The following is a 57510-nucleotide window of genomic DNA, read 5'->3' as shown; positions in this document are numbered from 1 at the left end:
TTCCACCACGCCGATCTCGTGCCGGAGGTTGAGCAGGGTGCCGGTCTTGGACCACCAGGTGGTCGCGTCCGAGGCGAAGTCCGGGGTGAGGCGCTGGCGGAGCATGTTGTGCAGCATCAGTCCGCGCACCGCTTCCGCGACCCCGGGGTGGAGGGCCGTGGGCGCCCAGAGCTCCTGGAGCAGGTCGACCCATGCCCTGGCGCTGCCGGTGTTGGCGCGTGTCGTGTCGAGCTGCGGCACCCGGTGACCGCGTCCGCCGGTGCCGGCGTCGATGGCCAGCGCGTGCGCGAGGTGCGCCTGGGCGGTGTCGAAGCGTTCGACGGGGGTGTCGCTGAGTTCGTCGACGGTGTGGCGCACGGAGATGCCGTGGACGTTGAACTCCCGCAGCAGCGAAGTGACCCGCGCGGGCGGGGTGAGGCCGAAGAGGGTGTCGGCGGCCCGCTCGTCGCTCAGGCAGGTGCTCAGGTAGAGCAGGTCGTCGACGGCGATCCGCGCGGGGTGGCGGAAGCGGGTCAGACCGGTGGGCCCGGGGACGGTGCTGCGTCCCGGGGCGACCTCGATCGGGGTGGCGCCGTCGAGTTCGCCGCGCCGGATGCGTTCGAGGGTCGCCACCGCCAGGGGGACCTTGACCAGGGAGGCCGAGGGGAGGACGGTGTCCGGGTCGATGCCGATCTCCTCGCCGGTGCGCAGGTCGCGCACCAGGAGGCAGCCCCGCAGTCCGCCGTCCCCCAGCCGCCGCTCCACCTCGTCGATCAGCGTGTCGGTACGCACGTGCCCGCCTTCCGTTCCCCGCCCGTGTCCGTATCCGTGTCCGTGTTCTCGTCGCCGGCTCCGTCCCCCGCCGGGGGCCCGTCCGCGCCCAGGCAGCGGGCGAGGGCGCGGCCCAGGCGGCTGGCCGTTCCGGCCGGGTCGCCGCCGTCCGCCGCGCAGAGCGCGAACCCCCGGACCGGGGACAGTTCGCCGAGCGGGCGCCAGTGCAGACCGAGCCCGGCGGCCTGCGCGGGCGAGCAGAGCAGCAGGTCCTCCCCGTACAGCACTTCGGCCACCGCGTCCGTCAGGTCGGTCGCCGCGGCGAACTGGGCGGGGCGCAGTCCGACCGCGTCCCGCAGCCGTGCCAGCGGGTCGCGGACGTGCGGCACGTCGTCCTCGGGCTGGATCCACAGCCTCCGCGCCGGGCCCCGGCCGGTCCGGCCGATCCGCAGGGTCTCCAGCCAGACGCGGCGCGTGCCGGGGTCCGCGGCCGTGGCGACGCCCAGCGGCACCGACCAGACCGCCTCGTCGGACGGCACCGCCAGCACCGCGGCCCGCACCTGCCGGGTCCGTACCAGGTCCCGGCGTTCGGCGGGCGGCTCGATCCGCAGGTCGAGGGCGATCCCGAGGGTCCGGGCGTCGGCGACGAGGCGCGCCAGCGCCGCCGTGCCGCAGACGGCGGGCACCGCGATCCGCCAGGGCCTGCGCCGTGCGGTCTCGGCCTCGTGGAGCAGGACGTCGGCGGCGCGCACCAGGGCCCGCGCCGACGGCAGCAGGTCACGGCCGAACGGGGTGAGCACCGCGCGGCGCGACGTGCGTTCGAAGAGCCGCTCGCCCACGTGCTCCTCCAGCGCGGCGACGCGGCGGCTGGCCACCGGCTGGGACATGCCGGCCGCGGCCGCTCCGACGGTGAAACCGCCGTGTTCACCGACGCTGACGAAGGCTCGACTCGCTGCCACCAGATCCACACCCCGCACCCTATGCGCCACCGTGTTCCATGCCGATTCCGCATGGAACGGCGCGTGGCGGCATTGGACCGCATGGCGGTGGCGGGCGAATGTGGTCGGGCACTCATGACACGCACCGGGCCGGTGCCGTACGGGACCGGCCCCTACGCGCCCCTGCCCGGGGCGCACCGGAGGTCCTGACCATGCAGCCCATCCGCGTCGGGCGCGCCCTCACGGGATTCGCCGCCGCGCTCGTCCTCGTCCCGCTGACCGCCTGCGCCGAACCGAAGGCGCAAGCCTCCCCGCCCACTTCCACCGTGTCCTTCGCCGGGACGACGTCCGGTCCGGACGCGGCCGGCGCGTCCCACCGACGTGAGTTCCGCGCCCTGGAGGACGCGTTCGACGCCCGCCTCGGTGTCTACGCGGTCGACACCGGCACCGGCCGCGAGATCGCCTACCGGGACGGCGAGCGGTTCCCCTACGCGTCCACCTTCAAGGCCCTGGCCGCCGGCGCCGTGCTGCGCGAGGAGGGGTTGAGCGGCATGGAGCGCGTCGTGCGCTACACGAGGGACGAGCTGGTCGACCCCTCGCCGGTCACCGAGAAGCACGTCGACACGGGGATGACTCTGGACGCCCTCGCCGACGCCGCCGTCCGCCACAGCGACAACACGGCGGGCAATCTGCTCTTCGAGGAGCTGGGCGGCCCGAAGGGCCTCCAGGCCGTGCTGCGGTCGATCGGCGACGACGTGACCCGGATGGACCGGATCGAGCCGGAGCTCGGCGACTGGCGGCCGGGCGAGGTCCGGGACACCAGTTCACCGCGGGCGCTCGCCGGCGACCTGCGCGCCCTCGTCCTCGGTGACGTCCTGCGCGCCCCTGAGCGGGAGCGGCTCACCACCTGGCTGAAGACCAACCTGACGGGTGACGAGACCATCCGCGCCGGGGTGCCCGGCACGTGGGTGGTCGGGGACAAGACGGGGACGGCGACGACGTACGGCGGACGCAACGACATGGCCGTGGTCTGGCCCCCGGACGGGGCGCCGATCGTGATGGCGATCCTGTCGACCCGCTCCGGCCGGGAGGCGGAGCCCGACAACCGGCTGGTCGCCCGGGCCGCCTCCGTGGTCGCCGGGGCACTGCGCTGAGCGGGCGCGCCGGGCGCCGGGACGCGTGCCGACGAGGGCGGGGGTGTCCGCCCGGCCCCGGAGGCGCGCGCCTCCGGGGCGGAGTGGAGGTCACTCCGTCGGGAGCCCCGGCGCGGAGGTGAGTTCGCGGAGCAGTTCCGCGTTCCATTCGACGTACTCGACGCCCGCTCCGTCCGCGTGGCGGGCGTAGAGGAACCGTCCGGTGGGGCCGTCGGTCGCGGGGGTGGTGAGGGTGGCGCCGGCGGCCTCCAGGGTTTCCCGGAGTGCGTCGAGGTCGTCGACGACGACGGTGGCGGAGGCGTGGCTGTACTTCGCGCGTTCCTCGGCCGGTCCCGCGATGACCAGGAAGTCGCCGATGGCCCCGAGGGTGACCTCGTGGAACGTCAGCCGCAGGTGGGGCCGTTCGCCCGTGAGTTGCTCCAGGAGCGGCAGCGCACGGTCCAGGTCGTCGGTCCACAGGCGCGCGTAGGTCTTCAGGATGGTCATGTCCTTGCTCCCCAGGTCGCTTCCGGTTGCCCGGCAACGGTAGACGAACGGGAACGCGGCGCCGCCCGCCGTCGACGCGTGCGGACCGGCCGTTCGCCGCACGCGGAGTCGGCCGGGAGCCCGGGCGGAGAACCCGTCGCGGGCGTGCCGGACGGGGGCGACCGGGCCGCAGGGGCGTGACCGGTGGCCCGGAGCACCCCCGTTTCCTTTCGTACGGACGACACGACGTCCGTACCGGGAGAATCCTCACGATACGGACTAGGTTCCCGTTGTCACGAGCGGACGGTGCGCGGGGCCCGGACCGGAGGTGTCGTACCGGGCGCGGCCTCCCGCCGTTCGGCACGCCCTTCCCCCGTCCCGACCCCCACGCCAGCGAGGTACGTCATGAGCCATGCGGACACCGGCGGCGACGCCGGGCCCTCCACCGGCGGGAACCCGCCGACGGCCAAGCTCACCCTGCTGACGCTCACCGCCATGGTCGTGGGCTCGATGGTCGGAGCCGGCTCTCCCCGCCACGGCGGTTCGCGCAGGAGACCGGGGTCGCCGGCGCCCTGATCGCCTGGACGGTCGCCGGCGTCGGCATGCTGATGCTCGCCTTCGTCTTCCAGACACTCGCGGTCCGGCGCCCCGACCTGGACGCCGGTGTCTACGCGTACGCCAAGGCCGGCTTCGGTGAGTACCTCGGCTTCTTCTCCGCCTTCGGCCACTGGGCCAGTGCCTGCGTCGGGAACGTGACCCACTGGGTCCTCATCATGTCGACGGTCGGTGCCGTCGCCCCGGCGCTCGGCGACGGTGACACCGTGCTCGCCGTCGTGCTGTCCTCGGCGGGCCTCTGGGGCTTCTTCCCGCTCGTCCGCCGCGGGGTGAGGGAAGCCGCCGCGATCAACCGGGTCGTCACCGTCGCCAAGATCGTCCCCATCCTCGTCTTCGTAGTCCTGGCCCTCTTCTTCTTCGAACCGGCCATCTTCGCCGACAACTTCGACGGCGCCGGCTACGCCGGCCCGCTGTTCGAACAGGTCCGCGGCACCATGCTCGCCACCGTCTTCGTCTTCCTCGGCGTCGAGGGCGCGAGCGTCTGCTCCCGGCACGCCAAGCGTCGCGAGGACGTCGGCCGGGCCACGGTCCTCGGCTTCCTCAGCGTCTTCGCGATCTTCGCCTCGGTGACCATCCTGTCGTACGGAATCATGCCCATGGGCGAGATCGCGGAGCTCCGGCAGCCCTCCATGCGGGGGTCCTGGAGGCCGCCGTCGGCACCTGGGGGAAGGTCTTCGCCAGCGTCGGCCTCGTCGTCTCCGTCCTCGGCGCCTACCTCGCCTGGACCCTGATGGCCGCCGAGGTGCTCTTCGTCGCCGCGAAGGACGAGGACATGCCCCGCTTCCTCGGGCGTGCGAGCGGTGACGACGTGCCCGTCCCGGCCCTGCTGATGACGACCTCGCTCAGTCAGGTCGTGCTGATCGTCACCGCCTTCTCGGACGACGCGTTCAACTTCGCCCTGGACCTGACGAGCGCCCTCAGCCTCATCCCGTTCCCGCTGGCCGCCGCCTTCGCCGTGAAGATCGCGCTGCGGCCCGGAGCGGAGGGAACGGCGGGACGCACCACCCGGCGCGAGACGGTCGTCGTCGCCCTCGCCCTCGGCTGGATCGAGCTCTGAGATCCCGACGGGAAGAGCCGCGGACCCGTACCCGACCAGCCCCGCCCATGGGCATGAGCGAGCGCACCTCGCGCCAGGCCATCACGCAGGTCGCCCGCGCCCTCTTCGAGAACGGCGCCGCCCGGTACGTGGTCGTCGCCGGCGTGCCGAGGCTGCGCTCCGCCATGCACCTCGACACCGTGTTCACCTTCGCCGACCGCGACGTCGTCACGCTCTACCCGAGGATCACGGACGCCGTCCACGCCTTCTCCCTCCGGCCGAGCGACAGGGCACCCGGCGTCGAGATCACCGACGAGGGCTCCACCCCCTTCGTCGACGTCGTCGCCCGCGCCCTCGGGCTGCCCGGACTCCGGGTGATCGAGACGGGCGGAGACGTGTACGCCTCCGAACGCCAGCAGTGGGACAGCGGCAACAACGCCGTCGCCCTCGAACCGGGGGTCGTCTTCACCTACGACCGCAACACCCAGACCGACGCCCTGCTGCGCGAGGCCGGGGTGGAGGTCATCACCATCGTCGGCGCCGAACTCGGCCGGGGGCGCGGCGGCGGCCACTGCATGACCTGCCCGCTGATCCGCGACGCCGTGGAGTTCTGAGAGCCTCGCGAACCGGCCGGCCGCCGGCGCTCCCCGTGCGGCGGCGAGACCGGTGGTCGCGCGGGCGCGCGTGTCGGGGTCCGGGTGGGTGGGCACACGCGGACCATGACCTCTTACTACGCCCAATCGGTACAGCTGGCGGAACGCTGGGACGGTCCGCCCTGGTTCAAGTGGGCGTTCCTGGGCGTGTGGGCGCTGCTCGGGGTGTTCGTCCTCGTCAAGCTCCGCCGGAGCGGCTGGAAGTCTCCCCGGCGGCGCTGAGGCCGCACGCGGGCGCCGGTGCGGCGAGCCGCGGCCCCCGGCGGCGCGTGGGAGACACGCGTCACCGGGGGCCGCGATCACGTCAGGACCTCGCTCCCCGTCAGGGCAGGGTCCACTTCTGGTTGGGGCCGGTGTGGCAGGTCCACAGGTGGACGGCCGTCCCGTCGTTCCAGACGCCGCCCGAGGCGTCGAGGCACTTGGCCGACTGCGGGTTGCGGACCGTGCCGTCGGCCTGGGGGGCCCACTTCTGCGCGGCCGTGCCGTTGCAGGTCCACAGCTGGACCTTCGTACCGTCCGCGCTGCCGCCGCCCGAGACGTCCAGGCACTTGCCGAGCGCCCTCACCGTGCCGTCGGCCGCGACCGTCCACTTCTGGGCGGCACTGCCGTTGCAGGTCCACAGCTGGATCTTCGTGCCGTCCGCGGTCCCGGCGTTGTCGACGTCCAGGCACTTGCCGTTGACGCCCTTGACCTCGCCGGTGCGGGGGCCGGGCTGTCCGCCGTTCTGCTTGATCCGGATGTTGCGGAAGGACACGTCGTCGCCGGTTCCGTGGTTCTGGAGGCCGATGTGCCCCTGGCGCAGGCTGCGGACCGGGTCGGTGTTGGTGAAGTCGTTGATCCTGGTGCCGTTCAGGAAGATCTCCAGGCGTTCGCCGGTGACCCGGAGTTCGTACGTGTTCCACTCGCCGGGCGGGTTCAGCGCGGCGTCGCGGGCGGCGACGTCGGCGGACTTGAAGCCGTAGACGGCTCCGGTGGTGCGGTCGGCCGCGTCGGTGGCGTCGATCTGGATCTCGTAGCCGTTGTTCACCGCGGACCAGGGGTCGTCGGAGGCCGGGAAGCCGAGGAAGACGCCGGAGTTGTCGTCGCCCGCGGCCTTCCAGTCGAGCTTGAGGGAGTAGTCGCCGGTGAACTCCTTGGCGGAGTACCACAGCATGCCGAGACCGCCCTGGGAGGTGAGGGTGCCGTCCGCGAGGGTGAACCCGCCCGGGCCGGCCTGCTTCCAGCCGGTGGTGGACGAGCCGTCGAAGAGGGACGTGTAGCCGGTCTCCGGGCGGCAGTCGGCCTCGGTCGTGCCGGCGGCCCAGCGGATCCCGCCCAACAGGTGGCGTCGGAAGGCGGGTTCGGCGTACGACTCGTCGGTGTGGCCGCCGCCGGTGTAGAAGGCCCGGCCGCCCTCGTAGCCCTTGCACCAGGCGATCGGGTGGTCGCCGGACATGTTCCCGCCCGTGTAGCTGGTCTCGTCGAGCGAGGCCAGGACGTGGGCGGTGGAGCGCGGGTTGGCGCGGTAGTTGTACCACTCGTCGGTGCGCTGCCAGGTGGCGCCCAGGTGGGCGGTGGCGTCGTGCGCCCGGTCCTCGACCCTGACGGTGGCGGACTGGACGGCCGGGTGCGAGTGGAAGAGGGCTCCGGCCAGGCCTTCGTAGAAGGGCCAGTCGTACTCGGTGTCGGCGGCGGCGTGGATGCCGACGTATCCGCCGCCACTCCGTACGTACTGCTCGAACGCGGTCTGCTGGGCGGCGTTCAGGACGTCGCCGGTGGTCGACAGGAAGACGACCGCCTCGTACTGGCCGAGGTTGCCGGTCGTGAAGGCCTGGGCGTCCTCGGTGGCGTCGACGGTGAAGCCGTTCGCCGTGCCGAGGTCGCGCAGGGCCGCGATGCCGGGGGCGATCGAGGAGTGCCGGAAGCCGGCCGTCTTGGAGAAGACGAGGACCTTGTAGGCCGGATCCGCGGCGGCGCGCGCCCCGGCGGCCCCGCCGGTCGCGGTCGTGGGGTGTGCCGGTGGCGCGGCCTGGGCCGCCGTCTGGGGGGTCAGGCAGAGCGCGGCGCCGGCCAGCAGGCCGAGGACCGCCTTCAGGGGGGTACGCATGGAACGGTCGTCTCCTTGTCTGTGGGGCCGCGCAGTCGCGGAGCCACGTGGCCGGGGAGCTACGGCAGGGTCCACTTCTGGTTGGTTCCGGTGTGGCAGGTCCACAGGTGGACGGCCGTCCCGTCGTTCCAGACGCCGCCCGAGGCGTCCAGGCACTTGCCGGACTGCGGGTTGCGGACGGTGCCGTCGGCCTGGGGCGCCCAGGTCTGGGCGGCGGTTCCGTTGCAGGTCCACAGCTGGACCTTCGTGCCGTCGGCCGTGGCGCCGCCCGAGACGTCCAGGCACTTGCCGAGGGCCCGCAGGGTGCCGTCGCCGGGGAGCGTCCAGTTCTGGGCGGTGCTGCCGTTGCAGGTCCAGAGCTGGATCCTCGTACCGTCCGCGGTGCCGGCGTTGTCGACGTCCAGGCACTTGGCGTTCACGCCCTTCACCGGGCCGGAGCGGGCGCCGCCACCGGAGGTCGTGAGGGAGAACTCGTCCACGTCGAACAGCGAACCGGTGCCGCCCTTGAAGACGAGGTACAGGGCCGTGGAGCCGGCGGGGCGATCGGTGAGCGCGGTGCTCACGTCCTGGAAGGTCTCCCAGCCGCCGGTGACCGGTGCGGCCACCGTGCCGAGGAGGGTTCCGGTCGGGGACCCGGCGCGCACCTCGATCGTGCCGCCCGTTCCCGCCGAGGAGATCCGGGCGGTGAACCGCTCGGCGTTCGCCAGGGCGTACGGCCGGAAGGCGATCCAGTCGCCGTTCTCGATGTGGCCGACGGTCCTGCCGCCGTGCGCGGGGGTGTGGGTGACGACCTGGACCCCGGAGGACTCTCCGTAGTGCTCGGCCTGGCGGTGGCCGGGCTGGGTGACGTGCTGGTCGTGCGCGGTCAGCGCGGGCTGGCCGTTGGCGCCCTTGTCGGTGTACTCGGCGTCGACGACGCCGAAGATGTTGGCGTTGGGGTCGTGCTCCCCGTCGGCGAGGGTCCGCAGGGTGCCCGTGCAGCCGGTGGCCGAGGTCTGCGGGTGTCCGTGGCTGTCGTGTCCGACGATGAAGGTGACCTTCACCCTGGAGCAGTCGATCGTGCCGTCCTCGGGGTCGGTCACCGTCACCGTGAAGGGGATCGCCGCGCCGAAGTCGTAGACGCTTCCGTCGGCGGGCAGGTCGAGGCGGACCGTGGGGGCCGTGTTCCCGACCGTGATCGGGACCGAGGCGGTCGCCGACTTTCCGGTGCCGTCGGTGACCTTGAGCGTGGCCGTGTACTGACCGTCGGCCGCGTACGTGTGGGAGGGGGCGGCGGTGGTGGCGGTGGCGCCGTCGCCGAAGGTCCAGGCGTAGGAGAGGGCGTCGCCGTCGGGGTCGGAGCTGCCGGCCGACGAGAAGGAGACGGCCAGCGGCGCCCTGCCGGAGGTGACGTTCGCGCGGGCCTGGGCGATCGGGGCGCGGCCGCCCGTGACGTGTTCGATCCGGTACAGGGCGGAGTTCTCGTCACCGTTGAAGTATCCGGTGCCGTAGTCGAGGACGTACAGGGCGCCGTCCGGGCCGAAGGCCGTGTCCATCACCTGGGTGCCGCTCCAGGGGAAGGGGTTGATCGACTGCACGGTGCCGTCTCCGGCGGCCTCGATCCGCTTGATCCACCGGCGGCCGAACTCGCCGGCGAAGAAGTCCCCGTCGTACTCCTGGGGGAACTTCACGTCGGAGGTCGAGGCGGCGTCGTAGCGGTAGACGGGGCCGGCCATGGGTGATTCGGAGCCGCCGCCGAACTCGGGGACGGAGCCGCCGTTGTAGGGGATCCAGGCGGGCTGGGCGGGCGGCAGGTCGGTGAGGCCGGTGTTGCGCGGGGAGGTGTTCTTCGGGGCGGTGCAGTTGAAGGCGGCTCCCGAGGTGCCGGTGGCGAAGTCGTAGTCGGTGTAGGGGTCGTTCCTGCCGGTGCAGTAGGGCCAGCCGTAGTTGCCCGCCTTGGTGATGCGGTTGAACTCGACCTGGCCCTCCGGCCCCCGGGCGGGGGACGCGGTGCCGGAGTCGGGGCCGTAGTCGCCCAGGTAGACGGTGCCGGTGGCCTTGTCGACGCTCATCCGGAAGGGGTTGCGGAAGCCCATCGCGTAGATCTCGGGACGGGTCCTCGCCGTGCCGGGCGCGAAGAGGTTGCCGGCGGGGATCGTGTAGGAGCCGTCGGCGTTCACCTTGATCCGCAGGACCTTGCCGCGCAGGTCGTTGGTGTTGCCGGCCGAGCGCTGGGCGTCGTAGGCGGGGTTGCGGTTCGCCCGTTCGTCGATCGGGGTGAAGCCGTCCGAGGCGAAGGGGTTGCTGTCGTCGCCGGTCGACAGGTAGAGGTTGCCGGCCGCGTCGAAGTCGATGTCGCCGCCGACGTGGCAGCACAGGCCGCGGGAGGCGGGCACGTCCAGGATCTTCTTCTCGCTGGCGAGGTCCAGGGTGCCGTCGGCCCTCAGGACGAACCGGGACAGCCGGTTGACCCCGTCGTACGGGGTGAAGTCGGCGGCCGTGCCGTCCGCGGGGGCGTCTCCGCCCGGGGTGGTGAGCCTGGGCGCGTAGTAGAGGTAGATCTGCCGGTTGGACGGGAAGCCCGGGTCCGCCGCGACGCCCTGCAGGCCCTCCTCGTCGTGGCTGTAGACGTCGAGCCTGCCCGCCACGGTGGTGGTGCCCGCGGCGTCGGTGCGCCGGAGCGTGCCGTCGCGCGAGGTGTGCAGGACCGAGCGGTCCGGGAGCACGGCCAGGGTCATGGGTTCGCCCGTCTCGGCCACGCCCTTGGCCAGCGTGACCTGCTGGAACTCCGGGGCGGCTGCGGCAGTGGCGGTCGCTTTGGCCGTGGTCGCGGCTGTGGTCGTCGTGCCGTGATCCCCGTGCGTGGGCGCGGAGTTGGCCGGGGACACCGGCAGGAGACAGCCGAGGGTGCATGCCACGGCGGTCAGCAGGAAGCGGGCGCGTCCGCGCCCGGGCGTTCTCATGCGCACAGAGGTCTCCCGACAGAGGTGGGGTGGTGGGGCAGCCTCAGCGTGCTGCCGAGGGGGCTACGGGCGTGCGCCGTCACGCCGTAGGGACCGGCCCGCAGCTCATGACCGGTTCATTTCAAGGAAGTTAGCGGGCTTTGTCGAAGTCCGTAACCCGGTGCGCGCGAGTTTCCGTCACTTTATTCACGACGGGGACAAAGCATGGACGGTGCCGGGAGAAGTCCCTACTGTGTCCGACGCGGCGACGCGGACCCGGTCCCGTCCCGCCCGCACCACCTCCGTGTCCGGGCCGACGACGCGTCCCGGCAGCGGTGGATCCCCCACTTGCCCGATCGAGTCCTTCATGCCCTGAAGGACCGTCAGGAGGTCACGTGCATCCACGGCTGTACCCCCACCGATCGGCCGGACGCCTGGCCGGAACACTCCTCGTCTCCTTCCTGACCGCCGTCCTGGCGGTCTCCCCCGCCTCTCCGGCCGCTCCCCCCTCCCCCACCGCGCCGGCCGCCCCGGTCTCCCGGGGCCCCGCGCCCGATCCCACCGACACGAACAAGCCCGCCCGCGTGAAGGGCTCCGCCGTCCCGGCCGGTGCGACCCTGAAGGGCCGCTCCGCCGCCGCACTCCCCCCGCAGACGCCCGGAGTCACGCTCCGCGTCTTCGACGTGCAGATCCCGCTGAACAACCTCTGCGTGCTGAAACCCGGGCAGACCCCCAACATCGACAAGCTGATGCCGGTGGTCGACTGGTCCACGGCCGCCGACTTCGGCCTGGAGACCCACTTCGTCACCCATGTCGTCGGCAACCTGAACGTCCCCCAGGGGGGCAGCCACACCCTCCGCCTCGCCAGCGACGACGGCTCCCGCCTCCTGATCGACGACCAGGTGGTGATCGACCACGACGGCCTGCACGGTCCCGACCCCAAGGACGCGACCGTGAACCTGACGGCGGGCGTCCACGCGCTGCGCATCGAGCACTTCGAGCGCGACGGCGGCCAGCAGATCACGCTCTCCTGGAAGCCGCCGGGCGCCACCGGCTTCAGCGTCGTGCCGAACTCGGCCCTGAGCACGGACGCCGACGTCGTCCGCGTGACCGCACCGGGCCGCAAGGAGTGCGAGGGCATCGCGGACACGCCCGGCGACGGCCTGCCGCTCACCGGCGTGCACCCGAACTACACCCTCACCGACCTCCGCCCCAAGGGCTTCGAGCCGCAGGTCTCCGCGATGGACTGGCTGCCGGACGGCCGCCTGGCCGTGACCACCTGGGGCGGCAGCAACAACACCACGGGCGAGGTCTACCTGCTCGGCAACGTCACGGGGAACACCGGCCCGGACAAGGTGACGGTGAAGAAGGTGGCCTCGGGCCTGAAGGAACCGATGGGCGTCAAACACGTCGACGGCAAGCTCTACGTCTCCCAGAAGCACGAGCTGACCGAGCTGAACGACACCAACGGCGACGAGGTCACCGACCAGTACCGGCGGGTCGCGACCTGGCCCTTCGGCGGCAACTTCCACGAGTTCGCCTTCGGCCTGCTGTACAAGGACGGGTTCTTCTACCTGAACCTGTCGGTCGCCATCAATTACGGCGGGGCGACCACGAACCCGCAGCCCGCACCGAACCGCGGCACCACCATCAAGGTGAACCGGCAGACCGGTGAGGTCTCGTACGTGGCCGGCGGGCTGCGCACCCCGAACGGCATCGGCTGGGGCCCCGAGGGCGGCCTCTTCGTCACCGACAACCAGGGCGGCTGGCTGCCCTCGTCGAAACTGGTGCACATCAAGCAGGACCGGTTCTTCCACCACTACATGAACCCGGCCGGCCCCTTCGACTCCCGGCCGGTGACCAGGCCGGTGCTCTGGCTGCCGCAGAACGAGATAGCCAACTCGCCCAGCACACCGCTCCAGTTGACCGACGGCCCGTTCGCCGGGCAGATGCTGTTCGGCGACGTGACGTACGGCGGCGTGCAGCGCGGCTTCCTGGAGAAGGTCGGCGGCGAGTACCAGGGCGCGGTCTTCCGGCTCACCCAGGGCCTGGAGGCGGGCGTGACCCGGATCAGCGTCGGCCCGGACGGCGCGCTGTACGCGGGCGGGCTCGGCGCGGGCGGCAACTGGGGCCAGGAGGGCAAACTCGCCTTCGGCCTGCAGAAACTGTCGCCGAACGGCGCCAACGCCTTCGACATCCGCGCCATGCGCGCCGTGCCGGGCGGCTTCGCCCTGGAGTACACCCAGCCGCTGTCGACGCAGACGGCCACCGACCTGGCCGAGCACTACCGGATCAAGCAGTGGCGTTACGCGCCGACCGCCGACTACGGCGGTCCGAAGATCGGCGAGGAGACGCTCACCGCGCAGTCGGCCGCCCTCTCCGCCGACCGGAAGACGGTCACCCTGACCGTCCCCGGCCTCAAGGCCGACCGGGTGGTGCACGTCCGCTCGCCGCGCCCCTTCACCTCGTCCACCGGCGAGTCCCTGTGGAGCACCGAGGCGTGGTACACGCTGAACCGGCTGGCCGGCGGGGTGCCCACGGGAGAGGTGCGGGGCCTCGGCAACAAGTGCCTGGACGTCGACGACTCCCAGACCGCGGACGGCACGAAGATCCAGGTGTGGGGGTGCAACAGCACCGGCGCCCAGCAGTGGACCGTGGCCGGGGACGGCATCCTGAAGGCGCTCGGCAAGTGCCTGGACGTCTCGGGCGGCGGCTCGGCGGACGGTACGAAGGTCCAGCTGTGGACCTGCAACGGATCGGGCGCCCAGACCTGGCAGGCGCAGGCCGACGGCAGTCTGCGCAATCCGCAGTCCGCCAAGTGCCTGGACGTCGCCGACGGCGCCACGGCGAACGGCACGAAGGTCCAGTTGTGGACGTGCAACGGGACGAGCGCACAGAAGTGGGCCCTTCCCTGACCTGAGACGAGGTGACGAAGGGGGAACGCGTGCGGCCCGCACACGTTCCCCCTTTGTCCTGCGCGTGGAAGAAGTCGCAGTGGAACTGTGCGCAACTTCTTCCCCTCCGGGTGAAGCGCTGCTACGTTCCCCTCGAAAGCGAAGAACGGACGAGGCACGGAAGAGGGGAGGAGGGGACGTGCGACGCATGACGGCCCGGCCCGCGAACGCCCATCAGGCCCGCCTGCTCCGGCTGTTGCGCGACGGAGGCCCCAACTCGCGTGCTCAGCTCGGCGATCAGGTCGACCTCTCCCGCTCCAAGCTCGCGGTCGAGGTGGACCGGCTCCTGGAGACGGGCCTCGTCGTCGCGGACGGGCTCGCCGCCTCCCGGGGCGGGCGCCGCTCGCACAACATCCGGCTCGCGCCCGGACTGCGCTTTCTCGGCGTCGACATCGGCGCGACCTCGATCGACGTCGCGGTGACCAACGCCGAACTGGAGGTCCTGGGGCACCTCAACCACTCCATGGACGTGCGCGAGGGCCCCGTCGCGGTCTTCGAGCAGGTCCTGTCGATGGTCGGGAAGCTCAAGGCGTCGGGGCTCACGGACGGGCTCGACGGCGCGGGCATCGGCGTGCCGGGCCCCGTCCGCTTCCCCGAGGGCGTCCCGGTGGCCCCGCCGATCATGCCCGGCTGGGACGGGTTCCCCGTCCGGGAGGCGCTCAGCCAGGACCTGGGGTGCCCGGTGATGGTCGACAACGACGCCAACCTGATGGCCATGGGCGAGCAGCACGCGGGCGTCGCCCGGTCCGTGGGCGACTTCCTGTACGTCAAGATCGGCACCGGCATCGGCTGCGGCATCGTCGTCGACGGAGAGGTCCACCGCGGTACGACGGGCAGCGCCGGCGACATCGGGCACATCCAGGTCGACCCGGAGGGCCGGGCCTGCGGCTGCGGGAACCGGGGCTGCCTGGAGGCCCACTTCGGTGGCGCGGCGCTCGCCCGTGACGCCGAGGACGCGGCGCGCGAGGGACGCTCGGTCGCCCTCGCCACCCGCCTGGAGGCCGCCGGCGCGCTGACCGCGGCGGACGTGTCCGCGGCCGCCGCGGCGGGGGACGCCACCGCCCTGGACCTGATCCGGGCGGGCGGTGACCGCGTCGGCCAGGTCGTCGCCGGCCTCGTGAGCTTCTTCAACCCGGGGATGGTCGTGATCGGAGGCGGGGTGACGGGACTCGGGCACACGCTCCTCGCGAGCGTGCGGACCCAGGTGTACCGGCGCTCCCTCCCCCTCGCGACCAGGAACCTGCCCATCGTCCTGGGCGAGCTCGGATCGATCGCCGGCGTGACCGGCGCGGCCCGGCTCATCAGCGACCACCTGTTCTCGCCGGCCTGATCCGGGCCGGCGGGCACCGCGAGGTGCCCAGTACACCGGCACCGTGAGGTGCCCAGTACACCGGTACCGCGAGGTACCCAGCACGTCGGCACCGTGAGGCGCCCAGTACACCGGCACCGCAAGGCGCCGAGCACGTGAGCACCGCGTGGTGCCCCGTACGTGAACACCGCGCAGCCTCCCACGTGTGAGCACCGCGAGGTGCCGCACGCCACGGGCACCCGTACGACCTGCCACACGCACGTCCCGTACCGCTCGCACCGCCCGTACCCCGTACGCCCGCACATCTGTACCGCTCGCACCGCCCGTACGTCCCGTACCGCTCGCACCGCCTGCACCCCGTACGTCCCCCACCCCCGCGGCCGTGCCGCCCGCGCGAAGCCACGGCACCGCACCTCCTTCGGAACACCCGGTCACGCCCCCGTTCTCGCGTCCGCCCTGTCCGCTCACGGCCCGCACCAGCCGAGGAATCGTCATGGCACCAGAACCGCCCCTGCTCACCATGTCCGGCATCACGAAGTCGTTTCCCGGAGTCCGCGCCCTCGACGGCGTCGACCTGGAGGTCCGGGCCGGAGAGGTCCACTGCGTCCTCGGCCAGAACGGCGCCGGCAAGTCCACCCTGATCAAGGTCCTCGCCGGCGCCCACCGGCCGGACGGGGGCACGATCACCTGGCGCGGGCAGGACGTGACGCCCGGCTCCCCGATCGCGGCCATGCGCCTCGGCATCGCCACCATCTACCAGGAACTCGACCTGGTCGAGGGGCTGTCCGTCGCCGAGAACGTCTTCCTCGGCCACGAACCCGCCTCCGCGGGCTTCGTCGTCCGCGCACGGACCGCCCGCGCCGCCACCGCGCGGCTGCTGGGGCGTCTCGGCCACGGTGAGATCGATCCCGCGCGCCGGGCCGGTGAACTCTCCGCCGCCCAGCGGCAGATCGTCTCCATGGCCCGCGCCCTCTCCCACGACGTACGCCTCATCGTGATGGACGAGCCGTCCGCCGCCCTCGACCCGGAAGAGGTCGACAACCTGTTCCGGACCGTCGCCGACCTGACCGCCGAGGGGGTCGCCGTCGTCTACATCTCCCACCGTCTGGAGGAGATCCGCCGGATCGGCGACCGGGTCACCGTCCTCAAGGACGGCCGGACCGTCGCGGGCGGACTGCCCGCGAAGTCCACCTCGACCGACGAGGTCGTCACGCTGATGACCGGCCGCAGCGTCGAGTACGTCTTCCCGGAGCGCCCCCGGCGGGCCGCCCCCGCCACGGCCGCGTCCGTCCTGCGCGTCGAAGGGCTCACCAGGGAGGGCGAGTTCGCCCCGCTCGACCTGGAGCTGCGTCCCGGTGAGATCGTCGGTCTCGCCGGGCTCGTCGGATCGGGGCGCTCCGAGATCCTGGAGACGGTCTACGGCGCGCGCCGGCCGACCGGCGGGCGCGTCCTCGTCGACGGGGTGCCCCTGCGGCCGGGCAGCGTCCGCGCGGCCGTCCGGGCCGGCGTCGGCCTCGCCCCCGAGGAGCGCAAGGCGCAGGCGCTGCTGCCGATGGAGTCCGTCACCCGGAACGTGACCCTCTCCACCCTCTCCCGCTTCTCGCGCGGCGGCCGGCTCGACCGGCGGCGGGAACGGGAGGACGCCCGGCGGGTCACCCGCGAACTGTCCCTGCGGCCCGACGATCCCGACGTCCGGATCCGGACCCTGTCCGGCGGCAACCAGCAGAAGGCGGTGCTCGCCCGCTGGCTCCTGCGCGGCTGCAAGGTCCTGCTGCTCGACGAGCCGACCCGGGGGGTCGACGTCGGCGCCCGCGCCGAGCTGTACGCCGTCGTCCGGCGGCTCGCCGACGAGGGCCTCGCCGTCCTCCTCGTGTCCAGCGAGGTGCCCGAGGTCCTGGGCCTCGCCGACCGCGTCCTCGTGCTGCGCGAGGGGACCGTCGTGCACACCGCCGACGCCCGGGAGCTCGACGAACACCGCGTACTCGACCTCGTGATGGAAGGAAGCCCGACGGCATGACGCAGTCGACCACTCCGGCGGGACACGACGCGCCGGTCACCCCCCTCACTCCCCCGCCGGGCGGGAAGACCGCCCCACGGAGGCCCCTGGGCCTCCGCCCGGACGTGCGGAACCTGTCCCTGCTCGGCGTCCTGGCCGCCCTGGTGGTCGTCGGGGGCCTCACCCGGCCCGACGAGTTCCTGGCCGCGAGCAACCTTCAGCTCGTCCTCACCCAGGCCTCGGTGATCGGCGTCGTCACCGTCGGCATGACCTTCGTCATCACCAGCGGCGGCATCGACCTGTCGGTCGGGGCCATCGTGGCGCTGGCGTCCGTCTGGGCCACCACGGTGGCGACCCAGGAGTTCGGCTTCGCCGGCATCCTCTTCACGGCGGTGGTCGTGGGCCTCGGCTGCGGCCTGGTGAACGGCCTCCTCGTCGCGTACGGCGGGATGGTCCCCTTCATCGCCACCCTCGCGATGTTCGCCTCCGCCCGCGGCCTCGCCCTCCAGATCACCGAGGGCAGGACCCAGATCGTCACCGTCGAGTCCGTCCTCGACCTGGGCCTCCCCGACTCCTACGTCCTCGGGATCCCGCCGCTCGTCCTCGTCTTCGCCGCCGTCACCGTCGCGGGCTGGTTCCTCTTCGACCGCACCACCTTCGGCCGCCGGACGGTGGCCGTGGGCGGCAACGCGGAGGCCGCCCGGCTCGCCGGCATCGACGTGCGCCGCCAGCGCCTCCACCTCTACCTGCTCTCCGGGCTGTGCTGCGGCATCGCCGCCTTCCTGCTGATCGTCCTCGCCGGCTCCGGCCAGAACACCAACGGCAACCTGTACGAGCTCGACGCCATCGCCGCCGCCATCATCGGCGGCACCCTCCTCAGCGGCGGCCGGGGCACCATCGTCGGCTCCGTCCTCGGCGTCCTCGTCTTCACCACGATCACCAACATCTTCGCCCTGAACAACCTGGAGAGCGCCGTCCAGCAGATCGCCAAGGGCGCGATCATCGTCGCCGCCGTCCTCGTCCAGCGCCGCGCCGCCCGCGACGCCTGACACTCCGTCAACTCGCCGCCCCCGAAACCCGCTCGAAGGGATCCACCGCCATGCCGGAAACCAGCCGCAGACACCTCCTCCTCGGCGGCGCCGCCGTCTCCGCCGGGGCCCTGCTCACCGCCTGCACCAGCAACGAACCCGGTAACACCGGCACGGTCCCCGCCGGGAGCGCCGCCCCCGCAGACGGCGACAAGCACGGCACCCCCGTCACCATCGGCTTCGCCGGCCCGCAGGCCGACCACGGCTGGCTCAACGCCATCAACGAGAACGCCAAGCGGCGCGCCGCGACGTACTCCGACGTCACCCTGGAGATCACCGAGGGCTCCAACGACACCGCCGCCCAGATCGGACAGGTCCAGACCCTCATCAACAAGAAGGTCGACGTCCTCGTCGTCCTCCCTGCCGACGGCAAGGCCCTCACCCAGGTCGGCCTCCAGGCCATGCGGGCCGGCATCCCCGTCGTCAACCTCGACCGGATCTTCGCCTCCCCGCAGGCCTACCGCTGCTGGATCGGCGGCGACAACTACGGCATGGGCCTCAACGCGGGCCGCTTCATCGGCGAGCGGCTCAAGGACAAGCCGAACGCCACCGTCGTCGAACTCGCCGGCATGGACAGCCTGGAGCTCACCAAGCAGCGCACCCAGGGCTTCGACGACGCCCTGAAGAACTACCCCAACATCCGCAAGGTCGCCCGCCAGGCCGCCGACTTCACCGTCGAGTCCGGTCAGGCCAAGATGGCCCAACTGCTCCAGGCGCAGCAGAAGTTCGACGCCCTCTGGAACCACGACGACGACCAGGGCGTCGGTGCGCTGCGCGCCGTCGCCCAGGCCGGCCGCAAGGACTTCCTCATGGTCGGCGGCGCCGGGGCCAAGTCCGCCATGGACGCCATCAAGGCCGACTCCGGCGTCCTCAAGGCCACCGTCCTCTACCCGCCGACCATGGCCGCCTCCGCGATCGACCTCGCCCGCGCCCTCGGTCGGAAGAAGGGCGTCGGCGGCCTGTCCGAGCTGGAGATCCCCGCCTCGATCACCCTCTACTCGGCCGTCGTCACCAAGGAGAACGTCGACCAGTACCTGCCCACCGGCTTCAACTGACCGGCACGAGCGCCGCCCGGACGGGCCCCCGCGGTCCGTCGGCCCTCCGCTCCCGTCCGGGCGGGGCCCGCTTCCGGCGCGCCACGGAACCGACGTCTCCACCGGCCGTGGCCGGTGCCTGCGAGAGGACACCAATGGAACAGAGCGACAGCGAGAGGGTCCCGCCGGCGCTCGGCATCGGCCTGATCGGTTACGCCTTCATGGGCGCCGCCCACTCCCAGGGCTGGCGCACGGCCGGCCGCGCCTTCGACCTGCCGCTGCGGCCGGTGCTCGCCGCGGTGGCCGGCCGTGACCCCGTCGCCGTGCGCGCGGCGGCCGCCCGACACGGCTGGGCGGCCGCCGAGACCGACTGGCGGGCCCTGATCGCCCGCGACGACGTCCACCTCGTCGACGTCTGCACACCGGGCGACAGCCACGCGGAGATCGCCGTCGCCGCCCTGGAGGCCGGCAAGCACGTGCTGTGCGAGAAGCCGCTCGCCAACTCGGTGGCCGAGGCCGAGGCGATGGCGGCCGCCGCCGAGGCCGCCGCCGCCCGGGGCCAGATCGCCATGGTCGGCTTCAACTACCGCCGGGTGCCGGCCCTCGCGCACGCCCGCCGGCTCGTCGCGGAGGGCCGGCTCGGCGCCCTGCGGCACGTCCGCGTCACGTACCTCCAGGACTGGCTCGTCGACCCCGGCTTCCCGCTGACCTGGCGCCTGGAGCGGGAGCGCGCCGGGTCGGGGGCGCTCGGGGACCTGGGGGCGCACATCGTGGACCTCGCCCAGTACCTGGCGGGCGAGCCGCTCGTCGGGGTGTCGGCGCTCACCGAGACCTTCGTACGGGAACGCCCCCTCCCGGCCGGGCCGCGCGCGTCCGGCGGCCGGGGGCGCGGGCCCGTCACGGTCGACGACGCGGCCGTCTTCACCGGGCGGCTCGCCTCCGGGGCACTCGCGACGTTCGAGGCGAGCCGGATGGCGCCCGGCCGCAAGAACGCGCTGCGCCTGGAGATCGACGGGGAGCACGGCTCCCTCGCCTTCGACCTGGAGCGGCTCAACGAACTGTCCTTCCACGACCACACCGAGCCCGCCGTCACGGCCGGCTTCCGCCGCATCCTCGTCACCGAGCCCGGCCACCCCTACCTGGAGGGCTGGTGGCCGCCCGGCCACACGCTCGGCTACGAGCACACCTTCGTCCACCAGGCCCGCGACCTGGTCCACGCCGTCGCGACCGGCACCGCCCCCGCGCCCTCCTTCGCCGACGGCCTCCAGGTCCAGCGGGTCCTGGCGGCGGTGGAGGAGAGCGCGGCGAAGAACGCCGTCTACACGCCCGTACCCGTGCTCGCCCCGGCGCCGGAGGCCGAGCGCGCGCGGGCACAGGTCTGAGGAGGAGACCCCATGCCACGACCCTTCACCCTCTTCACCGGCCAGTGGGCCGACCTGCCCCTGGAGGAGGTCTGCCGGCTCGCCCGCGACTTCGGCTACGACGGCCTCGAACTCGCCTGCTGGGGCGACCACTTCGAGGTGGACAAGGCCCTCGCCGACCCGGCGTACGTCAAGGGCAGGCGGGAACTGCTCGACGCGTACGGCCTGAAGTGCTGGGCGGTCTCCAACCACCTGGTGGGGCAGGCCGTCTGCGACGACCCGATCGACGAGCGCCACCGGGCGATCGTGCCCGCCCGGATCTGGGGCGACGGCGACGCCGAGGGGGTGCGGCGGCGGGCGGCCCGCGAGCTCGCGGACACCGCGCGGGCGGCGGCGGCGCTCGGCGTCGACACCGTCGTCGGCTTCACCGGCTCCTCCGTCTGGCACCTGGTGGCGATGTTCCCGCCGGTCCCCGAGCGCATGGTCGAGCGCGGCTTCGAGGACTTCGCGGAGCGCTGGAACCCGATCCTCGACGTCTTCGACGCCGAGGGCGTGCGCTTCGCCCACGAGGTGCACCCCAGCGAGATCGCCTACGACTACTGGACCACCCAGCGGGCCCTGGAGGCGATCGGCCGGCGTCCCGCCTTCGGCCTGAACTTCGACCCGAGCCACTTCGTGTGGCAGGACCTCGACCCGGTCGGCTTCCTGTGGGACTTCCGCGACCGGATCTACCACGTGGACTGCAAGGAGGCCCGCAAGCGGCTCGACGGACGCAACGGACGGCTCGGCTCCCACCTGCCCTGGGGCGATCCCCGGCGCGGCTGGGACTTCGTCTCCGCGGGCCACGGCGACGTGCCCTGGGAGGACGTCTTCCGGATGCTCCGCTCCATCGGCTACGCCGGACCGGTCTCCGTGGAGTGGGAGGACGCGGGCATGGACCGGCTCACCGGCGCCCCCGAGGCGCTCTCCTTCCTCAAGCGGTACGACTTCGACCCCCCGGCCGCCTCCTTCGACGCCGCCTTCTCCGGTCCGTGAACCGCGCGCGGCGTCCGGAGCCGGGGGGCACGCCCGCACGGAGCGGCCGCCCATGAACCGGCGGCGGGCGGGGAGGCGTCGTACCCCCCGCCCGCCGTCCCGCCCCTACACAGCGACACCGACAGCGACACCGACACGGCAGGGAGGCAGTCAGTGCACCACGGGAACGCGACCGGGAGAGAGGCCCGCGACCGGCGGGCGCGCACCGGGGTCTGGTTCGTGGGGGCGCGCGGATCGGTGGCGACCACCGCCGTCGCCGGATGCGCGGCCGTCACCGCGGGGCTGTACCCGCCGACCGGCATGGTCACCGAGACGCCGCCGTTCGCGGGGGCGGGGCTGCCCCCGCTGGCCTCGCTCGTCTTCGGCGGCCACGACACCTCCGACTGTCCCCTGCCGAAACGCGCCGAGGACCTCACCGGGGCCGGTGTGCTGCCCGCCGGCCTCGCCCGCGCCGTCCACGCCGAACTGGCCGCGGCCGACCGGGAGATACGGCCGGGCGGGCCGCTCGCCGGGGACACCCGCGGCGACGAGGAGCTGATCGCCGCCTTCGCCGACGACCTGGCCGCCTTCCGCACGCGTCACGCGCTGGCGCGGGTCGTCGTCGTCAACGTCTCCTCCACCGAGCCGCTGCCGGGCCCGGACGCCACGCGTCTGCCGCCCAGCTCCCTGTACGCCGCCGCCGCGCTGCGCGCCGGCTGCTCCCACGTCAACTTCACGCCGTCGACCGGGCTGCGCGCCCCCGCGCTCGCGGCCGCCGCCGGGGCGAGCGGCCTGCCCCACGCGGGCCGCGACGGCAAGACCGGCCAGACGCTCCTGCGGTCCGTCCTGGCCCCGATGTTCGTCCAGCGGGCCCTGACCGTGCGGGCGTGGTCCGGCACCAACCTGCTGGGGGGCGGGGACGGGGCGGCCCTGGCCGATCCGGCGGCGGCCGCGGCCAAGAACGCCGGAAAGGAACGCGTCCTCGCCGAGACGCTCGGCCCCGGCGTCGAGGGCGCCGTCCACATCGACGAGGTCCCCGCGCTCGGCGAGTGGAAGACCGCCTGGGACCACATCGCCTTCGACGGCTTCCTCGGTTCCCGGACGGTCCTCCAGACGATCTGGCAGGGCTGCGACTCGGCGCTCGCCGCCCCCCTGGTCCTGGACCTGGCGCGGCTCGTCGCCCGGGCCCACGAGGCGGGTCTCGCCGGGCCCCGCCCCGAACTCGGCTTCTACTTCAAGGACCCCGACGGGGGTCCGGCGGGCCTGTCCGAGCAGTTCGGCGCGCTCCTCTCCTTCGCCGACCGTCTCCGGGAGGCCGGATGATCCGCTCGTCGTTCCTCCGGCTCGCCCGCGCGGGCGCCCCGCCGACGGTGGAGGCCACGGGGTACTGGACGGGGGCCCGGCCCGTACCCGCGTACGGGGGCGCGTCCGCCCGGGAGAGGCTGAGGGCGTGGAGCGAGCTCCTGCGCGTCTCGGCCCTGCTCAGCGTCCCCGGCGACGCCCTCGCCGGGGCCGCGGCCGCGGGCGTGCGGCCCGGCAGGGGCACCGCCTGGGCCGTCGGCTCCTCGCTGTGCCTGTACGAGGCGGGCATGGCGCTCAACGACTGGGCGGACCGGCACGAGGACGCCGCCGAGCGCCCCCACCGCCCCGTCCCCTCCGGCCGGGTGAGCCCCGGGGCGGCCCTGGGCGCGGCCGGCGTGCTCACCGCCGCCGGGCTCGCCCTCGCGGCCCGTGCGGGGCGTCCCCCGCTGGCGGTCGCCACGGTCCTGGCCGCGACGGTCTGGGCGTACGACCTCCGGCTCAAGCACACGGCCGCCGGTCCGGCCGCCATGGCGGCGGCCCGCGGCCTCGACCTCCTCCTCGGCGCCACGGCGACGGTGGCCACCGCTCGGAGGGAGGCCTCGGGCGCGCCCGCCGCCGGCGGGACGGGGCGCGGCTCCCGGCGTACGGCTTCGCCCTCGTCCGCCGTTCCCCCGCCCACCGTTCCGTCGTCCGCCGTTCCCCCACCCACCGTTCCCTCGTCCGCCGTTCCCTCGTCCGCCGTTCCCGCGCGCGCCGCCTTCCCGTTCGCCGCCCTTCCCCCGGCGGCGGTGCTCGCGGCGCACACCTACGCCGTCACGGCGGTGTCCCGGCACGAGGTGCGCGGCGGTTCCACGGCCGCGCCCCTGGGCGCGTTCGCCGCCGCCGCGGTCCTCGGCGCCCTCACGGCCTCGTCACGCCGGGACCCGTACCGGTCCACCGCCCCTCCCCGCCCGAGCCCGTACCGGTCCACCGCCTCGTCCCGCCCGGGCCCGCACCGTCCCGGCGCACGGGGGAAGCCACCCGCCGCGCCGGGCCGTTCCACGGCGGAGCGCGTCACCCCGGTCCTGGCCGCCGTCTACTTCCGCACCGCCGCCCGTCCCCTCCTGGACGCCGCCCTGAACCCGTCCCCGCTCCTCACCCGGCAGGCCGTGGGGGGCGGCATCCGGGCGATGGTCCCCCTGCAGGCCGTCCTCATGTCCCGCTCCGGGGCGACCGCCGGCGGTCTCGCCCTCCTGGGCCTCGGCCCCCTGGCCCGCCGTCTCGCGCGAAAGGTCAGTCCCACGTGAACGCACTCCGCACGGCCCCCGGTCCGGCTTCCCTCCGCTACGGCTACGGCACCAACGGGCTGACCGACCTCCGGCTCGACGACGCCCTCGCGCTCCTCGCCGATCTCGGCTACGACGGCGTCGGCCTCACCCTCGACCACATGCACCTCGACCCCCTCGCCCCCGGCCTGGCCGCCCGCACCGCGCGCGTGGCGCGCCGGCTCGGTGAACTCGGCCTCGCCGTCACCGTCGAGACCGGCGCCCGGTACGTCCTCGACCCCCGGCGCAAGCACGGCCCCTCCCTCCTCGACCCCGACCCGGACGACCGCGCCGTCCGCGTCCGGCTGCTCGTCACGGCGGTGCGCGTCGCCGCCGACCTCGGCGCCCACGCCGTGCACTGCTTCAGCGGCACCGCCCCGCCCGGCACCGCACCGGACACCGCCTGGAACCGCCTCGCGGAAGCGCTCGGGCCGGTCGTCGAGGCCGCCGGGTCCGCGGGCGTGCCCCTCGCGATCGAACCCGAGCCGGGCCACCTCCTCGCCACGCTCGACGACTTCCACCGCCTGCGCGCCGCCACGGGGGACCCCGCGCCCCTCGGCCTCACCCTCGACATCGGCCACTGCCAGTGCCTGGAACCGCTGTCGCCCGCCGCCTGCGTCCGCGCCGCCGCGCCCTGGCTGCGGCACGTCCAGATCGAGGACATGCGGCGCGGCGTCCACGAGCACCTGCCGTTCGGCGACGGCGAGATCGACTTCCCCCCGGTCCTGGCCGCCCTCGCCTCCACCGGCTACCGGGGGCTCACCGTGGTCGAACTCCCGCGCCACTCCCACGCGGGCCCCGCACTCGCCCGCGACTCCCTCGCCTTCCTCCGCTCCCGGACCCCGGAAGGAGACCCGGTCACGTGACCGCCGTCCCCTCCCCCGCCACCCCGCCCGTCTCGCGTACCGCCCTCGACGCGCGCCTCACCCCCACCGCCCGCGCGTGGCTGGACGACGCGCTGTCCGAGGCCGCAGGTACGGCCCCGGACGCGGGCCGCACTCCCGCCAGGCCGGACGCGGACCGCGCCCACGGCGGGCCGGACGCCGCCCCCGCCCACACCGGTCCGGACACCACCCCCACCCGTACGGACCCGGCCACCACCCCCGCCGACCCCGTTCCTCCCCCCTGGGAGCCGCGCTTCGCCGCCGCGGGCCGCCACTGCGGTCACGAGCACGCCGACGCGGTCCGCGTCCTCCTCCTGACCGAGGCCCGAGCCGACCCGGAGACCCTCGCCCTCCTCTACCACCGGGGCAGCGCCGCCGAGCGCCGCGCCGTGCTCCACGCCCTGCCCCACCTGGTCGGCGGTCCCGAGGCGCTTCCCCTCGTCGCCGACGCGCTGCGCACCCACGACACCACGCTCGTCGCCGCGGCCGTCGGTCCCTACGCGGCCGTCCACCTCGACCAGCGGGCCTGGCGGCACGCCGTCCTCAAGTGCCTCTTCACCGGAGTCCCCGTCGCCGTGGTCGCGGGGCTGCGGCGCCGCGCCCGCGGCGACGCCACGCTCGCCCGCATGCTCGCCGACCACGCCGCCGAGCGCACCGCCGCCGGCCGCGACGTCCCCCACGACCTGGAGCGCGTGCTCGCCCTGACGGCCCGGGCGCGTCCGTAGACCTCCGCAGCCCTCCGCAGCCCGAGGAGTCCCGATGCGCATCTTCGACCCCCACGTCCACATGACCTCCCGCACCACCGACGACTACGAGGCCATGCGCGCCGCCGGTGTCCGCGCCCTCGTCGAGCCGTCCTTCTGGCTCGGCCAGCCGCGGACCTCCCCGGCCAGTTTCCTCGACTACTTCGACGCCCTCCTGGGCTGGGAGCCCCACCGGGCCGCCCAGTACGGCATCGCCCACCACTGCGCCCTGGCGCTCAACCCCAAGGAGGCCAACGACCCCCGCTGCGTCCCCGTCCTCGACGTCCTGCCCCGCTACCTCGCCAAGGACGGCGTCGTCGCCGTCGGCGAGATCGGCTACGACTCCATGACGCCCGCCGAGGACACCGCCCTGGCCGCGCAGCTCCAGCTCGCCGCCGACCACGGCCTGCCGGCGCTGGTCCACACGCCCCACCGGGACAAGCTCGCCGGACTGCGCCGCACGATCGACGTGGTGCGCGAGTCCTCGCTCCCTCCCGAGCGCGTCCTCCTCGACCACCTCAACGAGACGACGGTCCGGGAGGCCCGGGAGAGCGGCTGCTGGCTGGGCTTCTCCGTCTATCCGGACACCAAGATGGACGAGGACCGGACGGTCGCGGTCCTGCGGGCCCACGGCACCGAGAAGGTCCTGGTCAATTCGGCGGCGGACTGGGGGAAGAGCGATCCGCTGAAGACCCGCCGGGTCGGCGAGGCGATGCTCGCCGCCGGGTTCGACGAGGACGACGTCGACCGGGTGCTGTGGCGCAACCCGGTCGCCTTCTACGGGTTCGGCGACCGGCTCCGGCTCGACGTCCCGCCGCCGGGGGAATCGCACGAGGGGAACTCCGTCCTCCGCGGCGGGGAGTGAGGGGCCCCGATGCGCTTCCGCCATCCCGACGGGTCCGTCGTCCACCTGTCCTACTGCACCAACGTCCACCCCGCCGAGACCCTCGACGGGGTCCTCGCCCAGCTCCGCGACCACTGCGAGCCCGTCCGCCGGCGGCTGGGGCGCGACCGGCTCGGCATCGGCCTGTGGCTGGCGAGGGCCGCGTCCCGCGCCCTGAGGGACGACCCGGCGGCGCTGCGCGGCCTGCGGACCGAGCTGGACCGCCGCGGCCTGGAGGTCGTCACCCTCAACGGCTTCCCCTACGAGGGCTTCGGCCGGGACGAGGTCAAGCACCGGGTGTACCGGCCGGACTGGACCGAGCCCGAGCGCCTGGCGTACACGACCGATCTCGCCCGGCTCCTCGCCGCGCTCCTGCCCGCCGACGTCGACGAGGGGACGATCTCCACGCTGCCGCTCGCCTGGCGCCGGGGGTTCGGTCCGGCCGGGAGCTCCACCGCGCGGGACGCCCTCGCCGTCCTCGCCGAACGCCTCGACGTCCTGGAGGAGCTGATGGGGAAGTCGATCCGGGTGGCCCTCGAACCCGAACCCGGGTGCGCCGTCGAGACCACCGCCGACGCCATCGGTCCCCTCTCCGCCGTCGGCGCGCCGCACCGCGTCGGCGTCTGCGTCGACACCTGCCACCTCGCCACCTCCTTCGAGGACCCGGCCGGCGCGCTGGCCGCGCTCGACGCGGCGGGCCTCACCGTCCCCAAGGCGCAGCTGTCCGCAGCTCTCCACGCCGAGCAGCCGCACCTCCCGGCCGTGCGCGAGGCGCTGGCCGCCTTCGCCGAGCCCCGCTTCCTCCACCAGACCCGCACCGTCACCGCCGGCGGACTGCGCGGCACCGACGACCTCGACGAGGCCCTCGCGGGCGGGTCCCTGCCCCGCACGGGTCCCTGGCGCTCCCACTTCCACGTTCCCCTGCACGCGCGGCCCGCGCCGCCACTGACCTCCACGCTCCCCGTGGTCGAGGAGACCCTGGCCCTGCTCGTGGGCGGCCCCGTCCCCCGTACGCGCCACCTGGAGGTGGAGACCTACACCTGGCAGGCGCTCCCGCCCGAGCTGCGGCCCCTCACCCGCGCCCGGCTCGCCGACGGCATCGCCGCCGAACTCGCCCTGGCACGCGACCTCCTGACCGACCTCGGCCTCAAGGAACTGCCATGACCGACCCGACCGGTGCCTCCGCCGCCCCCGTCCCGCCGCACCCCACTCCGCTCCTCGTCCTGGACGTCGTCGGCCTCACCCCCCGGCTGCTCGACCACATGCCGAACCTGGGGGCACTCGCCGCCGCCGGCTCCCGGGCGCCGCTGACCACCGTCCTGCCGGCCGTCACCTGCACCGCCCAGACGACCTTCCTGACCGGTGTCCTCCCGTCGGAGCACGGCGTCGTCGGCAACGGCTGGTACTTCCGGGACCTCGGCGAGGTCCTGCTGTGGCGCCAGCACAACGGCCTGGTCTCCGGCGACCGGGTCTGGGACGCCGCGCGCCGGGTCCACCCCGGCTACACCGTCGCCAACATCTGCTGGTGGTACGCCATGGGCGCCGACACCGACGTCACCGTCACCCCCCGCCCCGTGTACTACGCCGACGGCCGCAAGGAACCCGACTGCTACACCCGCCCGCCGGCCCTCCACGACGAGCTCACCGAGAGGTTCGGCACCTTCCCCCTCTTCCACTTCTGGGGCCCGGGGGCCGACATCGTCTCCAGCCGGTGGATCGCCGGGGCCACCCGGCACGTCATGCGCACCCGCCGCCCCGACCTGGTCCTCTGCTACCTCCCGCACCTCGACTACGACCTCCAGCGCTACGGCCCCGACGACCCGCGGGCCCACCGGGCCGCCGCCGAGCTCGACGCCGTCCTCGGCCCGCTCCTCGCGGACGCCCGGTCCGAGGGCCGCACGGTCGTGGCCCTCTCCGAATACGGCATCACCCGGGTCGACCGGCCGGTCGACATCAACCGCGCCCTGCGCCGGGCCGGTCTCCTGGAGGTCCACACCCAGGACGGCATGGAGTACCTGGACCCCACGACGTCCCGGGCCTTCGCCGTGGCCGACCACCAGGTCGCGCACGTCTACGTCCGGCGCCCCGCCGACCTCCCGGCCGTCCGGGAGGCGCTCGCGGGCCTCCCCGGACTGGCGCGGCTCCTGGACGACGAGGGCAAGAAGGAGCACGGTCTCGACCACCCGCGCTCGGGGGAGCTGGTCGCCCTCGCCGAACCCGACGCCTGGTTCACGTACTACTACTGGCTCGACGACGCCCGCGCCCCCGACTTCGCGCGGCTGGTCGAGATCCACCGCAAACCCGGCTACGACCCCGCCGAACTCCTCATGGACCCGGCCGACCCGTACGTGCGGATCAGGGCGGCCAGGGAGGTCGCCCGCAAGAAGCTCGGCATGCGCTACCGGCTCGCGGTCGTCCCCCTCGACCCCTCCCCCCTCCGCGGCAGCCACGGCCTCCTGCCCGCGGACGAGGAGGAGGGTCCGCTCCTCGTGTGCTCCGTCCCCGGCGCCGTGGACGGCCGGGTCGAGGCCACCGACGTGAAGGCCCTGCTCCTGCGCCTGGCCGGCGTGGAGGAGGATGCGGACGTTCCGCCGCCGCGCTGAGGCGGGGCGCGCGGGACCGGCCGTACGAGGAGATCCCGCGCCGCCCGTGCGGCGGGGGACCGCCCGGTACCGCCGTCGGGGCGGGCCCGGCATGATGGTGCGGGCGGGACCGTCCCCGCCCGCCCCGGCCCGGGACGGGCCCACGTGCTGCTGAGGAGACAATGAGCGACCACGACAACACCGCCCGCTCCGGCCGGCTGTCCGCCACGCACCACACCGTCGACGGCGTGCGGATCGTCAACCTGCGGGGCGAGATCGACCACACCTCCAGGGACGCCCTCGGCAAAGCCCTGCTGCCCGAGGACGAAGCGGTGACGCGGGTCGTGGCGGACCTCGGGGGCGTGAGCTTCATGGACTCCAGCGGCATCAACGTCTTCATCACCGCCCACCGGCAGATCGGCGCCGCCGGCGGCCGGCTGCACATCGCCGCCGCCAACGAGGCCGTCCTGCGGGTCCTGACCCTCGTCGGCGTCGACACCTTCATCCCCTGTCACCCCACCGTCCGACAGGCGCTGAACGCCTGACACCCGGCCCGCCGCGGAGGAAGGGGCGAAACGGCCCCCGTCCTCCCGGGACGGAGGAGCCCGGCCGGACGGCCGGCCGGGCTCCTCCGTCGAACACCCCCTTCGCACACCGGTACGACGCGCATGCGAGCGGACCGGAGTCCGGCGGCGGGGGACGCCGGCGCTTCGCCGAACACGTGCATCCGGACCCCCACCCTGTCGGAGAATGCGGGGAATGGACACGTGGATGCCGCCGGAGAGCGGGTCGTTCGTCGGAAGGACCGGGGAAGTCGAGGAGCTGGCCCGCCGGTTGGGCGAGCGACGGCTCGTCACGCTGGTGGGCACGGGCGGGATCGGGAAGTCCCGGCTCGCCTCGCGCGTCGCCGGCGGTCTCGGGCCCGACGCCTTCACGGGCGTCCACTGGGCCTCGCTCTGGTCGCTGGCCAACGCCTCCCTGCTCGTTCCCCTGGTCGCCGACGCCTGCGGACTGTCGGACCACTCTCCCGGCGAGCCCGTCGACGCGCTGGCCGACTGGATCGGCGCGCGCCGCGTCCTGCTGGTCCTGGACTCCTGCGAGCACCTCGTGACGGCGTGCGCGGCGCTGGTGTCGGCCCTCCTCGCCCGCTGCCCGGAGCTCGTCGTGCTGGCGACCAGCCGCGAACCCCTGGGCACGGGGACCGAGTTCCTGTTCCCCGTCGGTCCCCTGCCGGTCGACTCCGACGCGATGGACCTGTTCGCCGACCGCGCCGACGCCGTCGGCGTCCGCTGGACGCGGCCCGAGGACTTCGTCGCCGCCGCCGAGGTGTGCCGCTGGCTGGAAGGCGTCCCCCTGGCGCTCGAACTGGCCGCCGCGCGGCTGCGGGAGAGGCCGCTGTCCTCGATGGCGCGGCTCCTGCGCGGCAGGCTCTCCCTCGCCGGGAGCCCCGGGAGCACGGTCCGTCCGACGCGTCACCGCGCGCTGCGCACCACCATCGGATGGAGCCACGAACTCTGCGAGCCGCTGGAACGGCTGCTGTGGGCCCGTCTGTCGGTGTTCCGCTCGGCCGCCGCGGTGGACGACGCGGTACGGGTCTGCCGCGGCGGGCCGCTCACCGAAGCCGCCCTGGAGCGGGCCCTGGAGGGGCTCGTCCGCAAGAGCGTCGTGACCCTGTCCGGCGGCCGCCTGCACCTCTTCGACTCGGTGCGGGAGTACGGGGCGCTGTGGCTCGCGGAACTCGGCGAGACCCGTACGACGGCCGACCGGCACGCCCGGCGCTTCCACGAACTGGCGGTCGCCGTCGAGGACTCGTGGTGGGGGCCCGGTCAGGCGGACGCCTGCGCGCGGCTGGCCGACTGCCACGGCGACCTGTGCGCGGCCCTGGAGCACCTGCTGGCCACGGATCCCCCGGCGGCGGCGGAGCTGGCGGGGGCGCTCGGCTTCTTCTGGGCGTGCTCCGGCCACCTGCACGAGGCGGCGCACTATCTGGAGGAGTGCGCGCGGGTGGTCGCCGGCCCCGGGGCCGTCGTGGGCAAGGTGGCTTGGGCGCTCGGAGTGGTCCGCTGTCTGCGGGGCGAGTACGACACCGCGGCCCGGCTGGCGGGCCGCGCCGACGAGTGCGCGGTGCGGGCGCGGGACGCGACGCTCCTCGCCGACGCCGCCTATCTGCGCGGTCTGGTGATGCTGCTGCGCGGCGATCCGTCGGACGCGCTGGCCGTCGCGGACCGCGCGCTGGCCGAACCGGGCGTCTCGGCGCCCGCGGTGGCGCGGTGCCGGCTGGTGCGGGTCTTCGCCCTGACGGCGTCCGGTGCCCTCGGGGAGGCCCGCGCCGAGGCCGAGGGACTGCGGCTCGACTCGGTGTCGGCGGGCGAGCACTGGACGCGGTCCTACACCGAGTACCAGCTCGCGGTGATAGCGCTGCGGGAGGGGCACCCGGCCGACGCCGCGGACCACGCCCGGGCCATGCTGCGGGACAAGCGCCTGATAGGCGACGTCTTCGGCCTGGGCCTGGGCCTCGACCTCCTGGCGGTCGCCCTGTCGGCGCTGGCCAGGGGCGAGGAGGCGGCCTCGGCGTACGGGACGGGCCGGGTGTTCTGGCAGATGGTCGGGCATCCGCAGCGGGGCACCCCCGAACTGCAGCCGCTGCGGCGGCACGCGGAGCTGTCGGCCCGGCGGCAGATCGGTGACGGCGCGTACGACGACGCGTACCGGCTGGCCACCCTGACGGACCCGTTCGTCGCGCTGGAGACGATCCTGACGGAGTGACCCGCCGGGGCCACCCCACCGCGCCGCCGGTGCCGGCGCACCCGTCCGGCTCACCACGATGGCGGGGGCGGCCGGGTCCGGCGAGGGTGGAGCGGTGTCCGGCGCCCGCATCGGGCGCCGTCCCGCCCCCCAGAAGGAGCACCGTCATGTCCGAACGCCACACCCTCGTCCGCAGCCTGCACGATGTGGGGCTGGCCGCCTGGTTCGGCGGCTCCCTGATGGGCGCGGTCGGCCTCAACGGCGCGGCCGGGAGCGAAGGCGGCACGGAGGTGGCCACGGACCGGATCGCCTCCGCGGGTTGGGCGAGGTGGACGCCGGTCAACGCCGCCGCCATCGGCGCGCACCTGTTCGGCAGTGGGGCGCTGCTGGCCGTGAACGCCCACCGCGTGGCCACCCAGCAGGGCGTCGCCGCCTCCACCGTGGCCAAGACCGCCGTCACCGCCGCGGCCCTGGCCGCCACCGCCTACGCCCGCGTCCTGGGCAAGAAGGTCGAACTGGCCTCCTCCCCCGACCCCCAGGACGCCGAGAAGTCGGCCCGGCACCCCCTCGAACTCGACAAGGCCCGCCGGCAGCTGGCCTGCGCGCAGTGGGCGGTGCCGGCGCTCACCGGATGCCTGGTGGTGCTCAACGCCCTGCACGGCGAGCAGCAGCGCCCCGCCGAGCAGCTCTCGGGCATGTGGCAGCGCGCCGCGTCCCTCTCCCGGCACATGCCTCCCGGCGTCGCCGCCCACCTGTCGCACTGACGCCGTCCGGCGTCCGGGCCGCCCGCCCCGGCCGGTGACAGCCGCCACCGGGCCCCGGCGGGCGGTGGCGGTCCTCACCGGCGCCGCGTGCTCAGGCCATGTCGGAGCCGCTCAGGAGAAGCTGCGTCACGGCCGCGCCCGCCACCACGACCGCCGCCCGGAACGGCCGTCGGCTCCCGGGCGCCGACGGCACCGCCGTGCCCGCCACCGCGACGGCCCCGGCGGCCACCGCCAGTGCCCAGGCCGGGGCACCCACCGCCCCGGGCGGTCCCACGACGAGCACGCCCACGGCCGCCAGCATCACGAGCGGCGCCGACGACCGGCACGCCGTACGGCCGAGCCGCTGCGGCAGCCCGCCGACGCCGGTCGCGAGGTCGTCCTCGATGTCCGGGAGGACGTTGACCACGTGCGCCCCCACCCCCAGGAGCGCCCCCGCCGTCACGGCCCACCAGGCGGGCCAGGACGGCGACGGCGGACCGAGGGTGACGAAGGCGGGCAGCGAGCCGAACCCCACGGCGTAGGGCAGCGGCGAGAGCACCGTGCGCTTGAGCCCCAGGTCGTAGGCCCAGCCCGCCGCCACTCCCCCCAGGTGCACCGCCCCCGCGACCGCCCCGCTCAGCAGCGACAGCGGCACGCACAGTCCCAGGGCCGCCACGGCGGCGACGGCCGCGGTCCCGGGGAGGAGTTCGCCGGTGGCCGCCGGCTTGTCGCGGCGCCCGCAGAGCGTGTCGCGCCGCGCGTCGACCGCGTCGTTGCACCAGCCGACCGAGAGCTGGCCCGCCAGCACCGCCCCGGCCACCAGGGCCGCCCCCGCCGCGCCCCGGCCGCCCGCCACGGCCAGCGCGGTCACGAGGACCGTCACGGCGAGCGCCGGCTCCAGATGGCAGGAGCGCAGCAGCGCCGGAACGCGGAACGGTGGGAGGAGAGGCGTACGCGGAGGAGCCCCGAACGGGTGCAAAGACACATGCGCAAGGTAGTCGGGTGTCCGGAACGAGGTAGGCATTGCCGCCATGCGTGTCTCTGTGATCACCGACGGCGCCGCGGCCCCCTCCGCCGCCCCGCACCCACCGGCCGCACCCGTCGCGGCGGCCACCGTCGCCGCCGTCCACACCGCGCTGCCGCCGCACCGGTACGCCCAGGAGGAGCTGACCGAGCCGATCGGCGACCTGTGCCTGGTTCCGGGAGCCGACCGCGCCCTGCTGCGCCGCCTGCACGCGTCCACCGGTGTGCGTGCGCGCCATCTGGCCCTGCCGATCGAACGGTACGCCGGCCTCGGGGACTTCGGACGGTCCAACGACGCCTGGATCGCGGCCGGGCTCGACCTGGGCGAGGAGGCCGTCGCCGGCGCGCTGCGGGGAGCGGGACTCGAACCGGCCGACGTCGACCTGCTGGTGTGCAACTCCGTCACCGGCGTGGCCACCCCCTCGCTCGACGCCCGTCTGGCCGGCCGCCTGGGGCTGCGGCCCGACGTCAAGCGGCTCCCGGTGTTCGGTCTGGGGTGCGTGGCGGGCGCCGCCGGTCTCGCCCGGCTGCACGACTACCTGCGCGGTCATCCCGACGACACCGCCGTACTGCTCACCGTCGAACTGTGCTCGCTGACGCTCCAGCGGCGTGACGACTCCCGCGCCAACCTCGTCGCCGGCGCTCTGTTCGGTGACGGCGCGGCGGCGCTCGTGGCGCGCGGCCGCGCCGCCGCGGAGGGGGGCGGGAGCGGGCCGGCGGTGATCGCCACGCGCAGCCACCTCTATCCGGCGACCGGTCACCTCATGGGCTGGGACATCGGGGCCGGCGGGTTCCGCGTCGTGATCGACGCGGGCATCCCCCGTACCGTGCGGGAGCACCTCGGGCGGCCCCTGCGCGCCTTCCTGGCCGAGCACGGTCTCACCACCGACGACATCGGGACGTGGGTGTGCCATCCGGGCGGTCCCAAGGTGCTGTCCGCCGTGACCGACGTCCTCGGTCTGCCCGACGACGCCCTCGACGGCGCGCGGCGCTCGCTCGCGGCCGTGGGGAACCTGTCCTCGGCCTCCGTGCTGCACGTCCTGCAGGGCCACTGCGGGCCCCGGCGGCCCGAGCCCGGGACCTGGGGCCTGCTGATGGCCATGGGGCCGGGCTTCTGTTCCGAGTTCGTGCTGTTGCGCTGGTAGGGGCTGTCGTGAGCTGGTACGTGCTTCTCGTCCTCGGCGTGGCCGCCGAACGCGTCGTCGAGCTGGTCGTGGCCCGGCGCAACACGGCCCGGACCCTCGCCCGTGCCGGTGTCGAGCACGGTCGCGGCCACTATCCGGTCATGGTCGCCCTGCACACGGCCCTGCTGGTCTGCTGCCTCCTCGAACCCGTGCTGGCCGACAGGCCGTTCCTGCCGGCGCTGGCGTGGCCGATGCTGTCGCTGGTCCTGCTGTCCCAGGCGCTGCGCTGGTGGTGCGTCAGCACACTCGGGCCGTACTGGAACACGCGCGTCATCGTCGTTCCCGGGGCGCGTCCGATCGGCACCGGCCCCTACCGTTTCCTGCGTCACCCCAACTACGTCGCCGTCGTGGTGGAGGTCGCCGCCCTGCCCCTGGTGCACTCCGCGTGGCTGAGCGCGGTGGTGTTCGGCGCGGCCAACGCGGCGCTGCTCACGGTCCGCCTCCGCTGCGAGAACGCGGCCCTCGCCGGTGCGGTGTCCGCGTGAGCCGCGAGCACGACCTGATCGTCGTCGGGGGCGGGCCGGCCGGTCTGGCGACGGCCCTGTACGCCGCGCGCGCCGGTCTGGACACCGTCGTGGCCGAGCCCCGCCGCGCGCCGGTCGACAAGGCGTGCGGCGAAGGCCTGATGCCCGGCGCCGTGCGCGCCCTCGCCTCGCTGGGTCTGGAGGTCGCGGGCCATCCGATCGCGGGCATCCGCTACGTGCAGGGGTCCCGCCGGGTCCAGGCCGCGTTCCGGCACGGCCCCGGCCTCGGCGTGCGGCGCACCGACCTGCACACCGTCCTGCACGAGGCCGTTCTCGCGGCCGGCGTGCCCGTACTGCCCCTGCGGGTCGAAGAGGTGCGGCAGGACGCCACCGGTGTGTCCGTGCCCGGCGCCGGCCTGCGCGCCGGTTGGCTGGTCGCCGCGGACGGCCTGCACTCGCCGGTGCGCCGTTCCCTCGGTCTCTGCGTCCGGTCCCGGCGCGGACCCAGGTACGGGTTGCGGCGTCACTACGCCACGTCCCCGTGGTCCCCGTACGTCGAGGTGCACTGCGGGCGGCACGGCGAGGCCTACGTCACCCCGCTCGGGCCCCGGCTGGTCGGCGTCGCCCTGCTGACGGACCGGCGGGCCCCCTTCGACGCCCAGTTGGAACGCTTCCCCGAACTGGCCGCCCGCCTTCCGGCGGAGAGGGCCGTCACGGCGGTACGGGGTGCTGGACCGCTCCGCCAGAGGGCGCGCACCCGGCGGCACGGGCGGGTCCTGCTCGTGGGCGACGCCGCCGGGTACGTCGACGCGCTGACCGGCGAGGGCGTCTCCCTGGCGCTCGCCGGCGCCGGGGCCCTGGTCGAGAACGTGCGCCGCGGCACGCCGGACCGCTACGAGGGCGACTGGAAACGCGTGACCCGCCGCCACCGGCTCCTGACGGAACTCCTGGTGCGGGTGCGGCAGCAGCGGGTCCTCGCGCCGCTCGTGGTGCCCGCGGCCGAACGTCTGCCGCGCGTCTTCACGGCCGTGGTGAACGCCCTGGCGTGAGGTCCCGCCCCGGCGCGGCGAACGGTCCGGGCGGCCGCGGCGGAGCTGCTTCAGACCTCGACGACGATCTTCCCCGGGGTGTGGCCCTCCCGGCTGAGGTCGAAGGCCGCTCCGAGTTCGGAGAGCGGGAACGTCGCGGCGACGTCGACCGTGAGCCGGTCTCCGTCCGCGAGCCGGCCCAGGGCCGTGAGGTCCTCGCCGCTCGGCCGGACCCAGATCCACTGGCCGCCCGAGCCGAGCACGGTGTCGTCGGCGACGGAGGCGTGCCGTCCGCCCTCGGCCAGGACGGCCAGGGTGGTGTCGAGGACCCCGCCCACGAAGTCGGCGACGACGGTGACTCCGTCCGGGGCCAGGGCGCGGACGCGTTCGGCCAGTCCGTCCCCGTAGGTGACGGGCTCGCAGCCGAACCCGCGCAACCGGTCGTGGTTGCGCGGGGAGGCGGTGCCGATGACCCTCGCGCCGAGCGCGCGGGCGAGCTGGACGCCGAAGGACCCGACGCCGCCGGCCGCGCCGTGCACGAGGACGGTGTCGTCGGCGCCCGTGTCCAGCCGGGTGAGGAGCTGGTAGGCGGTCAGCCCGGCCAGCGGCAGTCCGGCGGCCTGCGCCCAGTTCAGCGAGGCGGGCTTGGCCGCGAGGGCGCGCACGGGCACGCTGACGTACTCCGCGAAAGTGCCGCCGTGCACGTAGTCCTTGCGGGCGTAGGCCATCACCTCGTCACCGGCCGCGAACTCGGGCACGTCGATGCCGACCCGTTCGACGGTGCCGCTGACGTCCCACCCCGGGACCACCGGGTGGACGACGTCCATCAGGGCGTCGAGCCCGCCCGCCATGATCTTCCAGTCGACCGGGTTGACCGAGGCGCACCGGACCTTGACGAGGACCTCGCCGGGAGCGACCTTCGGCAGCGGCAGCCGGGTCTCGCGGAGCACCTCCGTCCCTCCGTAGGTTTCGTACGTCATCGCCCTCATGGTGGCCTCGGACATCCTCGCGCCCTTCCTGTGCTGTCGGTTGCGTCCTCCCCTCCACCCATCTGAGCACGCGCGGCCGGAACGCGCCGGGGGACTCGCCCGTGCACGGCGGCCCGCTGTCGTCCCGCCGGGGCGCGCGCCGCCCGAACCGGGGGAACCGACGGAGACACCTGTGGCAGGTGCATGGCAAAAACACCCTCCGGGACGTACCATCACAAGGCTCGGAGGGGTGCTCGACGCCCATGTCCGGCCCCACCGGACGTTCGTGCCGCCCCGTCACGCGCCCGGCCCGACCGGAGCCGGGTCCCCCCACGGATGAAGGAGCAGCAATGCCCCTCGGCACATGGTTCAGGGCGGGCACCTCCGCCGCCGCGCTCGTCCTCGCCGTGGCGGGCGCCGCGACCGCCGCGCCCGCCCCCGCACCGGAATCCCCCGCCGCGGAGGCGGCGGTCGTGACCCTCCGCTACGACGACAGCCGCGCCGGAGGCTGGGAGGCGGCGATCGCGGCCGGGGTCGCCTCGTGGAACGCGAACGTGAGCAACGTCCGACTGGTGGAGGCGGCGCCCGGCACCCCGGCCGAGATCGTGATCGTCGCCACCACGGGCTGGCCGCAGGCCACGCTCGGCCCCGTCCGCCCGGGACGCCAGGTCCGCGTCGAACTCGGCGCCCAGGCCGTGAGCCAGGGCTACGACAGGACCCGGATCGCCGCTCACGAGCTGGGCCACAGCCTCGGCCTGCCGGACACCAAGCCCGGCCCGTGCTCCCAGCTGATGTCGGGATCGAGCGCCGGCACGGCCTGCACCAACGCCGTCCCGAACTCGACCGAGCGGTCCCGCGTGCAGTCCGCCTACGCCACCGGCGCCGCCGCCCGCGTACCCACCGACGGCCGGATCCTCGTCGACGCTCCCTGAGGACGCCCTGACGGTCCTGCCGACGGAGGGATGAAGGCGTCGGTGAGGGGCAGGGAGGATCCCGGGGTGCCCGTCGCCGACGGGCGCCCCGGGACCGCCGCCGCGACACCGACCGACCCGGACCGGCGCGGTTCCCGCCGCCGTTCCGTACTGTACGGAGCGGCCGTTCCGTACAGTACGAAGCACCGGAAGGGATTCGCGATGGCCGGTCTGAGGCTGGGACCGCTCCTGCGTCACGTGGACTGGGAGGCGGGCACGAGCGCGACCGTGTGGGTCGAGACCGACCTGCCGTGCACGGTCGAGGTCCGCTGCCCGGACGGCGCCGGGGGTTCGGCTCCCACGTTCCGCGTCGCCGGGCACCACTACGCGCTGGTGGTCGTGACCGGACTCGTGCCCGGCTCCACCACCGCGTACGAGGTGCTGCTCGACGGCGAGCGGGTGTGGCCCCTCGCCGACTCGCCCCTGCCGCCCAGCACCATCCGCACGCCGGCGGTCCCGGCGACCGGCGCGGTGGTGGCCTTCGGCTCGTGCCGCTGGGCGGCGCCCGCCGTGGACGAGCACGATCCGGTGGGACCCGACGTCCTCGACACGCTCTCCGCCCGGCTCGCCGCCGACCCGGACGCCGAGCGTCCGGACGTCCTCCTCCTCCTCGGCGACCAGGTGTACGCGGACGAGACCTCCGCCGACACGCGCGACTGGATCGCCCGGCACCGGCGGGCGGCCGGCACCGGCTCGACCGCCCCCCCGGACCAGGTGGCCGACTACGAGGAGTACACCCACCTCTACGACGAGTCCTGGGGCGACCCCGAACTGCGCTGGCTGCTCTCGACCGTGCCGACCTGCATGATCTTCGACGACCACGACGTCATCGACGACTGGAACACCAGTGCCGCCTGGGTGGCCGACATGCGGGCGACGTCCTGGTGGCACGAGCGGATCACCGGCGGCCTGATGTCGTACTGGGTCTACCAGCACCTCGGGAACCTCTCCCCCGCCGAACTCGCCGAGGACGAGCTGTACGCGGCGGTCCTGGCGGCCGACGACGGCGCGGAGGTGCTGCGCGCGTTCGCCGAACGCGCCGACGCCGATCCGGCGACGGTGCGCTGGAGCTACCGCAGGGACTTCGGCCGCACCCGGTTGCTGATGGTCGACACCCGGGCCGCGCGGGTGCTGGAGGAGCGGGAGCGGTCGATGCTGGACGCGGAGGAGGCGGCCTGGCTGCGGACGCAGGCGTTCGAGGATCCCGGCGGTGTCGACCACCTGCTGATCGGCACCTCGCTCCCGTGGCTGCTGCCCCCGATGGTCCACTTCGCGGAGGGCTGGCACGCGGCGCTCTGCCGCGGCGAGCGCGGACCGCGCTGGGCGCGCTTCGGCGAGTGGCTGCGCCGGCGGGCCGACCTCGAGCACTGGGCGGCGTTCACCTCGTCGTTCGAAAGGCTGACGGAGACGGTCGCCGAGGTCGGAAGAGGGGACGACGCTCCGGCGACGGTGTGCGTGCTCTCCGGGGACGTGCACCACGGGTACGTGGCGGAGCCCGTCTGGACCGACGACAGGCAGCCGGACTCCCGCGTCTTCCAGTTCACCTGCTCGCCCCTGCACAATTCGGTGCCCGCGGCCATGCGGATCGGGTTCCGCTTCGGCTGGAGCCGGTTCGCCAAGGGGATCGGGCACCTCCTCGCCCGCCACGGAAGGGTCGCGAGACCGGCGGTCCGGTGGGAGCGCGCCGGCGGGCCCTGGTTCGGCAACCAGTTGATGACGCTGACGCTGCGCGGACGTACGGCACGGCTGCGACTGGAGAAGGCCTCGGCGGACGGGAAGCCGGGACACCGCGGGACCGACCGCGCGGGAGCTCGGCTCGTGGGAGTCCTCGACCGGGTCCTGACGGAAAAGGGCTGACGCCCTGCCGGGCGGTGCGCGCCCTCGTTCCGACGAACGGCGCATAATTCCGTCCGGCTTCGAACAGAATCGACTCACGCATCTCCAAAATCGCTTTCCGGGCACCCCTGAAAAGACGACATCATTTCCCTTTTCCACTTTTCCACGGCACCGGGGCGGCGGCCGGATCACCGGACGGGGACGCAGATCTCGCAGAGGTGCCGGGCGAGCAGATGGGGCCGGTAGCGTTCGAGGACGGGACGGGTGGCGTCGAAGGCGAGACCACCGGCGGCAAGACCGTCGAACAGTGTGGTCCAGGCGTGCGCGAGGCCCTCGGGCGTGTGCGCGACGGTGAGGACCGCGTGGCGGCCGCCGACGAGGCGGCCCTCAGCCATGCCGGAACGGCGGATCTCGATGTCGTCGGGCAGCACGAGGCAGGTGTCGTAGCGGCAGTCGCGGGGCGGAGTGCGGGCGGGGTCGTCGCGGGCGATTCCCAGGACGACGGAGTCGGCGCGCAGCAGGCCGTTCGCGGTGGCCCAGGACGTGAGCCCCTCCATCTGGGCCCTGCTCACCTCCCCGTACGGGCCGGTCCGCCTGATATAGACGATGCGGGATTCCGGGATTTCTTCCAGGACGAACATTCACCTCTCCTCCACTCGGATGACGCGAGGGAAAAGGTAGCAGCGTATAAAATTCCTTTCCCGACCGGTTTTAATAGAGAGAAGAGCCGGGGCCGCTCCGTCCCGGATGTGATGCGGCACCGGCTTCCCTCCCCCGTACACGGTGGACGTACCGAGGAGATGCGGGTGTCGCCGCCTCCGGGCAGAGTAGGGAAGGCCCTGTTCCTACCGAGGTGGTCTCATACGGTCTTACGCGCTGGAGACGGGACGAACCGATGCGAGGGACTCTCGCGACGCCGGAGTGATCGATGTTCCACAGACGGCCGGCCGGCAGCAGCGAGGAACTGCTGGTCCGACTCGGGTCGCTGACCGCCCGGGCGCGGGAGCTGGCCGAGACGCAGCGTTCCCGCGTCGAGCTCGCCGTGGCCCTGCAGCGCGGCATGCTGCCCCCGGGCCTCCCCTCCTTTCCGGGCGTCCGGCTGGCCGTCGGCTACGTGCCCGCCAACCACGGGCTCAACGTCGGCGGTGACTGGTACGACGCCTTCACCCTGCCCGACGGGCACATCGGCATGTCGATCGGTGACGTGCAGGGGCACAACATCGAGGCCGCGGCCTTCATGGGGCAGGTCCGCGTGGGGCTGCGCGCGCTGGCCTCCGTCACCGGAGACCCGGGGGAGCTGCTCGCCCGCACCAACGACCTGCTGGTCTCCCTGGGCGCCGATCTCTTCGCCACCTGCACCTTCCTGCGGCTCGACCCCGCCGCCGGCACCCTGGAGTGCGCGCGGGCAGGTCACATCCCCCACATCTGGGCCACCGCCGACGGCCGCTCCGGCATCGACGACGGTGAGGGCGGGCCTCCGCTCGGCGTGCTCCGCGGGGTCGACTATCCCGTCACGCGCCACCGGCTCACCACCGGCGGTGTCTTCGTCCTGCTGACCGACGGGGTGGTGGAGGGACCCTCGCTCCACCTCGACGACGGTCTGGACCAGGTGATGCGGCTCGCCGGGATCACCGCCGTCGCCGGGCTCGACGTCGACGCGCTCGCCGGCGCCGTCATGAAGCTGGCGAGCACGGTGGGGCACGAGGACGACGCGGCCGTCCTGGTCGTCGGCCACGACGGCGGTACGGCGTGGCCGACGGCCAGGGCCTGAGGGCAGGGGCCTCGTCCCGGCCGGGCCGCCCCCGAACGGGTGACCGCCCGGCATCCGGTGCCCGGAGGGCGCCGGGCCGGATCCGACCGGGTTTCGAGCGGGGCCGGGCCCGTTCCGCAGGGAGACGTCCGACACGCAGGGGATTCTTGCCCGGCCGAGGCGGTCCGGCCGGTGTCTGATGGCTGATGTGTTGGTTACTCGGCAGTTCCGGCCCTCCACGGAAGCGGCCCTGCTCTCGCTGGCCGTGGCCGTTTGCTACTACGCGGCCGGACGGCTCGGCCTGCTGGGGCGTCTCGTCGTCGAAGGCGTGGTGGTCACCCCCATCTGGCCGCCCACCGGCGTCGCCGTCGCCGCCCTGCTGCTGTTCGGCGCGCGGGTCTGGCCCGGGATCGCCCTCGGTTCCTTCCTCGTCATCGTCTCCCTCACCACCCCGGGGCTCACCACGCTGGTCACCGTCGTGAGCAACACCGCCGCACCGCTCTGCGCCTTCCTGCTGCTGAGGCGGGTCGGCTTCCGGCTGGACATGGCGCGGCTGCGGGACGGGCTCTCCCTGGTCTTCCTCGGCGGGTTCGGCGCCATGCTGATCAGCTCGACGGCGGGGGTCGGGCTGCACGTGGCGACGGGCTCCCTGGACAAGCGCGAGTTCTGGTCCGTCTGGCTGGCCTGGTGGGCGGGCGACACGATGGGGGTGCTGCTCGTCGCCCCGCTCCTGCTCGTGCTCGCGCGCCCGGCCGGCCGGCTCCGGATGCGGCGCTGGAAGGAGGCGGTCGCCCTGGGTCTCGCGACCCTCGTCCTCGTACCGCTGGCCGTGTTCAGTCCGATGAGCCTGCTCTTCCTGGTCTTCCCCCTGCTGATCTGGGCGGCGCTCCGCTTCCAGCTCGTGGGGAGCATGCTGTGCGCGCTCTTCGCGTCCGTGCTCACCACCGCCGAGTCGGCCTCCGGGCAGGGCGCGTTCCTCCATCTGTCGGACGTCGAGATCATGGTCAAGCTCCAGGCGTTCAACGGCTCCGCCGCCCTGACGGCCCTGCTCCTCGCCTCCGTCATCACCGAGCAGCGCGCGATCCGCCGGTCGGTGCGCCGCGCCTGCGAGGAGCTGGCGGAGGTCCTGGAGCACCTCGCGGCGGGCGATCCCTCGCCGGGACCGCCCGGCACCGGGATCAGTGATCCTCCGACAGACGACTTCACGACCGGTCGCCGACGGCCACTCACCCCTTGAGGGCCTCCGCGAAGGGTGTCCCGGTCGGCGTGGAGGACGAAGTGCCGCACCGGGATGCCGTACCGGGCGAGACCCGAACCGATCTCGCGCCAGTACTGCTCGACCAGGACGGTCATGGGGACGACCGGGGTTCCGCCGGTGTGGTCGAGGACGCGCCGGGCGGTCTCGACCACGAGGGGCCGCCACGGCGGCCAGTGCTGGAAGTTGTCCGTCTCGGGCAGCCCCGGCGTGATGTCCATGAGCGTCTCGCCGACCTTCTCCGCGTCGAACACCCGTGAATCGGGGATCAGCCGCTGCACGAGCGCGCCGGTCGTCGTCTTGCCCGCACCGTGGGTGCCGTTGAGCCATACGATCACGGGTCCGACGCTAGTACGGTGACAGGGACCTGCGGCATGAAATCCGCTCCCGCCCTTGTGGGACCGGCGTTCGCTGCCGTGACCCGCCACTGGTGCCGGCCGGTGAGACCGGCGGCCCGCGCCTACCCGGCGTAGGTCTGCGGCCCGTTCGGGACGACGGGGGTCGAGGCATGGGCGGTCAGGGCGGGAGCTGCGATCAGGGCCTCGGGGCGGCCACCGATCCGTGGATACGGCTCGGCATTCACCGTTTGGTGGCACATGCCCCTGTCTCATGAGCGGCCTTCGCCGGTTCAGCGGCGGTTCCTGGGCAGCCCGAAGCCCGCCATCCGCTTCTCCTCGTAGGACAGGAAGCCGAGGCTCCGGTAGAACGCGTGGTTGCGCTTCCCCTCCGGTGACGAGCCGTGGTCCGTGGAGAGGAGGAAGAACCGGCAGTGCGAGTAGCGCCGCACGAGGTGTTCGACCAGGGCCCGGCCGACGCCCTGCCTGTGGTGCGCGGGGTCGACCACGACGTCCTGGACGTAACAGATGTGTTCGTCGTCGGAAACGGTCCGGGCCAGGCCGAGGAGTGTTCCCGAACCGTCTCGTGCGGTGATGACGAGGTGGGAGTTCCGCAGGCCGCGGCAGAGCTTGTCGACGTCGGCTGTGCAGCCCTCCCAGCCGACCGAGGCGTAGAGGCCCAGCATCTCGTCGGGGTCGAAGACGTCCTCTTCCGTGACGAACATGTCGCGCTCCCCGTGACGGTGCCGCTTTCCGATGCCTGCTTCTCACCACATCCGACTTCACCCTCGTCAGGCACGTCGAGATCGACGGCGGTCTCAGGAACCGGGGGCGGGGTGGCGTGGGGAAGGAACCGCTCCCAGCAGTTCCCACAGGGGTGTGGAGCCGGCGGCCCATTGGGCGAGCAGGTGGCGGTCGACCAGGTGGAGTCGCTGGGAGCGGGCGAAGGCGACGGCCTTGCCGGTGAAGCGGCCGTTGGTGACCAGCACGACGACATCGCCGTTGTGTACGGGGCGACCGGTGCCGTTGAGGACGTGCAGGTCCGGGGTGCCGACCGCGGCGCCGGCCAGCCCGGCCCTGCGGTGCTTGCACTGGATGACCCACAGGCGGCCGAAGGGGTCGGTGGCCTTCACGTCGGCGCCGTCGTCCCCGGCCCCGCCGACCCGGATCGCCCGGGGGCAGCCGTCACGGCGCATCAGGTCCCGTACGGCCTCCTCGAACTGCCCGTGGTGCAGGGCGTCGATCTGCGGCAGTACGTACCGCAGCCCCCGCTCCCGCACCCGGTTCCGGCGGGCGGCTTCCCGGCGCCGGTGCACCCATGCTCCGCCGGCCGCCGCCGCGATCAGCAACAGTGCGACCGGCACCCAGGGGTGCGCGGCCAGCCACCGCAGCATGCCGACGAGCAGGCTCCACACCACGACGAGCACCAGGAGCGCCGAACCGGACCGCTTCCGGTCGAACGCCCGCCTCGGGCGGCGGAACGTCGTACGGCGTCCGGAAGCGGTGCGACGGCGTGAGGTGGACACCGTACGGGAACGGCGGCCGCCCGGCCGGGACCGTGAACTCACGAGCCGGCCTGCGAGACGCCGCGCACCAATTGGCCGATCCCGTTGAAGATGCCCCGGCCCAGTGGGGTCGGTGCGATCAGGATCCCCAGGGCCAGGACGAGGAGCGCGGTGTTGCGTTCCTCGACCCGGCTCCTGGCCTGGGTCCTGCGGCGTAACCGCATCACCACGACGACCGCGAGCAGCACCGCCACGTTGATCGTCATCATGCGAAACCCACTCCCCTGTCCGCTCTCGCGTCCTGCGCGCTTTCCCCGGCCGCCCCGTGGCGGTTCCGGATCAGTGCAGCCGACCACGCGGCCGGGTCGCAGCGGGTCGGTGAAGGATGGCGAGAACCCCCGTGGACACTGTCCGGTTGCCGCCCGGACATCCGTTCCCACAGGTGGCAGGGGGTGGAGGGGTCGGGAGTCTCATGACCGAGGGGATCTTGGACAGGGGCTCTTGGCGGGTGGGGCAGCGAGGGCGGGGCGATGCAGGGCCGTCGGGTGGGCGCCCGTACCCACCGGACGCCGTCCGCCCCTCGGCCGCTCTCCCGGGTCCCCCGTCTCACGTTTCGCACGTTTGCGCGTGAGGAGCGGTGGAAGAGTTGATTCCGACGACCGGTCGGCCGGGTCGCGGTCGGGGCGGCCGGGCCTCCTCGACGCCTTGACCCGAACGGGAGCCCTCCGTTGCGCTTCTACGCCCAGACACCCGCCCGCCGGAACCGTCAGGTGCTCGCGGACCTGGTCGCCGTGGCCCTGATCGCCGTCGCGGTGTGGGTGGCCCTCGCCGTCCGCGGGACGATCATGATGCTGGCCGAGCCGGGGCGCAAGGTGGAGAGTTCCGGCGACAGTCTCGCCAGGGAGCTCGGGGAGGCGGGAGACGCGGCGTCGGACGTGCCGTTCGTCGGTGACGTCCTGGAGAAGCCGCTCCGGTCCGCGGCGGACGCCAGTTCCGGTTTCGCCGACGCGGGCGTGTCGTTCCAGGAGACCGTCGTCCAGATCGCCGACGTGATCACGGCGGTCCTCGTCGTCCTCCCGGTGCTCTTCGTCCTGCTCCTGTGGCTCCCGCCGCGTCTGCTCTGGATCCGGCGCAGCGCCACCCTGCGCCGCCTCGCCGAGGCCCCCGGAGGCGCCGACCTGCTCGCCCTGCGCGCTCTCACCGGCTCCCCGAGAGCACTCGCCGGACTGCCCGCTCCGCCCGGCGGGTGGGCCGATGCCTGGCGCCGGGGAGACCCGGAGGCCGTCACCGAGCTCAGCGCGGTCGCGCTCAGGCACGTCGGACTCCGGCCCTGAAGAGCCTTCGGAGAACCTTCGAAGAGGCGTCGGTGCCTGAGGTCGAGAGGGCGGCGCATGGGGGAGTGTCCTGTTCTCTCCGTGACCGGAGGCCCGGATCCGGCCGGCGGGAACTCCGGGTGTGCGACAGGGCTTCGGCCGACCGGATGGGGCGATACTGATCGTGTTGGGCGCTCCGTCGCCGAACCGGTCGCGAGGCCGGACGGTGGTGCGCGTGCCCTGTCGATGCCTCCGAGGGGAGCCGTTCGTGAGCACGGCGAAAGACCTGTTCATCATCGCCATGGAGCCGGGACCGGAGCGTGCCGTGGGGCAGGGCGATCTGTCGCTCGCGCTCGCGGGGGCCGAGCTGATCGATCTCATCGGCGCGGGGGCCGTCGCCGTGGACGACGACCGCATCGTGCCGGGCGGGCCGCCGGCTCCGGACGACCGGCTCCTGGGCGAGGCCGCGGCGGAACTGGTCCGGCAGCCGCCCCACGAGCGGATCGAGGACTGGCTGTGGCGCCGGGGCCGGGACCTTTCGTCCGTGTACCAGGCCGCGTTGGAGGCGGACGGTGAACTGGCACGGAGGCGGAGCGGCCGGTCACCCTTCGGTGCGGAACGCGTGGAGCCGGTCGACACACCCGCCCGTCGCCGGGCGGTCGACCGCCGGGAGGGCAATGAGCCCGTCCTGACCGCTCTCGCCTCGGCCGTGGGGATCGACGGCGGGCGCTCCGACGAGGAGTCCGGCCCCGGCGACGAGGCGGTGACGGCCGTGGTGGCCGCCGTCCACGACGCGGTGATGGAGCTGGAGGCCGTACGCCAGAGGCGGACCATCGAGAACGCGGCCTTCGCCAACCTCTGGCGCGGGCCGTGAGCAGAGACCCAGGCCAACGCTGAGGCTGGGAGGCTTTCCCTTGGGCGGAGGGGCGGGGAAACCGCCGTGGCCGGAGTGTCAGTCTGCGTACATCAGGACCGGGCACGGGGCCGTGAAAGGCGCCATAGACCGGCAAGCAGGGCCGGGACCGCCGCCGTCGGCCGCTCCCGCCCCCCCATGCCGGTCCGAGTGGAACACCGCGTGGGCGAGGACGAACGGCAGCGCCAAGAGGACGACGAAGGCCACCGGCGTCGCGAACCGGCCGAACGTGGTGGTCCCGGTGTCGGTGACCAGGTGCGGGGCGGTCGTGCCGAAGACCGTCACCGGGACCGCGAGGAGGCCGAGCAAGAGGACCGACGCCACGACGAGGGCCAGCCCCTCGTTCGCCTGCGCCCTCAGCCCGTTCGTACGACCGCCTTGTGGGCGGCCGCGAGGGTTTCCGCAGCAGCCCGACACCGGTGGCACGCTCCAGCGGTGGACCGTCGGCCGGCGCCACCGCGACCGTGGACGACCGGCCGGGATCTCGCGCAGTACACGGAATTCCGGCCGGTCCTGCGTACGGGTGGGCACGGAGCAGCCACGGCCTGCACGGCACCGGACACCGCTCCCTGATCCGGCCCGATCGGCAAGACACCCTCTAGGGCGTGTGTCGAAAGTAGCGCCGTCTGCCCGAAGGGCAGGCCCGGCGGTGTCCGGTGCGTGCGATCGCAAGGCGGAGGGTCGCCCCGATACTGGTTGTACCGGGGCGATCCCGACGACGCGGCGAGCGTGCGTGCCGGGCGCCGCCGGGCAGGCGGGACTTTCGACACACGCCCTAGGTCCGCCAGGTCCGCAGGAGTTCGGCGATGCGCGCGGTGGTGGTGCGGGGGTCGTAGAGCTCGTGGGCCAGTTCCGTGAGCTGGTCGCGGGTGGGGTCCGCCGGGATGCCGCCGGCGTTGAGGTACATGACGGCGACGGCACAGGCGACGGTGAGGTTCGAGCGCTCCAGCCAGCGGCAGCGGCCGAGGGTGTGGACGAGGGCGGCGGCGCGGGCGTAGGGGCCGTCGTAGACGGCCTGGTCGAGGAGTTCGGCCCGGTGGCGGGCGACGGCAGCGAGGGGGACGCCGAGGTCGTCGGGGGCCGGGTCGGCGCGGCCGGCGCGTTCGGTGACTTCGAGGATCCAGGACAGGTCGACGTGCAGGGACATGCTCACGCAGCGGCGCCCCGGTCCCGCCGGGCGGGGGTGTACCGGGAGTCCAGTTCGGCCTCGAGGTCGTCGAGGAAGTCGCCGTGGGCGTCGATCGTCCTCTGGGCGGCGGCCATGCCGGCCGCCCGGGCGCCACTGGTGTCCTCGGCGATGAGGCGCTCGACGTACCGGTTGAAGTCGAGGCCCCGGGCGGCGGCCGCGTCCTTGCCGGCGGCGAGCATGTCGGGGGTCAGGCGGAGCTGGGTCTGCTTTCTGGTGCTGCTCATGCACAGCAAGGTAGCAGGGTGGTAGCAGCCGCGCGAGGGGGTGGCGCGCCCGTCGGCCGGCGTGGGCCCGGGTGTCGGCGTTTCGGCCATCACTCCGTCGGGTCGCCGCCCGGGCCGCGTACGGGTCGTTGCATTCGACACGAACACGCTTTCGCCCGTTCTCGGGGTCGGCACCACGTCCGAAAGACATGTGTGCGAAGAGGCGGGTGTCTTCGTTGAACCCAACGACACCACACCTCGACTCCCCTCCCCGGAGGCCGTCATGCAGCCCTTGCCCGTCGTTCCGGCCGCCCTTCCCGCCCGGCCCCGCCCCCGTGCCGCCTCGGACAGGCGCTTCGGAGCCGTCCGCCTGCCCGCCCGCCGTCCGGGAGGCGTCCGTTGAGCGGCGGCGGGCGGCACACGGTGCCGGTGGACGTGCACCTGATCGCCGTCCGCGACGGGGAGAGGGGGCCGGAGGTCCTGCTGTCGCGGCGGGCCGGGACCGTCTACGCGGCGGGGCACTGGCACTTCCCCTCCGGGCACGTCGACGGACCCGCCGAGGACGTCGTCACCGCGCTCGTCCGCGAGACGCGGGAGGAGACGGGCCTGGCCGTGACCCCGGGCGACGTGCGCGCCGCGGTCACCGTGCACCACCGCTCCCCGGGCGGGGACGCGCGGATCGGGTTCTTCTTCGAGGTGCGCCGCTGGTCCGGAACGCCCGGGGTCATGGAGCCCGAGGTGTGCGACGGCATGGGGTGGTTCCCGCTCGGCGCCCCGCCGGAGCCGATGGTCGCCTACTGCCGCGCCGGCCTGGACGCGTACCGGGCCGGCGCCGGGCTCGCGCTGCACTTCCAGGAGCCGGGCGATCCGATCGGCCACGATTCGGCCGCGGACCGGCTCCGCTTCGTCCCGCCGCCGGAGGAGTGACGGGCCGGCGTCCATACGGGACCGGGGGCGCCCCGGACCGGGGGCGTCCCGGACCGGGGCGCACGGGCACTCGTCGCGCCATCCGGTCCGTCCGGCCTCGCACGGAGAGTCGACATGCGCGAAACTCGCCGATTCGTGCGCGATCCTGCTTACAACTCCCTCCGACCGAACACCTATTGACACGAACCTGACCGTCCCGTCAGAGTCGTCACGCGTCCGCCGCCGTATGCACTGCCACATGCACTGCCGTATGCACTGAGGAGCGATGAACCCATGTCAAAACTCCCCGCAGTCTCACGCCGCCTGCTCCTGGGAGGCGCCCTGGCCACCACCGGGGCCCTGGCGACCGGGGTGGGAGCCGCCCCCGGGGCGGCCGCGGCGGTGACGGCGGCGTCCGCGCCGCGCCGGAAGCCGGGCCAGAAGTCCATGATCGACGTGCCCTACGACGTCCACCGGACGGTGCGCGTCGGCGTGATCGGACTGGGCAACCGGGGTTCCGGCATGACCACGGGCTGGTCCGCCGTCCCCGGCTGTACGGTCACCGCCGTCTGCGACGTGCGCGCCGACCGCGTCAAGCGGGTCGCGGACGGCCTCGCCGCCGCCGGCAGGCCCCGCCCCGCCGAGTACGGCGGCTCGGCCGACTCGTACGCGCGGATGCTGCGGCGGGACGACATCGACCTCGTCTACATCGCCACGCCCTGGGAGTTCCACTACGCACAGGGCAGGGCCGCGCTGCTCGCCGGCAAGCACGTCGTCGTCGAGCTGCCGATCGCCACGGAACTCGACGAGCTGTGGGACCTCGTCGACACCTCCGAGCGCACCCGCAGGCACCTGATGCTCTCGGAGAACTGCAGCTACGGCCGCAACGAGCTGGCCATGCTCAAGATGGCGCACGAGGGGCTGTTCGGCGACATCACGAACGGACACGGCGGCTACCTGCACGACCTGCGCGAGCTGCTGTTCTCCGACACGTACTACACCGACGCGTGGCGCCGGCTGTGGCACACCCGCAGCACCGCCTCCTTCTACGCCATGCACGGCCTCGCGCCGATCGCCGCGGCCATGGACATCAACCGGGGCGACCGCATGACCACCCTGCGCGCCACGGCGACCGAGCCGAAGGGCCTGGCCGACTACCGGGCGCGGTTCGTGCCCAGGGACCACCCCTCCTGGAAGGAGACGTACGTCAACGGCGACCTGGTCACCTGTCTGATCGAGACGGCCAAGGGCCGGGTCATCCGCGCCGAGCACGACGTGAGCTCTCCGCGGCCGTACAGCCGGATCAACTCCCTCGCCGGCAGCAGGGGCATCTTCGAGGACTACGCGGGCGTGCTGTCGGCCGGAGGCGGACGCGTCTACGTCGAGCCGGACCACAGCGGGCACTCCTGGCGGGACTTCGGCTCCTACCGCAAGGAATTCGACCACTGGCTGTGGAAGAAGATCGGTGACGACGCGGAGAACAACGGCGGTCACGGCGGCATGGACTACGTCCTGCAGTGGCGGACGGTCCAGCTCATGCGGGCGGGTCTCGTGCCCGACATCGACGTCTACGACTCGGCGGCCTGGTGCGCCCCCGTCCCCCTGAGTGTCATGTCCCTGGCGGCGAAGGGGCGCCCCGTGCAGATACCGGACTTCACCCGGGGCGCCTGGGTCAACCTCCGCACGGGCCTCGACTCGCGCGTCACCGAGATGCCCCCCGTCGCCTGACACCGCCCCCGCCCCCGCCGTGAAGGAGCAGTACGTGAGACCAGCAGGACTGATCGGATCGCTCGGGACCCTCGTCGCGGCGGGCGCGCTCGCGCTCCTCCCGGCCTCGGCCACGACCGCGGCCCCGACGACGACCGCGACCTCGACCCCGGCCTCGATGACGGCCACCACCGCCGCCACCGCGGTGACGGTCTCCCCCGTCGACCTGGACGGGCCGGCCGTCTCGACGGTGAAGGTGACCGTCACGAACGCGGGCCCGGAGCGGATGCGCTCGCTGACGGTGTCCTTCGGGGGGCCGGTCGGCTGGGCCGTGCAGCCCTCGGTCCTCCGGGTGGACGGTTCCCCGGCCGAGGGCGCCTCCGCCGAGGCCACCTTCCGGATCCGGGTGCCGGAGCCGCGCCCCGGCTTCACCGTCCGTACGTTCACCGCGACCGCGACCTACCGGGGCGGCGACGGGGCCGGGTCCGCCACCGGGACCAGGACGCAGCGCAGCGGCACTCCCCTGGCGAACCTGGCCGCCGCGTACAACAACGTGGGGGTGACCGACGAGAGCGACACGGGGCCCGGGGACTACGACGGCGAGGGCAACAGCTTCTCCGCGCAGAAGCTCGCCGACGCCGGGCTGCGTCCCGGCGGGACCGTCACCGCCCTGGGCGCCGCACTGCGCTGGCCGGACGTACCGAGCGGGACCAGGAACAACGTCTCCGCCGCCGGCCAGGCCATCGCTGTGAGCGGTACGGGCACCCGGCTCGTCCTCCTCGGCTCGGGCGTCACGAGCGGGGCGTCGGGCACCGCGACCGTGTACTACACGGACGGGACGAGCAGCACCGGTTCGTTCGGGTTCCCGAACTGGTCGTTCGATCCGGCGAACGCCCACGGGGCGACCCTGGTGGCGTCGAGCGACGGGCGCAACCGGCCCGGCGGGTACGGCAACGCCGGCATCGCGTACCGCGTGTTCGCCCACTCGATCGCCCTCGACCCCGGCAAGCGGGTGGAGTTCGTGGTGCTGCCGAGCAACGGCAACATCCACCTCTTCGACCTGGCCGTCGCCTCCTGACCCTCCCTCCGTTCCCAGCACGACCCGGCCCGGCCCGTCCCGTCCCGGGAACGGTGACCGCGGCGGTGACGGCCGTGAGGGGCGACACGGCCGTTCACTAGGGTGACCCCCATGTCTGCCATGTTGAGTTCAACGAAAACCGCCACCGCGCTGCGCACCGCGGCGCGCGTCTCCGCCGAGTCGCTGCTGGTCCTGCTGATGGCGGCGGTGGCCCTGTGGGTCCTGGGCCGTATGTGGTCGGTCGTCTGGCCGCTCATAGTGGCCCTGTTCCTCACCACCATGACCTGGCCCTTCGCCCGCTTCCTGCGGAGGCGCGGATGGGCGCCCGCCCTGGCCGCGACCGTGGTCACCGTCCTCTTCCTCGTGGTCGTCGCGGGCATCGCCGCGCTGATCGCGGTGCCGGTCGCGTCCCAGTCGGGCGAGCTGGCCGACGGCGTGGTCGAGGGGATCCAGAGACTGCGCGAGTGGGCCGCCGGGCCGCCGCTGAACATCGGCGACGACCAGATCTCCGGTGCCTTCGACGCCGCGGTGGCGCGGGTCCAGGACAGCGTCGGCAGCATGGTCACCACCGTCGTCACGGGCGTGAGCACCGTGTTCAACGGTCTCGTCACGGCCGTCCTCGCGCTCTTCCTGATGTTCTTCTTCCTCAAGGACGGCCCGCGTTTCCTGCCGTGGCTCACCCGTCAGCTCCCCGGCCGCCTCGCCACCGACGTCCCCGTCGTGGCCGAGCGCGGCTGGGAGACCCTGGGCGCGTTCGTGCGCTCGCAGGCGTTCGTCGGTCTGCTCGACGCCGTGTTCATCGGCCTGGGCCTGTGGTTCCTCGACGTGCCCCTGGTGCTTCCCCTGGCGGTGCTGACCTTCGTCTCCGCGTTCGTGCCGATCGTGGGAGCCCTGTTCGCCGGTCTGGTCGCGGTCCTCATCGCGCTGGTGTCGAACGGTCTGACGGACGCGCTGATCGTGCTCGCGATCATCGTCGTGGTGCAGCAGCTGGAGGGCAACGTGTTCCAGCCCATGATCCAGAGCCGGGGCCTCGGCCTGCACGCGGCGGTCGTCCTCCTCGCGGTGACGCTGGGCGGCAGCCTGGCCGGCATCGTCGGCAGCCTGCTCGCGGTGCCCGCGGCCGCGCTGATCTCGGTGGTCTGGAACTACCTCCGCGAGCAGCTCGCCACTCCCCCGCGGGAGCCGGACGCCGACGATCCGCACGCCACCGCCGCCGTACCGTCATGAGGGCGGGCGGCGATGTCGGCGCCATGAGCGTCACAGGCGATATCGGCGCTATGGGCGGTATCGGCGGTATCGGCCTTGCCGACGGTGGCTCGAAACGTTCCCCGTCGTCACCCGTAAGTTGAGGTGATGGACCGATCACCGGACCGCCCGCCGGATCCGGCGCCACAATGCGCGCATGGACGAACACTGGAAGCGACGACTCGACGAAGTACGTGCGGGGCTGGTGCGGGAGGGCGATCCTGTCGCCTGGGTGACCGAGGCCGACGCCGCCGAGGCCGCCGTGCGGTATCCGTGGCTCGCCGTGCGCGGTTCGCTGTTCGGGGTGGCGGCGCGGGACGCGGAGGCGGGCGCCCCGTGGCGGGTGGTGATGCCGTTGCAGGACGGAATGCCGCAGCAGACCCGGGACGGCCTGCAGTCGAAATTCTTCTTCTGGGCCAAGGACGACACCGACGACCCGAAGGTGCGGCGCGAACTCCTCGCGGCCGTGCGCGTCCTCGAACGGGAGCCGGTCGACGAACTCGTCGTCCTGGGCACGACGTACCGGATCGTGCGGGGCGACGAGATCGCGCGCACGGGCGACGACGGCCTCGAACCGCCGCGTCCCACCGATCCGGAGCCGGTCTTCCGGATCTGGGAGCGGCAGCGCGGCGCCCGCCGCTGCCTCGACACCGGGACCGTGCTCGACCCGGAGAAGGTACGCGGGCTCATGGCCGAGGCCCTGCGGATCGGGCTGCGGGAGTTCCACTACGTCGGGAAGCGCTACCCCGCCGCCGTCCGGGCCGACTCCCTGAAGGCGGTCACCACCCATCCGGACATCGCCATGCTGCCCGTCGGCTTCGGCATCGTGGAGCGCTCGGGCGACGTCTGGCAGCCGGTCGGCTCCCTGGCGCCGACCCCGCACGAGGCACGGCGGGACCTGTACGACGACCTCACCGACCTGTGGGCCCGGCTGTACCGGTGGGGCGACGAGAAGCGGGAGCGGTACCGGCGGGCCGGTGAGCTGTTCCGGGCCGCCGAGCGCGCCGACAAGGTACGGGTGGACGACCGGGAGTTCCGGATCTGCCGCGTCGAGCGGATGGTCCGCTTCGGTCCCGACGGCCCCGAGGGACCCCGCCCGTCGGACATCGACGAGTACGGCCCGACGAAGATGCACCCGCGCATGGACGAGGACGGCACCCTGCACTACGAGGAGGACGACGCGTAGGCGGACCGGTCCCCACAGCCGTACTCCCGGCGTACTCCCGGCCGTATCCGCACCCGGACGGCGGGCCGTTCCCTCCGGGTGCGGATACGGCCAATCGGAGGAGCGCTCCCCGGCCGTGGGGAGCCGCTCCCCGAAAAGCCCGCGGGGCCTGCCCCGGAGCGTGATCCGGAGGGCCGGCGCGCCGCCGGTGTCGCACAAGGATCGCCCCGCCGTCATGGATCCGTCACACGGCCGTCCTCGTCCCATCGAACTCGCCGACCCCAGGACGGCTCGAAACCGTACGGTCCGACTCCCCTTCCCCGCACCGGCGTTGATCACGCCTTTCGCGCCTCACATACTGCGCTGGCCGGTGGCGGGCGCCCTCGCGCCCCCCGACCGGAAACGACCGATCCACTCCCTCCCGAACTCCTGGGGAAGACTTGCGCGCACATGTGAGAAGAGCAGGCGCCTTCACCGTCGCGGCGGCCGCGTCGGTGGCCCTGACGGCAGGCACGACCGGCCCCGCGACGGCGACCGCCGCGCACGCGACGGCCGCACCGGACATCACCCGCGTCGGCGTCGACCAGCGGATCCCGCTCGTCACGGGCGACCGCGTGGTGGTGGACGCCACCGGCCGGATGGTGGGCTTCGAGGCCGCCGAGGGCCGCGAACACATACCCGTACAGATACAGCGCACCGGGGACCACACCCTGGTGGTGCCCGCCGACGCCCAGCGCCTGATCGCCACGGGCAGGCTGGACCAGCGGCTCTTCGACCTCGACGTGCTCACCGACCCCCGACTGCGCGAGAGCCACCGCGACGGGCTCAAGCTGATCGTGCGGTACGAAGGGGGCGCCGCCGCCGCGCGGGCCGAGGTGCGCACGGCCGGCGACACCCGGCTGCGGCGCACGTTCCCGACCATCGGCGCCGACGCGGTCCGCGCCTCGCGGGACGACCTGGCCGAGGTGTGGGAGGCGCTGACCGACCGGCGGAAGGACGGGCTGCGCGCCACCGCCTCCGGCATCGGCAAGGTGTGGCTGGACGGGGTGCGCGGCGCGAGCCTGGACCGCAGCGTCCGGCAGATCGGCGCCGACAGGGCCTGGGAGTCCGGGTACGACGGCAAGGGCGTGAAGATCGCCGTCCTCGACACCGGCGTCGACAGGACCCACGAGGACCTGCGGACGCGGGTCGTGGGCGAGAAGAACTTCTCCGCCTCCCCCGACGCCGTGGACCGCGTCGGGCACGGCACGCACGTCGCGTCGATCGCCGCCGGCACCGGCGCCAAGTCCGGCGGCCTCTACAAGGGCGTCGCCCCCGGCGCCGAGGTGATCAGCGGGAAGGTCCTCGACGACGAGGGCTACGGGGACGACTCCGCCGTCGTCGCGGGCATGGAGTGGGCCGCCGCCGAGGGCGCGGACGTGGTCAACCTCAGCCTCGGCAGCGCCGACAGCCCCGGCGTCGACCCGCTGGAGGAGACGATCGACAGGCTGTCCGCCGAGAAGGGGATCCTGTTCGCCGTCGCGGCGGGCAACGAGGGCGAGGGCGGCGGGTCGACGGTGGCCTCGCCGGGCAGCGCGGACGCCGCGCTGACCGTCGGCGCGGTCGACGAGAACGACCGGCTCGCCCCGTTCTCCAGCACCGGACCGCGCGTCGGCGACGGCGCCGTCAAGCCGGACGTGACCGCGCCCGGCGTCGCCATCACCGCGGCCGCCGCCCCCGGCAGCGCCCTCGACACCCGTCCCGGCGTCCCGCACCCCGCCCCGGGATACCTGCGGATCGACGGCACCTCCATGGCGACCCCGCACGTCGCGGGCGCGGCCGCGATCCTGAAGCAGCGTCACCCCGACTGGAAGTCCGCCGAGCTCAAGGGCGCGCTGGTCGCGTCCGCCGAGGGCGGCGACCTCACGGCCTTCCAGCAGGGTTCGGGCCGCGTCCGGGTCGACCGGGCACTGGCCCAGGGCGTGATCGCCGAACCGGTCTCGCTGAACTTCGGCACGGCACTGTGGCCCCACGCCGACGACCGGCCCCTCACCAGGAAGGTCGTCTACCGCAACCTCGGGACCGACGACGTCACCCTCGACCTGTCGGTGTCCGGTCTGGACCCGGAGGGCGGGCCCGCTCCGGCCGGGTTCTTCGCGCTCGGTTCCCCGAGGGTGACCGTCCCCGCCGGCGGCACGGCCGGGGTCGACCTCGTCGCCGACACCAGGATCGGCGACGTCGACGGCGCCTACTCGGGCTACGTCACCGCCACCGGTGCGGGCCTGTCCGTCCGTACGGCCGCGGTGGCCGTGCGGGAGGCGGAGTCCTACGACCTCACGCTCAGGACCCTCGGCCGCGACGGCGCCGACGCGCGGAACTTCTCCAGCACCCTGATCGGCGTCGGCGGCCCCGCCGCGGGCTTCCAGGCCCGCGTCGACGACGAGCCGGGCGACCGCACGATCCGCGTGCCCAAGGGCTCGTACGCGCTCAGCACGGCCGTCTACCAGGACCCGGCGGACTACACGCGGGGCACCGACTGGATCGCCCGGCCGAAGCTGGACGTCACCGGTGACACCACGGTCGTCGCCGACGCGCGCACCACGAAGCCGGTGACCCTCACCGTGCCGGGCATCGACAGGGCGGACTACGCGGGGACGTACTACGAGCGCGCCACGGACATCGGCCGGGTCGGCAACGGCTGGGTCCTCCGGGGCTTCACCGGCTTCCGCACCGCCCACACGGGTCCGGCCGTCACCGACGGCTCCCTCCTGCAGACCTGGGACGCGCACTTCCTCAAGGGCGACACCGACCAGTACGCGGTGGCCTTCGGCGGCGAGGTCGGCAGGGTCGCGACCGGCTACACCAAGCACGTGAGGGCGAACGAGCTGGCCACGCTGAAGGTCGGCCTCGGCGCCTCCGCCCCCGGGAAGTCC

Annotated in this window: 48 protein-coding genes and 3 pseudogenes (2 of these 51 cut by a window edge); 36 read left to right on the top strand and 15 right to left on the bottom strand. The window is 73.8% G+C overall.

The window, feature by feature from the left end; genetic code table 11:
• Together ACFY7E_RS18080 and ACFY7E_RS18075 are read right to left on the bottom strand one after the other, a co-directional pair.
• On the bottom strand, positions 1 to 771 hold the 5' portion of the coding sequence (locus tag ACFY7E_RS18080; protein WP_389485926.1) for a serine hydrolase. The gene continues 132 nt to the left of window position 1, outside the view; 771 of the gene's 903 nt are visible here — the first part of the coding sequence; the start codon lies at positions 769 to 771; its stop codon lies beyond the left edge, outside the window.
• Complete coding sequence (locus ACFY7E_RS18075; protein WP_389485924.1) at positions 753 to 1718, bottom strand: LysR family transcriptional regulator; 966 nt, start codon at positions 1716 to 1718, stop codon at positions 753 to 755. Before ACFY7E_RS18075 ends, ACFY7E_RS18080 begins: the two co-directional genes overlap by 19 nt.
• Before the next feature lie 176 nt (positions 1719 to 1894).
• Between ACFY7E_RS18075 and bla the strand changes: the two genes are divergently transcribed.
• Complete coding sequence (gene bla / locus ACFY7E_RS18070) at positions 1895 to 2842, top strand: class A beta-lactamase (RefSeq protein WP_389486135.1); 948 nt, start codon at positions 1895 to 1897, stop codon at positions 2840 to 2842.
• 90 nt (positions 2843 to 2932) lie between these two features.
• On the opposite strand, the gene ACFY7E_RS18065 is transcribed toward bla, so the two are convergent.
• Positions 2933 to 3328: a VOC family protein gene (locus ACFY7E_RS18065; protein WP_389485922.1), complete on the bottom strand. Its 396-nt coding sequence runs from the start codon at positions 3326 to 3328 to the stop codon at positions 2933 to 2935.
• A 384-nt stretch (positions 3329 to 3712) separates the two neighbouring features.
• Between ACFY7E_RS18065 and ACFY7E_RS18060 the strand changes: the two are divergent.
• From ACFY7E_RS18060 to ACFY7E_RS18050, 3 genes and pseudogenes are all read left to right on the top strand, one after another.
• Positions 3713 to 4958 (top strand): annotated as a pseudogene (locus tag ACFY7E_RS18060) (basic amino acid/polyamine antiporter); the annotation flags it as partial.
• A gap of 68 nt (positions 4959 to 5026) precedes the next feature.
• A pseudogene (locus ACFY7E_RS18055) lies at positions 5027 to 5572 on the top strand (arginine deiminase family protein); the annotation flags it as partial.
• Positions 5573 to 5677: 105 nt separating this feature from the next.
• Positions 5678 to 5833 (top strand): hypothetical protein, encoded by a 156-nt coding sequence (locus tag ACFY7E_RS18050; RefSeq protein ID WP_389485920.1) that lies wholly within the window; start codon positions 5678 to 5680, stop codon positions 5831 to 5833.
• A 100-nt stretch (positions 5834 to 5933) separates the two neighbouring features.
• Here the strand turns inward: ACFY7E_RS18050 and ACFY7E_RS18045 are convergent, their stop codons facing one another.
• Together ACFY7E_RS18045 and ACFY7E_RS18040 are read right to left on the bottom strand one after the other, a co-directional pair.
• Positions 5934 to 7697, bottom strand: coding sequence for a ThuA domain-containing protein (locus tag ACFY7E_RS18045; protein WP_389485918.1), 1764 nt, complete (start codon positions 7695 to 7697; stop codon positions 5934 to 5936).
• A 59-nt stretch (positions 7698 to 7756) separates the two neighbouring features.
• A complete protein-coding gene (locus tag ACFY7E_RS18040) occupies positions 7757 to 10639 on the bottom strand; it encodes a PQQ-dependent sugar dehydrogenase (RefSeq protein WP_389485916.1) in 2883 nt (960 codons plus the stop codon).
• A 563-nt stretch (positions 10640 to 11202) separates the two neighbouring features.
• Between ACFY7E_RS18040 and ACFY7E_RS18035 the strand changes: the two genes are divergently transcribed.
• The 17 genes from ACFY7E_RS18035 (at position 11203) to ACFY7E_RS17955 (ending at position 32581) form a co-directional block, all read left to right on the top strand.
• Complete coding sequence (locus tag ACFY7E_RS18035) at positions 11203 to 13533, top strand: ricin-type beta-trefoil lectin domain protein (protein ID WP_389486133.1); 2331 nt, start codon at positions 11203 to 11205, stop codon at positions 13531 to 13533.
• A 187-nt stretch (positions 13534 to 13720) separates the two neighbouring features.
• Positions 13721 to 14902, top strand: coding sequence for an ROK family protein (locus ACFY7E_RS18030; RefSeq protein WP_389486131.1), 1182 nt, complete (start codon positions 13721 to 13723; stop codon positions 14900 to 14902).
• A 472-nt stretch (positions 14903 to 15374) separates the two neighbouring features.
• Positions 15375 to 16898: a sugar ABC transporter ATP-binding protein gene (locus ACFY7E_RS18025; RefSeq protein WP_389485914.1), complete on the top strand. Its 1524-nt coding sequence runs from the start codon at positions 15375 to 15377 to the stop codon at positions 16896 to 16898.
• The gene (locus tag ACFY7E_RS18020) at positions 16895 to 17926 is read left to right on the top strand and encodes an ABC transporter permease (protein WP_389485912.1); all 1032 of its coding nucleotides are present in this window, start codon (positions 16895 to 16897) and stop codon (positions 17924 to 17926) included. Before ACFY7E_RS18025 ends, ACFY7E_RS18020 begins: the two co-directional genes overlap by 4 nt.
• A gap of 50 nt (positions 17927 to 17976) precedes the next feature.
• A complete protein-coding gene (locus ACFY7E_RS18015; RefSeq protein WP_389485910.1) occupies positions 17977 to 19020 on the top strand; it encodes a substrate-binding domain-containing protein in 1044 nt (347 codons plus the stop codon).
• Between the two features lie 134 nt (positions 19021 to 19154).
• Positions 19155 to 20381, top strand: a complete 1227-nt coding sequence (locus ACFY7E_RS18010; RefSeq protein WP_389485908.1) for a Gfo/Idh/MocA family protein — start codon at positions 19155 to 19157, stop codon at positions 20379 to 20381.
• Positions 20382 to 20393: 12 nt separating this feature from the next.
• Positions 20394 to 21395, top strand: coding sequence for a sugar phosphate isomerase/epimerase family protein (locus ACFY7E_RS18005; protein ID WP_389485906.1), 1002 nt, complete (start codon positions 20394 to 20396; stop codon positions 21393 to 21395).
• A gap of 153 nt (positions 21396 to 21548) precedes the next feature.
• Positions 21549 to 22697: an inositol-3-phosphate synthase gene (locus ACFY7E_RS18000; protein ID WP_389485904.1), complete on the top strand. Its 1149-nt coding sequence runs from the start codon at positions 21549 to 21551 to the stop codon at positions 22695 to 22697.
• Positions 22694 to 23962: an SCO3242 family prenyltransferase gene (locus ACFY7E_RS17995; RefSeq protein ID WP_389485902.1), complete on the top strand. Its 1269-nt coding sequence runs from the start codon at positions 22694 to 22696 to the stop codon at positions 23960 to 23962. The genes ACFY7E_RS18000 and ACFY7E_RS17995 overlap by 4 nt, the downstream gene beginning before the upstream one ends.
• Entirely contained in the window at positions 23959 to 24846 is an 888-nt protein-coding gene (locus ACFY7E_RS17990; protein WP_389485900.1) for a sugar phosphate isomerase/epimerase family protein, read from the top strand. Before ACFY7E_RS17995 ends, ACFY7E_RS17990 begins: the two co-directional genes overlap by 4 nt.
• Entirely contained in the window at positions 24843 to 25589 is a 747-nt protein-coding gene (locus tag ACFY7E_RS17985; protein ID WP_389485898.1) for an EboA domain-containing protein, read from the top strand. The genes ACFY7E_RS17990 and ACFY7E_RS17985 overlap by 4 nt, the downstream gene beginning before the upstream one ends.
• A 34-nt stretch (positions 25590 to 25623) precedes the next feature.
• Complete coding sequence (locus ACFY7E_RS17980; RefSeq protein ID WP_389485896.1) at positions 25624 to 26472, top strand: TatD family hydrolase; 849 nt, start codon at positions 25624 to 25626, stop codon at positions 26470 to 26472.
• 9 nt (positions 26473 to 26481) lie between these two features.
• A complete protein-coding gene (eboE, locus tag ACFY7E_RS17975) occupies positions 26482 to 27654 on the top strand; it encodes a metabolite traffic protein EboE (RefSeq protein ID WP_389485894.1) in 1173 nt (390 codons plus the stop codon).
• Complete coding sequence (locus tag ACFY7E_RS17970; RefSeq protein WP_389485892.1) at positions 27651 to 29093, top strand: alkaline phosphatase family protein; 1443 nt, start codon at positions 27651 to 27653, stop codon at positions 29091 to 29093. The genes eboE and ACFY7E_RS17970 overlap by 4 nt, the downstream gene beginning before the upstream one ends.
• A 161-nt stretch (positions 29094 to 29254) precedes the next feature.
• Positions 29255 to 29617 (top strand): STAS domain-containing protein, encoded by a 363-nt coding sequence (locus ACFY7E_RS17965; RefSeq protein ID WP_389485890.1) that lies wholly within the window; start codon positions 29255 to 29257, stop codon positions 29615 to 29617.
• Between the two features lie 214 nt (positions 29618 to 29831).
• Positions 29832 to 31838 (top strand): ATP-binding protein, encoded by a 2007-nt coding sequence (locus tag ACFY7E_RS17960; RefSeq protein WP_389485888.1) that lies wholly within the window; start codon positions 29832 to 29834, stop codon positions 31836 to 31838.
• Between the two features lie 146 nt (positions 31839 to 31984).
• Positions 31985 to 32581, top strand: coding sequence for a hypothetical protein (locus ACFY7E_RS17955; protein WP_389485886.1), 597 nt, complete (start codon positions 31985 to 31987; stop codon positions 32579 to 32581).
• Between the two features lie 91 nt (positions 32582 to 32672).
• Here ACFY7E_RS17955 and ACFY7E_RS17950 read toward each other — a convergent pair whose 3' ends face one another.
• Positions 32673 to 33545, bottom strand: coding sequence for a UbiA family prenyltransferase (locus ACFY7E_RS17950; protein WP_389485884.1), 873 nt, complete (start codon positions 33543 to 33545; stop codon positions 32673 to 32675).
• A gap of 46 nt (positions 33546 to 33591) precedes the next feature.
• Here ACFY7E_RS17950 and ACFY7E_RS17945 point away from each other — a divergent pair, with 46 nt between their 5' ends.
• Genes ACFY7E_RS17945 through ACFY7E_RS17935 form a run of 3 tightly spaced genes read left to right on the top strand, consistent with a single transcriptional unit; the run spans position 33592 to position 36280 of the window.
• Complete coding sequence (locus tag ACFY7E_RS17945; protein ID WP_389485882.1) at positions 33592 to 34728, top strand: type III polyketide synthase; 1137 nt, start codon at positions 33592 to 33594, stop codon at positions 34726 to 34728.
• Between the two features lie 8 nt (positions 34729 to 34736).
• Positions 34737 to 35252, top strand: coding sequence for an isoprenylcysteine carboxyl methyltransferase family protein (locus tag ACFY7E_RS17940; protein WP_389485880.1), 516 nt, complete (start codon positions 34737 to 34739; stop codon positions 35250 to 35252).
• Entirely contained in the window at positions 35249 to 36280 is a 1032-nt protein-coding gene (locus tag ACFY7E_RS17935) for an NAD(P)/FAD-dependent oxidoreductase (protein WP_389485878.1), read from the top strand. Before ACFY7E_RS17940 ends, ACFY7E_RS17935 begins: the two co-directional genes overlap by 4 nt.
• Positions 36281 to 36330: 50 nt before the next feature.
• Here the strand turns inward: ACFY7E_RS17935 and ACFY7E_RS17930 are convergent, their stop codons facing one another.
• Positions 36331 to 37248 carry an NADP-dependent oxidoreductase gene (locus ACFY7E_RS17930; protein WP_383436593.1) on the bottom strand — a complete coding sequence of 306 codons (918 nt, stop codon included), beginning with the start codon at positions 37246 to 37248 and terminating at the stop codon, positions 36331 to 36333.
• A gap of 329 nt (positions 37249 to 37577) precedes the next feature.
• Between ACFY7E_RS17930 and ACFY7E_RS17925 the strand changes: the two genes are divergently transcribed.
• Positions 37578 to 38159 (top strand): snapalysin family zinc-dependent metalloprotease, encoded by a 582-nt coding sequence (locus ACFY7E_RS17925; RefSeq protein ID WP_389485876.1) that lies wholly within the window; start codon positions 37578 to 37580, stop codon positions 38157 to 38159.
• A gap of 201 nt (positions 38160 to 38360) precedes the next feature.
• Positions 38361 to 40055, top strand: a complete 1695-nt coding sequence (locus tag ACFY7E_RS17920; RefSeq protein WP_389485874.1) for an alkaline phosphatase D family protein — start codon at positions 38361 to 38363, stop codon at positions 40053 to 40055.
• Between the two features lie 167 nt (positions 40056 to 40222).
• Here ACFY7E_RS17920 and ACFY7E_RS17915 read toward each other — a convergent pair whose 3' ends face one another.
• Complete coding sequence (locus ACFY7E_RS17915) at positions 40223 to 40675, bottom strand: GyrI-like domain-containing protein (protein ID WP_389485872.1); 453 nt, start codon at positions 40673 to 40675, stop codon at positions 40223 to 40225.
• A 287-nt stretch (positions 40676 to 40962) separates the two neighbouring features.
• Here ACFY7E_RS17915 and ACFY7E_RS17910 point away from each other — a divergent pair, with 287 nt between their 5' ends.
• Both ACFY7E_RS17910 and ACFY7E_RS17905 read left to right on the top strand, forming a co-directional pair.
• Entirely contained in the window at positions 40963 to 41805 is an 843-nt protein-coding gene (locus ACFY7E_RS17910) for a PP2C family protein-serine/threonine phosphatase (protein ID WP_389485871.1), read from the top strand.
• Positions 41806 to 41983: 178 nt separating this feature from the next.
• Positions 41984 to 43021 (top strand): MASE1 domain-containing protein, encoded by a 1038-nt coding sequence (locus ACFY7E_RS17905; RefSeq protein ID WP_389485869.1) that lies wholly within the window; start codon positions 41984 to 41986, stop codon positions 43019 to 43021.
• On the opposite strand, the pseudogene ACFY7E_RS17900 reads toward ACFY7E_RS17905, so the two are convergent.
• From ACFY7E_RS17900 to ACFY7E_RS17885, 4 genes and pseudogenes are all read right to left on the bottom strand, one after another.
• Positions 43015 to 43377: pseudogene (locus tag ACFY7E_RS17900) on the bottom strand (ATP-binding protein); the annotation flags it as partial. The gene ACFY7E_RS17905 and the pseudogene ACFY7E_RS17900 overlap by 7 nt on opposite strands.
• Before the next feature lie 290 nt (positions 43378 to 43667).
• The gene (locus ACFY7E_RS17895) at positions 43668 to 44099 is read right to left on the bottom strand and encodes a GNAT family N-acetyltransferase (protein ID WP_389485867.1); all 432 of its coding nucleotides are present in this window, start codon (positions 44097 to 44099) and stop codon (positions 43668 to 43670) included.
• Between the two features lie 93 nt (positions 44100 to 44192).
• Entirely contained in the window at positions 44193 to 44900 is a 708-nt protein-coding gene (locus ACFY7E_RS17890) for a restriction endonuclease (RefSeq protein ID WP_389485865.1), read from the bottom strand.
• 38 nt (positions 44901 to 44938) lie between these two features.
• On the bottom strand, positions 44939 to 45148 hold the full coding sequence (locus ACFY7E_RS17885; RefSeq protein WP_389485863.1) for a hypothetical protein: 210 nt from the start codon (positions 45146 to 45148) through the stop codon (positions 44939 to 44941).
• Positions 45149 to 45607: 459 nt separating this feature from the next.
• On the opposite strand from ACFY7E_RS17885, the gene ACFY7E_RS17880 reads away from it, so the two are divergent.
• On the top strand, positions 45608 to 46213 hold the full coding sequence (locus tag ACFY7E_RS17880; RefSeq protein ID WP_389485861.1) for a hypothetical protein: 606 nt from the start codon (positions 45608 to 45610) through the stop codon (positions 46211 to 46213).
• Positions 46214 to 46460: 247 nt separating this feature from the next.
• A complete protein-coding gene (locus ACFY7E_RS17875) occupies positions 46461 to 47066 on the top strand; it encodes a GPP34 family phosphoprotein (RefSeq protein WP_389485859.1) in 606 nt (201 codons plus the stop codon).
• 78 nt (positions 47067 to 47144) lie between these two features.
• On the opposite strand, the gene ACFY7E_RS17870 is transcribed toward ACFY7E_RS17875, so the two are convergent.
• The 3 genes from ACFY7E_RS17870 to ACFY7E_RS17860 form a co-directional block, all read right to left on the bottom strand.
• On the bottom strand, positions 47145 to 47429 hold the full coding sequence (locus ACFY7E_RS17870) for a hypothetical protein (RefSeq protein WP_389485857.1): 285 nt from the start codon (positions 47427 to 47429) through the stop codon (positions 47145 to 47147).
• Positions 47430 to 47880: 451 nt separating this feature from the next.
• On the bottom strand, positions 47881 to 48252 hold the full coding sequence (locus tag ACFY7E_RS17865) for a fic family toxin-antitoxin system, toxin component (RefSeq protein ID WP_389486129.1): 372 nt from the start codon (positions 48250 to 48252) through the stop codon (positions 47881 to 47883).
• 2 nt (positions 48253 to 48254) lie between these two features.
• Complete coding sequence (locus ACFY7E_RS17860; RefSeq protein WP_389485855.1) at positions 48255 to 48518, bottom strand: hypothetical protein; 264 nt, start codon at positions 48516 to 48518, stop codon at positions 48255 to 48257.
• A 378-nt stretch (positions 48519 to 48896) separates the two neighbouring features.
• On the opposite strand from ACFY7E_RS17860, the gene ACFY7E_RS17855 reads away from it, so the two are divergent.
• From ACFY7E_RS17855 to ACFY7E_RS17830, 6 genes are all read left to right on the top strand, one after another.
• Positions 48897 to 49424 carry an NUDIX domain-containing protein gene (locus ACFY7E_RS17855; protein ID WP_389485853.1) on the top strand — a complete coding sequence of 176 codons (528 nt, stop codon included), beginning with the start codon at positions 48897 to 48899 and terminating at the stop codon, positions 49422 to 49424.
• Between the two features lie 273 nt (positions 49425 to 49697).
• A complete protein-coding gene (locus tag ACFY7E_RS17850) occupies positions 49698 to 51131 on the top strand; it encodes a Gfo/Idh/MocA family protein (RefSeq protein ID WP_389485851.1) in 1434 nt (477 codons plus the stop codon).
• Positions 51132 to 51165: 34 nt separating this feature from the next.
• Entirely contained in the window at positions 51166 to 52188 is a 1023-nt protein-coding gene (locus tag ACFY7E_RS17845; RefSeq protein ID WP_389485849.1) for an NEW3 domain-containing protein, read from the top strand.
• A 111-nt stretch (positions 52189 to 52299) separates the two neighbouring features.
• Positions 52300 to 53415, top strand: a complete 1116-nt coding sequence (locus ACFY7E_RS17840) for an AI-2E family transporter (RefSeq protein WP_389485847.1) — start codon at positions 52300 to 52302, stop codon at positions 53413 to 53415.
• A 175-nt stretch (positions 53416 to 53590) separates the two neighbouring features.
• Positions 53591 to 54619 (top strand): DUF5954 family protein, encoded by a 1029-nt coding sequence (locus ACFY7E_RS17835; protein ID WP_383436519.1) that lies wholly within the window; start codon positions 53591 to 53593, stop codon positions 54617 to 54619.
• Between the two features lie 431 nt (positions 54620 to 55050).
• Positions 55051 to 57510, top strand: the 5' portion of a protein-coding gene (locus ACFY7E_RS17830) for a S8 family serine peptidase (protein ID WP_389486127.1). 900 nt of this gene lie beyond the right edge of the window; 2460 of the gene's 3360 nt are visible here — the first part of the coding sequence; the start codon lies at positions 55051 to 55053; its stop codon lies beyond the right edge, outside the window.

The sequence above is a fragment of the Streptomyces sp. NPDC012825 genome (assembly GCF_042900925.1).
Taxonomy (GTDB): domain Bacteria; phylum Actinomycetota; class Actinomycetes; order Streptomycetales; family Streptomycetaceae; genus Streptomyces.
Note: the sequence above shows the minus strand (reverse complement) of the source record. Positions and strands in the feature narration are given on the sequence as shown.

Coding starts and splice junctions, on each gene's coding strand:
- ACFY7E_RS17925 (WP_389485876.1), top strand. CDS start 37,578: ATGCCCCTCGGCACATGGTTCAGGGCGGGCACCTCCGCCGCCGCGCTC.
- ACFY7E_RS18015 (WP_389485910.1), top strand. CDS start 17,977: ATGCCGGAAACCAGCCGCAGACACCTCCTCCTCGGCGGCGCCGCCGTC.
- ACFY7E_RS18045 (WP_389485918.1), bottom strand. CDS start 7,697: ATGCGTACCCCCCTGAAGGCGGTCCTCGGCCTGCTGGCCGGCGCCGCG.
- ACFY7E_RS17965 (WP_389485890.1), top strand. CDS start 29,255: ATGAGCGACCACGACAACACCGCCCGCTCCGGCCGGCTGTCCGCCACG.
- ACFY7E_RS18030 (WP_389486131.1), top strand. CDS start 13,721: ATGACGGCCCGGCCCGCGAACGCCCATCAGGCCCGCCTGCTCCGGCTG.
- ACFY7E_RS17915 (WP_389485872.1), bottom strand. CDS start 40,675: ATGTTCGTCCTGGAAGAAATCCCGGAATCCCGCATCGTCTATATCAGG.
- ACFY7E_RS18020 (WP_389485912.1), top strand. CDS start 16,895: ATGACGCAGTCGACCACTCCGGCGGGACACGACGCGCCGGTCACCCCC.
- ACFY7E_RS17895 (WP_389485867.1), bottom strand. CDS start 44,099: ATGTTCGTCACGGAAGAGGACGTCTTCGACCCCGACGAGATGCTGGGC.
- ACFY7E_RS17910 (WP_389485871.1), top strand. CDS start 40,963: ATGTTCCACAGACGGCCGGCCGGCAGCAGCGAGGAACTGCTGGTCCGA.
- ACFY7E_RS17905 (WP_389485869.1), top strand. CDS start 41,984: ATGGCTGATGTGTTGGTTACTCGGCAGTTCCGGCCCTCCACGGAAGCG.
- ACFY7E_RS18040 (WP_389485916.1), bottom strand. CDS start 10,639: ATGAGAACGCCCGGGCGCGGACGCGCCCGCTTCCTGCTGACCGCCGTG.
- ACFY7E_RS17865 (WP_389486129.1), bottom strand. CDS start 48,252: ATGTCCCTGCACGTCGACCTGTCCTGGATCCTCGAAGTCACCGAACGC.
- ACFY7E_RS18025 (WP_389485914.1), top strand. CDS start 15,375: ATGGCACCAGAACCGCCCCTGCTCACCATGTCCGGCATCACGAAGTCG.
- ACFY7E_RS17835 (WP_383436519.1), top strand. CDS start 53,591: ATGGACGAACACTGGAAGCGACGACTCGACGAAGTACGTGCGGGGCTG.
- ACFY7E_RS17860 (WP_389485855.1), bottom strand. CDS start 48,518: ATGAGCAGCACCAGAAAGCAGACCCAGCTCCGCCTGACCCCCGACATG.
- ACFY7E_RS17955 (WP_389485886.1), top strand. CDS start 31,985: ATGTCCGAACGCCACACCCTCGTCCGCAGCCTGCACGATGTGGGGCTG.
- ACFY7E_RS18065 (WP_389485922.1), bottom strand. CDS start 3,328: ATGACCATCCTGAAGACCTACGCGCGCCTGTGGACCGACGACCTGGAC.
- ACFY7E_RS18050 (WP_389485920.1), top strand. CDS start 5,678: ATGACCTCTTACTACGCCCAATCGGTACAGCTGGCGGAACGCTGGGAC.
- ACFY7E_RS18005 (WP_389485906.1), top strand. CDS start 20,394: ATGCCACGACCCTTCACCCTCTTCACCGGCCAGTGGGCCGACCTGCCC.
- ACFY7E_RS17920 (WP_389485874.1), top strand. CDS start 38,361: ATGGCCGGTCTGAGGCTGGGACCGCTCCTGCGTCACGTGGACTGGGAG.
- ACFY7E_RS17960 (WP_389485888.1), top strand. CDS start 29,832: ATGGACACGTGGATGCCGCCGGAGAGCGGGTCGTTCGTCGGAAGGACC.
- ACFY7E_RS17840 (WP_389485847.1), top strand. CDS start 52,300: ATGTCTGCCATGTTGAGTTCAACGAAAACCGCCACCGCGCTGCGCACC.
- ACFY7E_RS17980 (WP_389485896.1), top strand. CDS start 25,624: ATGCGCATCTTCGACCCCCACGTCCACATGACCTCCCGCACCACCGAC.
- ACFY7E_RS17930 (WP_383436593.1), bottom strand. CDS start 37,248: ATGAGGGCGATGACGTACGAAACCTACGGAGGGACGGAGGTGCTCCGC.
- ACFY7E_RS17885 (WP_389485863.1), bottom strand. CDS start 45,148: ATGATGACGATCAACGTGGCGGTGCTGCTCGCGGTCGTCGTGGTGATG.
- ACFY7E_RS17945 (WP_389485882.1), top strand. CDS start 33,592: ATGCGTGTCTCTGTGATCACCGACGGCGCCGCGGCCCCCTCCGCCGCC.
- ACFY7E_RS17995 (WP_389485902.1), top strand. CDS start 22,694: ATGATCCGCTCGTCGTTCCTCCGGCTCGCCCGCGCGGGCGCCCCGCCG.
- eboE (WP_389485894.1), top strand. CDS start 26,482: ATGCGCTTCCGCCATCCCGACGGGTCCGTCGTCCACCTGTCCTACTGC.
- ACFY7E_RS17970 (WP_389485892.1), top strand. CDS start 27,651: ATGACCGACCCGACCGGTGCCTCCGCCGCCCCCGTCCCGCCGCACCCC.
- ACFY7E_RS17850 (WP_389485851.1), top strand. CDS start 49,698: ATGTCAAAACTCCCCGCAGTCTCACGCCGCCTGCTCCTGGGAGGCGCC.
- ACFY7E_RS18010 (WP_389485908.1), top strand. CDS start 19,155: ATGGAACAGAGCGACAGCGAGAGGGTCCCGCCGGCGCTCGGCATCGGC.